Source organism: Streptomyces sp. NPDC028298 (assembly GCF_055565895.1).
In genome coordinates this window covers 241,660-295,835 of the sequence record NZ_JBVHTL010000001.1, presented here as the reverse complement: position 1 = coordinate 295,835, position 54,176 = coordinate 241,660, and the positions used below count along the sequence as shown (strand labels likewise).

Genomic DNA, 54,176 nt, shown 5'->3' with positions numbered 1-54,176 from the left:
TTGCCGTTGCCGTTGCCGTTGCCGTTGCCGTTGCCGTTGCCGTTGCCGTTGCCGTTGCCGCTGCCATTGCCGCTGCCGCTGCCGCTGTGGGGCTGAGCGAGAAGGACTGGCGCGGGCGCACCCCGCCGCAGCGCCCCTCCCGGGCGTTGCCGCGCCATGGCGATCAACTGGCCACCGGCCAGAGCGGATCCGACAGGAGGCCTGGATCGGTCGACGGTGGCGAGCGGCAGAGCTCCCAGGCTGCGGCGAGGCGAACGGCGAAGTGCACCTCGGCGTCCGGGCCAAGGACTCTGCGACTGTCGCGCGGACGGACGAGAGTCCGGCTGCTCGACCTGCTGGCAGGCGCGAGACGTCCGGCACATGCACATACCTGGAGCGGCTCAGTCACCGTGAGCTATGTGGCCGTCGTTCGCATCGCGGGCGCGGTGGTGAACAGAGCGGTCACGGCCGCCCGGACCTGATGGGCGACGATCTCCGGGCTGGACGCGTCGAGCTTGCCGTCGAGGTGCAGGAAAGCCAGGCCGTGGACGAGCGCCCAGACTGTGGTCGACAGGGCGCCGGCGTCCGCGTCCGCGTCGGGGAAGGCGCGGCGGACGATGCTGTGGACGTACTCCGAGATGACAGCGGTAGCCGCGACTCGCTCTTCGCTGGTCGGATCGCAGGGTTCGGCGAACATCGCTCGGAACAGGGCGGGGTGATCGAGGGCGAACTGCACGTAGGCGACGGCGACGGCGGACAGGTCCTCGGCCGTCGTGGGGGTGGGGTGTGCCGTCGCGAGGTTCGTGGCGAGTTCGCGGTATCCCTCGGCGGCCACCGCGGAGACGAGTGCGTCCCGGTCCGCGAAGTGGCGGTAGGGGGCCGTGGCTGAAACTCCGGCTCTGCGTGCGACCGCTCTGAGGGACAGTGCGGCACTGCCGTCTTCCTCCAGCAGTTCCCGCGCGGCACGCAGACAGGCCGCGCGCAGGTCTCCGTGGTGGTACGTGGCTTGCGGCACAGGTCACACTCCCTCATGTTTACGCCGCTTACATCTTCCCCTAATGTGAACGGTGCACACATCGTAGGTGATGGAGACGGAAGAAGGTAACTCGTATGTCCAGCGAGCTGTTCATGCCGCTGCCCCTGCGCTCGGGGCAGGTTCTGCGCAACCGGGTCGCGAAGGCGGCGATGGAGGAGAACATGGCCGGTGACGGCCAGCTTCCCGACGAGAAGCTTCTGACGTTGTACCGAAGCTGGGCCGCTGGGGGAGCGGGCCTGTTGATCACTGGAAACGTCATGGTCCACGCGGAAGCACTGACCGGCCCCGCGGGTGTCGTGCTCGACGAGGCCGCTCCGCTGGCCCCGTTCACGGAGTGGGCCCGGGCCGGCAAGAGCGGTGGAGGGGCGATCTGGATGCAGATCAACCACCCGGGCCGCCAGATCGGGTCCGACATGCCGGGAGTCGTGTGGGGGCCCTCCGACGTGGGCGTCGACCTCGGCAAGCACAGCAGCCGCTTCGGCCGCCCCACCGCGATGACCGCGGAGCAGATCGAGGCCACCGTGACCCGCTACGCGGTCACCGCCCACCGGGCCGAGAAGGCGGGGTTCGACGGCGTGGAGATCCATGCCGCACACGGATACCTGCTGTCGCAGTTCCTGTCTCCCCTGGTCAACAAGCGCACCGACCGGTGGGGCGGATCGCTGGAGAACCGGGCCCGGATGCTGCTGGACGTGGTCCGCGCGGTGCGGAGTGCCGTATCGCCCGCCTTCGCGGTCGCGGTCAAGCTGAACTCCGCGGACTTTCAGCGCGGCGGCTTCGACGCCGACGACGCGCGGCAGGTGATCGGGATGCTCGAGCCGCTGGGCGTCGACCTGGTCGAACTGTCCGGCGGCAGCTACGAGAGCCCGGCCATGTCCGGCCGTGCCGCCGACTCCCGCACACAGGCCCGTGAGGCCTACTTCCTGGACCTCGCCGAAGACCTCGTGGGAACCAGCCCGCTGCCCCTGATGCTCACCGGCGGCATCACCCGCCGCGAGACGGCCGAGAAGGTCCTTGCCGGCGGAGTGGCGGTCGTCGGGATGGGCACCGCGCTCGCCGTCACCCCCGACCTGCCCGACCGCTGGCGTCACGGCCGGGAGGCCGACCGGCAGCTACGGCCGGTGACCTGGTCGGACAAGGCCCTCGCCTCTGCCGCGAGCATGGCCCAGGTCCGCCATCAGATGCGCCGGACGGCCCGCGGCAGCAGGCCCACCCCCAACACCCACCCGGCAGTGGCGCTGCTGGCCGAACGGCGCAGGCAGCGACGCGCCCTGCGCCGCTACCGCCTGTGGCTGACCGAAGCACGTGTCTCGTCGGCCCGGTAGGGCACTCAGAAGAAGAGGCCCGGTAGGGCACTCAGAAGAGGAAGCGAGCCGGACAGGTGGGGCTCTCGCCCGTGCCCCGGCAACTTGGTCCGTCGCCCCTCGTTGCCGCGGGCCGATGCTGACCCGGCGGCCCACGCTGCGCACCGGCTCCGCACGATGCCTGGGGTGACCTGGCACCCGAGATGCCACGGTGACCTGGCAGATCTCGCCACAAGGAAGGGCCGACATGACCAAGGCGCTGTTCGTCGTCTCCGCGGCTGACCGCTGGACGCTGAAGGACGGAGAGACGCATCCCTCCGGATTCTGGGGGGGAAGAGCTGGCGATGCCGCACAAGATCTTCGCCGAGGCGGGCTGGGACATCACGATCGCGACACCCGGCGGCAAGGCGCCCACGCTGGACCGGCTGAGCATGTCCCGCACCGCCGGCCGGCCCTCGAAGCTCCGCGAGGTCGCCGCGTACCTGCGGTCCATCGAAGCCCAGCTGAACAGCCCGATGACGCTGGACCGGGTCGATCCGGACGCCTACGACGTCGTGTTCTACCCCGGCGGACACGGCCCCATGGAAGACCTCGCCGTCGACCCGGTCTCGGGAGCACTCATCACCCGGGTGCTGGCCTCGGGCAAGCCGCTCGCCTTGCTGTGCCACGCACCGGCGGCCGCCTTCGCCGCGCGGAATCCGGACGGATCGTGGCCCTTCAGGGGCTACCGGATGACGGGGCTGTCGAACTTGGAGGAGAAGCTCAACAGCTTCGGCCGCAAGGCGATCTGGCTGCTGGAGGACCGACTGCGGCAAAGCGGGGCGCACTACGTCAAGGCCCGCCTGCCGCTGCGCCCCTTCGTGGTCGTCGACCGCAACCTGTACACCGGACAGAACCCGCCGTCCTCCGAGCGCCTGGCCGAGCGGCTCGTCGCCGACGTGAACGCCAGGGCAGCAGTGTGATCCGTGGACGGCGGACCCCGGACGGCTGTCTCGTCCCGTCTCGGGCGGGCCCTGCGAAGGGACTCGCGACCGAGTTGCAGCCCAGGATGCGGGCGCGAAGCATGAAGGGGGGCGGCGTTCCCGCCCGCGCCGAGGTGCGCCAGGAGCGAGGGGTGGGGGAAGACGCTGATCAGGGGACATTTCGTGTGCTCGTGACTTGGAGTCGACATGAGTGAGCTACCGCCGCCGATCACCCCCTACCTCGAGCCTGCCGCGAAGGAGCTCGCCGAGGCGACCGACCCGCATCCGCGCATCTACGAGGTGCCACCGGAGAAGGGCCGGGACATCCTTCTCGGTCTGCAGAGCGATGCCGGCGTGCCCCGGCCGGACGTCGACGAGGAATGGGTCGAGGTCGATGCCGGGCAGTGGGGAACCGTGCGCACGCGCATCATCCGGCCCAAAGGTGTGAGCGGGCCGCTGCCGGTGGTGTTCTACATCCATGGTGCCGGCTGGGTCTTCGGTGACGACAAGACGCACGACCGCCTCTTCCGTGAACTCGCGGTCGGCGCCGGCGCCGCAGGAGTGTTCCCCGTCTACGACCGGGCGCCGGAGGCCAAGTACCCCACCCAGGTCGAGCAGAACTACGCAGTGGGCCAATGGGTCCTGGAGCACGGATCGGAGCACGGCCTGGACACCTCGCGGATCGCGGTGACCGGCGAGTCGGTGGGCGGCTGCATGTCGGCGGTGTTCACGCTGATGAACAAGGAGCGCGGAGGCATCGACCTCAAAGCCCAGGTTCTGCTGTACCCGGTGACCAACGCCGACTTCGACACCCCGTCCTATCTGCAGTTCGCCGAGGGGTACTACCTGACCCGCGACGGCATGAAGTGGTTCTGGGACGCGTACACCAGCGACGACGCGCAGCGCACGGAGGTGTACGCCTCCCCGCTGCAGGCCTCCCTGGAACAGTTGCGCGGGCTGCCCACGACACTGGTCATCACCGACGAGGCCGACGTGCTGCGGGACGAGGGCGAGCAGTACGCGAACAAACTGCGTGAGGCCGGAGTGGACGTCACCTCCGTCCGCGTGGCCGGCATGGTCCACGACTTCCTGCTCCTGGACAGTCTGCGCGACACGCGCGCCGCGAACGTCGCCCGCAGGCTCGCCGTCGACGTGCTCAGGACGGCGCTGCACGACTGAGCCCCACCGCCCAAGGTCCGGGCCCCCAGGCGCCGTTGCGCCTGCGGGCCCGGACCTTGGGCGTGTGCGCAGCACCTCACGCGAGACATGCCGGAGCAGTGTTGACGGTGCATACATTGAACGTTAAGGTCATGTGTGCACCGTAAACATCGAGGTGAGGAAGCACGTCATGCCAGCACACACGCAGAAGGACACGGTCGAGGTCGACCTGGGCGGCCGCACGGTCACCGTCCCTCGAGGCGGCCTGTACGACCGTTACCGGATGGTCCCCGACCTGGATGAAGTTGCCAGGGACCCCCGCGTCAGCGGTGTCGACTTCTTCCGTCGGCTTCCGAAGACCAGGGTCGACTCACCGATCGGCAGCACGCTCACGCCGAACTACTACTACGCCATCGCGACCGCACGGCTCACCATGCTCGCCCCCTCCCGCGCCATTCGTTCCCGCCTCCCCAGGGAACTGGCGCCGCTGGAGATCGCCCCGGGCCTCGGCCTCATCTCGGTGATGTTCTTCCGCTACGACGTGTGTGACATCGACTTCTACACCGAGGCCGCCGTCGGCATCGCGGTCAAACCGGCCCGGCACGGCGGGCTGGGTTTCTTCGACCTCGTCGCGGGCCTGAAGAACGAGCACCTCGACTCCTACGTCCTCTCCCTCCCGGTGAGCAGCGAGATCGCCCAGGTGCGCGGACACGACGGCTACGGCTTCCCCAAGTGGGTCACCGATATCGATGTCGGCATCGACGCCCAGCGCACTGAGGCACGGGTGGCCAACGACGCAGGTGGAACCGACCTCTTCCTCCAGGTGGCCACGCCCAGGCAGACCGCCTGTCGCAGCGGCGAGCGAGTCGCCTCACTCACCTCCTACACCTCCATCGACGGTGCCTGGCACTCGACGCTGAGCCAGACCAACGTGCTGTCGGCCGGCACGACACGCCGTCCGCGCCACCTCCACCTCCAAGTCGGCGAGGGTCGCATGGCAGACGACCTGCGCTCCCTGAGGCCGATACGAACCCTTCAGCTCGACGTGATGACACAGGGTCAGCTCGCGCTCCACATGCCGGTGCCCACCTCCGTCCCGATCCGGAACAAGTAGCAACGGAGCCCTGCCATGGTCACCGAACACGCGCCCCGCCCCGCGACCGCCCGAGGCGTCGGACTGCCCCCGTCGCTTTCCCCGGGCCGCATCGAGCACCTCGCACAGCGCATTGCCGCCGCCCCGGATGCCGCCCGGACCACAACCACCGCCCCCTACACGGGCTTGCCCCTGGCCGACCTGCCGGTCTCGACACCCGGCGACGTCGACGACGCATTCGCGCGCGCCCGCATCGCCCAGAGAGCCTGGGCCGCCCTGCCGCTGAGCAGGCGCAAGAAGATTCTGCTGCGGTTCCACGATCTCGCCCTCGCCCGCCAGAACGAGGCCCTGGACCTGATGCAGGCGGAAAGCGGCAAGACCCGCCGTGACGCCTTCCTCGAGGTGATCGACATCGCGATCACCGCCCGCTACTACGCGCGCGGCGGCGCCCAATACCTGCGGCCCAGGCGCCGCCGCGGTGCGATCCCGGTGCTGACCCACACCACCGAACTCCGCCATCCCAAGGGGATCGTCACGGTGATCTCGCCGTGGAACTATCCGTTGAGCATGGCTGCCGGCGACGCCATCCCCGCACTGCTGGCGGGCAACGCCGTCGTGCAGAAACCCGACACCCAGACGGCTCTCACCGCACTGTGGGCGCTCGATCTCATGCACGAGGCCGGGCTGCCCGCCGGCGTGTGGCAGATGGTGGTGGGCCGAGGCAGTTCCATCGGTCAAACGCTGATGGACAACGCCGACTACGTGATGTTCACCGGATCCACCGCCAGCGGACGTCAGATCGCCCGCGACGCCGGGCAGCGCCTCATCGGCGCGTCCCTGGAACTCGGCGGCAAGAACGCCATGATCGTCCTCGATGACGCGGACATCGACAAGGCCGCCGACGGCGCGGTCGCCGCCTGCTTTCCCTCGGCCGGGCAGCTCTGTGTCTCCATCGAGCGCCTTTACGTCGCCGAGTCCATCCGTGAGCAGTTCATCGACGCGTTCGTCGCCCGCACCAACCGGCTGGTGATCGGCGCCGCCTACGACTACAGCATCGACGTCGGCAGCCTCACCAACTCCTCCCAGATGGAGACCGTCACTCGACATGTCGACGACGCCATCGCCAAGGGCGCGACCGTTCTGGCCGGCGGACGCGCACGACCGGATCTGGGGCCGCTGTTCTACGAGCCGACCATCCTCACGAGCGTCACCCCCGACATGACGCTGTACGACGACGAGACCTTCGGACCCGTCGTCTCCGTCTACTCCTACCGGGACGTCGACGAAGCGGTCGCACGGGCCAACTCCACTCCGTACGGCCTCAACGCCAGCGTGTGGACCGGCAACGGAGCCCGCGGCCGGGCCGTCGCAGCCCGCATCCACGCCGGCACCGTCAATGTCAACGAGGCCTTCGCCGCGGCCTGGGGCAGCATCGACGCACCCATGGGAGGCATGGGTGACTCCGGACTCGGCCGCCGCCACGGTGCCGACGGCATCCTCAAATACACAGAGCCGCAGACCGTGGCCCACCAACGAGTGCGGGCCTTCACCCCGCCCACCCGCATCTCACCCGAGACCTGGGCGACCCTCGTGACCGGCGCACTGAAGATGATGAAAGCGACGGGTGTGCGCTGACGTGTGACAAGCGGTGACGGCGAGCCGTACCCACCGCCTCCTCTGCTGACAGGACACGCTGGCGCAACCGGATGGTCCATCCGAGTGGATGCGCGACACCAGATCCCACGGCAAGTCGACGCCCATTTTCGGATGTTAACTTGGCTGAAAATCAACGGGTTTGCCCAGGGGTCGGCAGGTTTATGGCCAGTGTGATCCGGCGGCGGCCTGCACCCTCATCCTCAGAGGAATTCCCATGCGCGCACGACGTTTGAGCTGGGCCGCCGCCACGGCAGCCGGTCTCCTCGGCCTGCTGTCGTTCTCCCTCGCCCCTTCAGCCTCCGCACACCAGAGCAGCCAGTCGCGCCCGAAGCCGACGGTCGTCCTGGTTCATGGCGCCTTCGCCGACGCGTCCGGCTGGAACGGTGTGGTGAAGCGCCTTCTGAACGACGGCTACAAGGTCGTCGCCCCGGCCAATCCGCTGCGCGGTCTGCCGCAGGACGCGACCTACATCGCCAGCGTCTTGAACAACATCAAGGGCCCTGTGGTGCTGGTCGGACACTCGTACGGGGGCGCGGTCATCACCCAGGCCGCCGCCGGTGATCCCGACGTCAAGGCCCTCGTCTACATCGCCGCCTTCATGCCCGACCGGGGCGAGGTCCTAGGAGAACTCGCGGCCAGGTCCCACGACTCGCAACTCCAGCCTGCCCTGCGCCCCGCACCGTTCGCCAACGCCGACGGCTCCACCGGCATCGAACTCACCATCGATCCGGCCCAGTTCCACAAGGTGTTCGCCGCCGATCTGCCCAAGTCCCAGACCCGGATCATGGCCGTCGAGCAGCGTCCCATCAGCGCTTCCGCCTTCGAGGACGCCCCCACCGCCGCGGCCTGGCGCACCATCCCGTCCTGGGCCCTGGTCGCCAAGCAGGACAAGGCCATCGGTGCCGACCTGGAACGCTTCGAAGCCCGCCGTGCCGGTTCCCACACGGTCCAGGTCAACGGCTCCCACGTCGTCATGATCTCTCACCCCGGCGTCGTGACCCACCTCGTCGAAACCGCCGCGAAGGCCACGGCCCAGTAGCCACCCGGAAGCCGAACTCCGGAAACTCGAACGGCTGGGGCTTGAGGGCCCTGGCCGTTCGGGCTCGCTCAGCTCCCCTTCGACCGCATGGCCTCATCGATGTTGTCGACCACACCCATGGTGTTCTCCCAGATGTACACGTACCAGGAGGCGAGTTCGGGCTTCCATAACCGGCACGTCTGTCGCTACGAGCCCGCCGCGGGATCGCCGTCGCCGAGGCCTATCCACCAGTGCCCGTCGTCCTTCACCAGCAGCAGCTCCTGCCGCTGCCCGGTTTGTTCGTACGTCACTGTCACCGGGTTGAAGTAGGGGACGACGCCCTCCAGTACGGTGACTTCGACAGGGCCGCCCGCCGCTTGACCGTACTCGCGCACGTACTTGGCCGCGGTGGGGCCGGGCTGCGCGTAAGCGGGGCCGGCCAACTCGGCGATTCCCTTCGCGTCACCGTCCTTGAGGCGCTGCACGTAGACCCGTACGAGAGTGTCGACGTCCTCGGCCGTCTCCTGTACGTCGGGGTACGTGGACTTTTCCGCGCGCACTGTCACGTCGACCCGGGGCGCGTCCGCCAGGGCATAGGGCTCGTGGAACCAGGTCCACCACACCCCTGCAGTGACCCCGACGACCAGCAGGCCACCGCCGAGCGCGGAAGTCAATTTCTTCATGCGTGCCTTTCCTCTGCCCAGTTGGACCAGCGTCGTCGAAGGTCGGCCGACCCTGCGGATCGGCCGTGCCACATCCGTGCCGGGTCGGGAGGGGAAGCACGGGGGATCGCGGAGGATCAGCCCCAGTCCGCCGGATGCCATGAGGCTACTCCGTGGCCACTGACGACGACCGCCGGGCGGACTGTCTCGGGTTCCGTCTCAGCCTGGCTCACCAGTGCTCAGCCGAGACCGGAAGCCGTCCCAGCCTGGTCACGAGCGCTCAGGGAAGGCCGGTACGGCCCTGCCGCCGCCCAGCTCCCCGCCGCCGCCCAACTCCCCGCCAACCAGGTGCCCAGCGGAGACGACTTTCCCAAGCCGGATGGCGACGCTCAGGCGTTGGGTGCCCTCTCGACGGTGTCGAGCGGGATGTCGATGCGGGTGTCGTCTCCGAAGATCTGCACGATCAGCTGTACGCGCTGACGCTCCCGGTCGACAGCGTAAACCGGCCCGGTGAACTGCGCGAAGGGGCCATCAGTCACCAGGACGGTGTCTCCCGGCTGAAGCTCCGAGGCACTCGGCATGGTCACTCCCTCGAACGGCTGGCCTGCGACGTCGCCAGCGTACTTGGGACGCGGGTGGTGCCCGCATGGTCGGTGAGCAGGTCGTGCAGGGCTCGTTGTCAGTCGTGGCCTGTACGGTCCCGCCCATGGCTGAAAGACCAACTACAAGCTGGCGTGAAGGCATAGCTCAGGAAGCCGAGGAGCTTGCCGCCGGCACCCTGGATCCCGACTGCGCCTGCATGGCGGACCTGTTCCCCGAGGACCTGCTCGCCGAGACCGATACCGTCCTCGACACCTTCGACAGAGACCTTCCTGGACTTGCCGAGGTCACTGACGCGCAGATCTTCGCCGTGGTGGAACGCGTCGTCCTGGCCCTGAACGCGGTGAACGACGCCCGCAACGGCGGCGCCTTCGAGACCGAAGAGCGTGAGCAACTGTGTCACTACATCGACACATCACTCACCGAGCACGGTGTCGACGTCAGCGCGCTGACGGCTCGCCACGGACTGGGTCGGTACCAGCTCACGGACAAATGGCGGAAGTGGTAAATCCGTTCCCCGACCCGAGCCGCTGAACATCGCATCACGAGGCTCGGAGGTATGCGCTGCGCGCTCTCCGCCTTGGACACGGCGTCATTTGAGGGCGCCCGGCCGTGCCGCGCCCTCGCCACCTCGACTCCGAAAATCATTGTCCGATCGTCGGAACACGGTGATAGAGAGTCCATGTGACGACGACACTTACGTTCCCCGCTCTGTTGCGACTGATCGACGAACGGGCGACTGCCTTCCGCGCCGCGGTCGCTTCCGCGCCCAGCCTCGACGCACAGGTGCCGACCTGTCCGGAGTGGACGCTGTTCGATCTGGCGCAGCACATCGGCGAGGGGCGTCGCGACTGGGCCGTCACCGTCGCCGCGGGGCCTGCTCCGGCCAAGTCCGCGGCGGAGGGCGCCCCGGCTGCGCCTCGGGAGCGCGGGGACCTGGTGGCATGGTTGGCGGAGTCCACGGAGCAACTGGTGGACGCGTTGCGGAAGGCCGGCCCGGATGGCGGTTGCTGGACGTGGTGGGGCGCGTCCCAGTCGCCGGAGACCTGTGCCGCCGTCGCGCGGCACCAGCTCCAGCAGATGGCGGTGCACACCTACGACGCCCAGGTCACCGTGGGGGCCCCGGAGCCGCTGCCGGAAGAGGTGGCACTCGACGGTGTCGAGGAGTTCCTGTTCACCTGCGTCGCCACGACGAGTGCGTGGCCGCACAAGCCCACTGCCTTCGACTTCCACGCCACCGAGGGCCACTCCTGGCGCCTCACGGTCGACGGCGACGGCGCACGCTCCACCCGTATCCCCGCGCCCGGCACGACCCCTGTCGCCGCTGCCGACGAGGGCCCGAACGCGGCCGGTGTCTCCGTTCGCGGCACGGCCAATGAGCTGGTTCTCTTCGTGTACGACCGCATCCCGGCGGACTCCCTGCAGATGGAGGGAGACGCAGGTTTGTTCGACCTGCTCCGTGAGTGGGAGCCGGAGGAGTAGGACGCGTGCAGTGGCGCGGCGAAGCAAGTCTCGTCAAGGCTGAAAGCGGGGTCTGACACAAGAGGCTGACACCGACACGCACCAAGCGAAGCTATCGGTGTCGGACCTCGCCCCAGCAGATGTTCTCCGCGTGGCGCAACGTCTTCCGCCTCTCGCTGCCGAACAGGAAGCCCAAAACCAAGACGCCGGAACCCGAGCGGGAGCTGTCGCGGCCTGATGCCCGGTCTCAGTCGATCGGCCTGATTCGCTGCCCTATAGGCGGTACGGTCTGATGTGGGTCAGCACTGGCCGTGGGGGTGTGGTGACGGGCATCGAGATCGCGATCGGGTACCTGTTCGCCTGGGCTGTTCGGAAGGCCCAGCGTGTCGCCGGACAGGCGGACGACGAAGTCGACCGAGCGCTGGACGTCGGGATGGTCCGCCTGCACGACGTGGTGGGCCGGAAACTTGGCGACGATCCCGCGCTGCAGCGACTGACGGAGGAAGCGGAGAGCGGGCGCGAGTCGCTCAGTGACCGGACTCGGGAGCGGGTCCTGCTCGCGCTGGAGGAGGCCGACGAGACCGACGACGGCTTCGCTGCCGACCTTGAGCAGGCGGTGGCTCATCTTCGATCCCTTGGTCCGGCACCCGGTGACGGGCCCGGAGGTGACCATGTCGAGTTTCATCACAGCACCTTCCACGGACCGGTCCAGGCCAAGGGAGTCCAGCACATTCACCGTGGCGCCGCATCATGACCGACGGACATAGACCGCACGGTGCTCCGGACGAATTCGAGTTCCGAGGCAACGCCTTCCAAGGCCCCTTTCAGGCCGACGGTGTCCAGTACATCCATTACCACGGTGCACCAGCGGCTCCCCCTCGAGCGCCCAAGTGGTGGCGGCGGCGGGCGACGGGCGCCTTCGCGGCCCTGGCGTTGGTCCTTGCCGTGGGAGGCACGTACGCGGTGTACGGGCTGGGGTTCTCGGGCGGCACGGCGAAAGGGATTCCGGTGCCACGGCCGGTGAATCCCGGCAACGCGAAGCTCCCGTCGTACCTGCACATCCAGGCGCAGGAGCAATGTGCCTCCAGCGTCAACTACTACGCGGAGAACGCAGAGGACTACCAAAAGGGGCGACATGCCGGGCAGCGGCGCCTCGGACCGATAGCCGTCGACATCACCAGTCAGACGTCCGCCGAAGAGGCCGTGCTGCTGGTGGGCATGCGCGTGCTGGATCTGCAGCGGAAGGCGCCTCCCACCACAGGCATCGCCGTCGCGGACGGAGGGTGCGGATCGCCGGCGGACTTCAGGACGTTCAGGGCCGACCTGGACAAGACCGATCCGCCCATCATCGCGAAGGCCGCGAAGCGACCACCGGTTTCGTTCCCGTACAAGATCTCGTCAAAGGATCCCGAGGTCTTCGAGCTCACCGTGGACAACACCACCTGCTTCTGCGCCTTCGCCGTCGAGATCGACTGGGTCGCCGCCGGAAAGGCCGGCAGGACGATCCTGGACAATGGCGGGTCGGGCTTCCTGTCGGGCGCGGCTCCCAAGGTCCCCGCGTACACGGTCGACTCGTCCAACCGACTGCAGCGGGCGCCCTATCAGCGGCTTTTCCCGTCGAGCTCGTAACACGAGCCGGGCGTTGCGAGGGTGCCGTGCCGGATTGACTGTGTCCCGCTCGCGGCCTGCCCGGGAGGCTACCCGGCGTTCTTCTGCGCGCCGTTCAGGACAGCGCTCAGGTCCAGTGCCGTGGACGTCGGGTTGGGTGGCGGGTTGAGGACGACCTGCGGCTGCCCCGGTGCCGGTGGCGGGGGAGTCATGTCGGACTTGGGCAGCTTCGGCGGAGTGGTCTGGTTGAAGACCGTGGTGTCGAAGTCGACGAGCCCTGTCTTCTCCATCACGGTGATGTGGTCGAGCACCGTGTTGTTCGCCTGGTCGGCCAAGGCACGGACCAAGCTGTTTTTCGTGGTCGAGCGGACTTTGGCGATCGCGTTGAAGATGGAACCGTGAGTCATCCGCAGGATGTTGGCGAAGTCGGTGTCGAACTGCCGCCCCGACTCGGCCTGTAGCTGGCTGACGAAACCTTGCTGCTGAGGACTCGCCACGTTGGGCAGGGTGATGTTCAACATCGGTGCGATCTTGCGGCAGCTCACATCCAGGGCGGCATGGCCGTCCACGAGGTGCTGGCTCGCGACCTTGACGGCCTGGCTCTGTCCCTTTTGCAGGCCGATCAGGCCCAGCGGGTGTTCCCAGAGGCCGGCCGCACGTACCTTGACGACGAAGTCCCGTTCGCCCTCTGTCAACGGCCCCCATTGAGTGTTGGCGATGATCCGGTCGTTCGAGGTCGACACCGTGCTGATGCCGAGCATCGCGGGATAGACGAGGGCGCCGAGGGTCAGGGCCAAGGCGCCGCCCACAAAGAGTGTTCCCATCACGCTTCCCGAACGCTGCACCGTTTCTCCTGCCCGTCGGTTCGTCGCCGACTTGTCGTCACCTGGTCTGGCGGCTGAAGGGGAGTACGCGCGGGAAGCCGGTCGGACTCAGTGGGCCGCGTGAAGATTTCACAGACGACGCACAGGACGATCTCCGGTCACGGTGGGACGGAAAGGACGCGACTCCACTCACGGTGGGACGGAAATGACGCGACTCCACAGCACGCACTGCTGACCGTGGTTGCCTTCACCGTCCGGTGTGGCAAGGGGCAGACCGGCGCGGCTCCTACCATCCACGCGTTCCAGGTGCTCCCTTGAAGGGGCCTTGCACCTCTGCGGTGACCCAGCCGCCGTAGAAGTCTCCGTCCTGGGCCCGTACCTCTTCATCGCCGACGACGCAGCGGTCGACGCTGCCGGCATAGAAAGCGAAGTAGTCCTTGAGAACCGTGTAAGCGGGATGGGGGTCGGCGTAGCTCCAGGCGGCACGACTACGCACGTCGTGGCCGATGATCAGGTCCCAGTAGCGTGCGCTGCCTTTCCACTCGCACCAGGAGTGCCCGTCGGCCGGGAACAGCAGATCAGTACAGACATCTCCCGGTGGGATGTAGAACGTCGGTGGATGACTGGTCTCCAGTACCCGCAAGGCGCGTCGCGTCTCGGCGACCACACGGCCACCGCATTCCACCCGGACGGGGCGGTTGTCCGGTACCACGGCGGGAGGCCGTGGATAGTCCCAGACGGACTCGACCTCGCGACCGGTGAACTGGCTCATGTCGTCTCCTCGCCCTGATCGCACGCCCGCCGCTGGAGCCTGCGTCTCCTTTTCCCCGCCTCCCGCGCCTTTGGATGAGAGGTGCATCCATGCGTACCCGCATGCGAGAAGTAGGGGTGACGTTCGTACGGCGACCGCCGGCAGGTGAGAGGCGACACCATGACGGAGTGGATGGTCAGGCCGGACGGCGGCCGTCCGCAGGGACGGGACTGTCCCCATGCCGCCGACGCGGGCCCGGCACCGGTACCCCAGAGCCGTGTGTGCACGGAGTGCTCCGCCCAGGGGCACGAGGAGACGCGGCTGAGGCTCTGCCTGACCTGCGGCCACGTGGGATGCAGCGACAGCGCGCCAGGCGCCCACGCCACCGCTCACCATGAATCGAGCGGTCACCCCCTGGTGCGGTCCGCGGAGCCGGGCGAGGAGCCGTGGGCCTGGTGCTACGTCGATGAGGTGTTCCTGTGTCCGCGACGGCCGCTCGCCACGGTGAGCGGTGAAGACCGGCTTCCCCGACCTCGGTTGGCGTGATCTTGCCGCATCACCATGGATGTATGGCCACTACATGGTGTCTACTTCTTCCGGAGCGGTCCCGTCCCGGGCCGTGCGCCGGTACAGCACGGGCCCCACACCCGCCGACGGCACCAGGACACCACCGTCGAAGGGGCTGGGTGTGGAGAGCATCACCAAGAACCGGCAGTCGTCCGACACACTGCGCGCCATGATCGAGCGCGCCTACGGCGCCGACCGGGTCCCGACCGGTGAGGGCTGGGCGAGCGAGCTGGGGCACGGCTGGTTCAACGTCGCCTACCGGATACGCCTCAGGGACGGCGCCGAGGTCGTCCTGAAGATAGCCCCGCCGCCACACGTGGAGGTCATGACCTACGAACGCGGCGCCATGGCGACCGAGCTGGCCACGATCCAACTGCTGCGCGAGCACACCTCGGTTCCGGTGCCCGCCGTCGACTTCGCCGACCGGAGCCGTGAACTGTGCGACGCCGACTGGTTCTTCATGCCGTACGTCGACGCCGACAACCTCGGAGTCATCGTCGAGTCGCTCCCGACCACCGAGCGCGACGCCTGCATGGAGCAGGTCGGTGCGGCCAACCGGCAGATCAACTCCCTGCGCGGCACGGCGTTCGGACCGCTGGCCGGACCGGGCGACAGGAGCTGGCGGCGGGTGTTCACCGGCATGCTGGAGGACGTCCTGCGCGACGGTGAGCGACGGAGCGTGGACATCGGCTGGTCCTACGACACGGTCCGCGCGGTCGTCGCCGAACACGCCGGCAGCCTCGACGAGGTCACCGAACCGCGCCTGGTCGAATGGGACCTCTGGGAAAGCAACGTCATGGTCCGTGACGGAAAGCTCGTCTGCGTCATCGACCATGAACGCGCCTTCTATGGAGACCCGTTGATCGAGGCGGGCTTCACCGGCATCCAACTGGCCGCCTTCGGCGACCCGGCGGCCTTCATGCGGGGCTACGGCCACGGCGACCTGACCGGGACCCAGCAGGTGCGCCGCCGCCTGTACGGCCTCTACTTGATGCTGATCATGGTCATCGAGACCGTGTACCGCGGTCACGCCGACACAAAGCAGTACGACTGGGCCCGCCCTCACCTCGACGAGGCGATGGCGTCGCTCGGCCGCACGCGACGGTGACCACCACCCCGCTCGCCCGCGTCCCCGACGCCACCACCCGCCTCGGCACCGACCCGGTGGGCCCACTGCTCCTGCGGTCGTGCGCCCAGACCACCGCGGCCGTGGGCGTGTACGGCGTCTACGCCCTGACCAACGCCTGGTTCGTCGGTCACGGGGTGGGCGACACCGCGATGGCCGCGGTCAACCTGGCCGCCCCGCTGCTGCTGTTGCTCGGCGCGGTGTCCACCACCGTCGGCGCGGGCGGCGCCTCCCTGATCTCCCGCGCCCTGGGCATGGGTGACCGGGAGGCCGCGGCCCGCGCGGCCGGAAACTCCTTCACGCTGTTCTGGCTGTGCGCCGCCATCACCACCACGCTCGGCCTGGCCTTCCTCGACCCGCTGCTCACCCTCCTGGGTGCCCACGGCGAACTGCGCGAGTCGGCCCGCCCCTACGCCGTGATCCTGCTGTGCGGGGCACTGGTCGCCACGGGGTTCTCCAGCCTGGTCCGTGCCGAAGGCCGCACCGGTTACGCGACCCTGCTGTGGCTCGTGGCCGTCGCCGTGCAGATCACCCTCGACCCGCTGCTGATCTTCGGACTCGGCATGGGCGTACGCGGTGCGGCCCTCGGCACCGTCGGCGGCCAGGCCGTCTCCGCGGCGATGAGTCTGTGGTTCTTCTTCCGCCGATCCGGCCGCCCCTACCGCGTCCGCGCCCGGGACCTCCTGCCCCACGGCCCGACCTTGCGCGCCCTGCTCGGCGTCGGCCTGCCGTCGTTCCTGGCCGGAACGGGCGTCACTCTGCTGGCCGTTGTCGTCAACAGCTCGCTCGCCGCCACCGGTTCGGCCACCGCCCTGGCCGCCTACGCCGTCTGCGCCCGCCTTCAGACCTTCGCGACGATGCCGCACACCGGCCTCAGCCAGGGGCTGCAGCCCATCGTCGGCTACAACACCGGCCGCGGCCTGCCTCACCGCGCCCGGCGCGCCCGCGACCTCGCGCTCCTCGCCTCCCTCCTCTACGGACTGCTCAGCGCCGCCGCCCTCATCCTCTCGGCTCGTCCCCTGGCCGCCCAGTTCCTGCACGACGCCGACGCCGTCCGCACCGCCGCACAAGCGCTGCGCGTCATCGCCCTCGGCCTGGCCGTCGCCGGCATCAGTCCACTTGTCGCCGCCTACGCCCAAGCCGTGGGCCGCCCCGCCCCCGCCTACCTGGCAACCATCGGCACCCTTCTCCTGGTCAAGATCCCCCTCGTCGTCGCCCTGGGCAGACTCGGCCCACACGGCATCTGGACAGCACTCGCCGCAGGCGAACTGGCCACCGCGGCCGTCGCCCTGCTCCTGCTCCGACACCTCGGCAGCACGAGACCGCCGACGGCCAGGAAGCCATGAGGTCAGCCCCAGCAGCGACGGGCCCACCAACCCTCATCCGGGGAGGCGTACGGGTCGGGCCAGGTCCGTGCCACGTAGCGCGCGTCGAGCGGTTCGACCATGGACCGAAGTTCGCGTGCCGGCCGCGAAGGCAGAGCATGAAGCGCGAGTTCGAGGACTGCGCGTTCGTCAGTCGAACAGCCGGGATGGCAGAGCGGGCAGCCGCAGCCGCCGGACAATGCACGAGCCGGACGGTGGGCTGTACGTGACCACTCGAGCAGGGCTTGGGCCAGCGCACCCGCCCACAGCCGTTCACGTTCCAACCGAGCCGCAGCTACGAACAGCCTGCGTGAACCACGGGAGAATCCCGGCTCTGATGGTTCTCCTGGCCGCCGATGTGCGGCCCGACCGGCAGCCCGGACTTGAGACGGCCGTCTACGCGGCAACGGCCTCCCTGTTTGTCGAGCCGGTCACGAGCTTTGCCGGAGTCGCTCCGCGGCCTGGGCGGGGGTGTCGTAGTAGCCAGGCCGTGCCAGCAGTACCGAGTTGAAGTAGTGGCCCTGTTCTTCCTCCGGCTCGTCGTCGGCCGCGAACGGGCGCCAGAAGCTCAGGAGCAGGTCAGGGGCGATGAAAGACGCTCGATCGTCGGGGTCTGCCTCGATCGAGGTGTGCTCGCCCATGCGCTGCACCACCTCGCGGGCCGGGATCGCGAACACGTCCAGGCCCCGGAAGAGGACGCGGTCTGTCCGGGACAAGGGCCGCCCGAGCACAACGGCTTCGAGCCGGTCTCGCGTGCACTGGATGCTGATCATCAGCCCACCGGGACGGAAGATGTGCTGGCCCGGCCGGTCGGACTCCGAGACCGCGGAGGGATCGCGGAGCGAGTCCAGCGCCGTGTCGGCCGATTGCCGGGTCATGCCGATCCGCAACGGGCCAACGCCGTTCGGTGGGGCGAGGTCGAAGTCCATGCGGGCATGATCCCAGTTTCGCCACCCGGGCTGCGAACGCTTTCGCGGCCTGACTCAGGGCGTCAGCACGATCCTGCCGAACACCTTTCCCGCGTCCATCTCGCGGTGGGCCCGTACCGCCTGGTCCAGCGGCAACACCTCGTGTACGACGGTACGCAGGTCCCCGTGCACAGCATCGGCGAAGTGGGAGGACCGCACGGCCTGCCGGTCGGGGCCGGGCACGGTGTCAGAGCTGAACGTGGCGAACGACAACGATCTACGGAAGGCGTCCATGAGCCGCATGCCGAAGTCCGTCGGCGGCTGCCCACCGACCACGCCGACAGCCACGTACCGCCCGTTGGAGTTCAACTTGTCCAGGAACAGGGGAAGCCGGGGACCAGCCACGACATCGATCACCACGTCGAAGCCCGCCGGTGCCTGCGGGCCGCCCTCGCCGGAGCGGTCGAGGACGTGAGTCGCGCCCAGGTCCCGCAGGCGGGCGCCGCGCTCCGTCGACGAGGTCGTGACCGCCACCGCGTTCGCGCCGCCCCTGGCCGCGAGCTGGACCGCCGTGATTCCGATGCTGCCCGCCGCACCGCGCACGAGCACCGTCTCGCCTGGCGTGAAACGGGCCCGGTCCAGCGCGAAGTGGGCGACCACGCCGGAGCCGCCGAGGGTCACCGCGTCCGCGCCGGTCAGGCCGTCGGGCAGCGCAAGAACGTCCTCGGCCGAGGCGACGGCCTGCTCGGCGTACCCACCGGACAGGCCCGTGAACGCCCACACCCGGCGCCCGATCCACGAGGCGTCCACGCCCTCTCCCACCGCGGTGACCTCTCCCGCCACCTCGCTGCCGAGGAGATGGCCCTCCCGGAAGCCGTAGGCGGCAAGCGTTCCCCGGCGGATCACGGCGTCCACGCCGCCTACCCCGATCGCCTCCGTGGTGATCAGAACCTGCCCCGGGGCGGGAACGGGCACGGGCACATCGACGATCTCCAAGCCGTCGGGGTCTCCGAACGTCCTGATCACGACGGCTTTCATCTCTGCTCCTCGGGTCGTTGGAAGGACGGATCGCCGCTGGTGCGGCCGTGGGTCGAGCCGGCACCCGCAGCCATGTCATCACCGGCGGAGTGTCGTCGGGACGGGGGCCGGCACCGCCATCGGACCGTAACGGACACCCCCGTCCGTTTGGCTAAAGTGAGAACCGATGACCGACCATTTGCCTCAGACCCTGCGTTCCGACGCCCGCGACAACCGGGCCCGCATCCTGGACGCCGCCCGCTCGGTGCTCGGGGAAAAGGGCCTGAGCGCGCCCATGCGCGAGATCGCCCGGCACGCAGGCGTCGGCCCCGCCACGCTGTACCGGCACTTCCCGACCAAGCAGGAACTGATCGCGGAGACCTTCGCCGAGCAGCGGCGAGCCTGCCACGCCGCCGTCCGCGACGCCCTCGCGGACTCGGACCCGTGGCACGGATTCCGGAGCCTGATCGAGCGGATCTGTGAACTTCACACCCACAGCAGAGGATTCGCAGACGCCTTCATGACGACGTTCCCCGAGGCCATGGACTTCGCCGCCGACCGGGAGCGGACCCTGCGCGCGGTCGGTGAACTGGCCCGCCGCGCTCAGGAGATGGGCCGGCTGCGCCCCGGCTTCGTCATCGACGACCTGATCCTCATGCTCATGGCCCACCGCGGCCTCCAGGACATGCCGCGTGCCGCCCGGGTCACAGCCTCCCACCGCTTCGCCGCCTACGTGATCGAGGCGTTCCGCGCCGGACCAGAGACGGAAGCGTCGACGCCACTGCCGCCGGCACCGCGCCTGCAGCTCACACACACGCCCAGCGCACCGTGGGTTCCGTAATCCGTAATCCGTAATCCGTGATCCGTCATCCGGCATCCGTCATCCCCGGAGATCGAACCTCGCCCTACGAAATGAGCTCGCCGGCCACGGCCGGCAGAACCGACAGCCCAGGGATCCTGAAAGACCTCTGCTACGACAGCCGTCCCCGGAGACACGGTGTCGGTGCGGGGCGTGCGGCTCTCGGCGGTGAAAGACTGGCGGTATGTGTGGTCGGTACGCATCCACTCGCAGCCCGCAGGAGCTGGCGCCGCTCTTCCACGTGCCCGACGTACCCGCGCGGGAGACGCTTGCGCCGAGCTGGAATGTCGCCCCGACCGACGACGTGTGGGCCGTCCTCGAACGCGCACCCCGCGGCCAGGACGACACCGGCCCGGTGGAGCGGGAGCTCCGGCCGCTGCGCTGGGGCCTGGTCCCGTCCTGGGCGAAGGACGTGAAGGCCGGCGCCCGGATGATCAACGCGCGCGTCGAGACGGTGCACGAAAGGCCCGCGTTCCGCCGTGCGTTCACCCGACACCGTTGCCTGCTGCCCGCCGACGGCTTCTACGAATGGGAGCAGGTCAAGGACCCCGGAACGGGCAAGGCGCGCAAGCAGCCGTACTTCATCCACTCCGAGAACGGGGAGGTGATGGCGTTCGCCGGGCTGTACGCCTACTGGCGCGACCAGACGGTCAAGCAGGACGACGACCCGGCCGCCTGGCTGATGAGCTGCACCATCATCACGACCGAAGCCACCGACACCGCCGGCCGCGTTCACCCCCGCATGCCGCTCGCCCTCACCCCCGAGCACTACGACGCCTGGCTGGATCCCGGTCACCAGGACCCCGATGACCTCCGTGCGTTGCTCGGCCAGCCGGCGGACGGTCACCTGTACGCCCGCCCTGTCTCCACGGCCGTCAACAGCGTCCGCAACAACGGCCCTCAGCTCCTGGACGAACTCGTTTCCTAGGAGCTGTGGTCAAACTGGCAGGTCAACACGGCTGGGGCGATGTCGGCCCGAGAGCCCGTTCCTGGGCCCGTGTCGGCGGCGAGGCGGTGTGAAGGACCGTCAGGTGAAGAGGTTCGTGAACAGCCCCGCGGTGAGGAAGGCCATGGCGACCCCGGTCACCAGGGTCACGAACAGGCCTGGTTCGCCGTAACCCTGCAGACGGGCACGTCGGGGCTTGGCCGGGTCGTAACGGAAGCCGCGAGCTGCTTTGCCACGACGTGCGGCAGAGGCCCCGCACTTGGTCCTGCTCGACGTCTCCGCCCACGACTGGACTCGCGCCGCGGCGTGCGCGACGGAACGCGGTAGAACGGCCGCTACCTGGGAAGACGCGAATTGATCTTCGTTGACGTCCCAGGGGAGGAAACATCACCATGGCCGTTCCCGCACGCTCCCGTCGTACCGCGCGCCACTCCCGCCGGTTCGAACTCCGGGCGACGGCCCTCTACTTCGCGCTCCTCGCCGTCATCCTCGCTCTGGTGGGCGCGGCCGCCCGCACAGCGGCCGCTGCCGCGGTGCACCGTCCCGCCTGGGCCGTGGCGCTCGCCCTCATGGGCGTCGGCGCCGTCATGGCCGGCTGCCGCGGGAAGCGCCGCATATCGGCGGCCAGGATCGCGCGGCGCGCGGCTGCAGCCCTGGACGAAGCCACGCAGACGGCTGTCGAAGCACTCGACGCGGCGTCACCGGCTCCCGCCGTCGCCCTGGCCCCCGCCGGGCCCGGCGCCTGCGGCGGACGCCTCGGCACGGAACCCACCGTCCTGCTTCCCGAGACCATGCCCGAGGCGCCCGCGGTCACGGTGGAGATCGCCTACGAGACCCTGGACCCGGACGAGTTCGAGCAGGCGGTGGCCGAACTGTGCCGGCGCGACGGCTGTCTCGACGTGGAGGTCGTGGGCGGGGCCGGCGACCTGGGCGCCGACGTCGTGGCGAGGACGCCAGACGGGCGCTCGCTCGTCATCCAGTGCAAGCGGTACTGCGACGGCAACCGGGTCGGCTCACAGGACCTGCAGCGCTTCGGCGGCACCTGCTTCACCGTTCACGGCGCCGATGTCGCTGTCGTGGTCACCACCAGCGACTTCACCGCCCCCGCGCTCGACTACGCGGAGCAGTGCGGCATCGTGTGCGTTGACGGTCCGCAACTGCAGCACTGGCAGGAGGGCGCGGGACCGCGGCCTTGGGAGGCGGAGCCGTCGGCGGGCTGATGCGGGCTGAGGCGGGTCGGGGGCGGCGCCGGCCGGTGGGGTTGCCACCAAGGTCCGCGAGTCCCGGACCAGTTCGCGATGGCGGGACCTCTTGGACCGGGCTCAGTTTTCGGTCACCCCTGGGCCACGCTCGGACCCTGCGGGTCGGCTGTCGCGACGTACTGGCTGAGGAGTTCACGGTCGAGGAAGGCGGAGTGCAAGGGGAGGGCCAGGTCGATGGGGATGGGCGGGTTGAATGGCCTCGTGAACGACTACTGGACGCCGGCTCATTTTGCGGTGGAGCACGACGCCGAGACATTGGCGCGTCTTCTTGCCGCCGGTTCCGATCCCAACGAGGTACAGGGCACCTCGACGCTCTTGACGCACGCGATCGACGTCGAGGGTGACAGCAGCTTGCAGAGCGGGCACCCGCTCACCGTTCATACCACTGCCGTCCTGCTGGCCTTCGGTGCCGACCCGCAACTAGCGGATCCCGACGGTCACACGCCCATGGACGTTGCCGAGCAGTACGACCACACGCTGGCGATTGCGCTGTTGCGGCGACACCTCATGCTCGGGTTCCACTGAGGCCGGGGGAACGGCTCTGCGCTGCATCTACGGCCAACCTCAGTGGCCGAGTCACCCGTTGTGACTCGGCACTGTGGCAGTTGGCGGTTGGCGGTTGGCAGTCGGCAGGGGAGTGCGCGCCTCGGGCCCGGATCGGGTTCAAAGCGCGGGTGTCACGGGTGGTGCTCTTGACGGAGCTTGCCCTGCCTAGGCGGGTGGTCAGTAGGTCAGTGCGTCCTCGGCGGTACCGAAGAAGCTGGTGACCTGGCCGTCGTTGACCGTGACGGGACCATCGTTGATCGGCACGGTCGTCGGATCTTCGGAAGCGGTGAGCGCAACTGCCATTTTGTCGGCGCTCTTGCCGCCTGCGGTGTCCGCGCGAGAGAACATGATCCCGGCGTAAGCGTTCTGGCCGGGCTCAAGAATCCAGTCCTTGCCGTCGGGTCCCATGTGCTCGGCGGCGCCGTCGAGCCCCGGAATCGTGATCACCAGCTCGTTCGCCGACAGCAGGCAGGGATCGCTGCCCTTGTTGCTCGCCGTCAGCAAGGCGTGGTTGACGGGCCTCGACGCGACGGTGACCTTGTAGCTCAGGTCGGCCGTCTCGCACATGCCCACGCCTCCGTCCTGGCCGTCGTCGGAAGCGGGCTTCGACGGTGCCGGGGTGCTCGGGCTGGCGGAGGATTTCCCGCTGCCGCTGCCGCTGCCGCTGCCGCTGCCGCTGCCGCTGCCGCTCCCGCTGTCACCCGGGTCGGCTGACGATGGCGTGTCCGTGTTTTTGTCAGCAGGCGTGGCAGAAGGGCTCGCGTGCGCTCCCGGGGCGGCCGCGTCGTTCTCGGCGTCGCCGTTGCATGCGGTCAGAGTCGCCAGGATGCCGAGCGACAGAGCGGCGAGCGCGGCGGTGGTACGGCGTGAACGAGCTGTGTGAGCCATGAGAAGTCCCCCGGGATTCGGAATGTCCCGGTGATAGTGCCTCATAGGAGCGACGCTGCCGTCTGATCACACCGAGAGGGAGCCATCTCTGAACAGGCTCGTGACATTGTGACGGTGACCGGGGCGACGGAGGACACGCCACGCGCATCTCCCGCCGGTGCCGGGAACCGGCAGCTCAGATGTCAGATCCGGCTGGAACACTGCGGACGTGGATCACGAGACCCCCACGCGACCTTGGGAAGCTTGCGCCGACACCCTGCCGTCCAGAGCACGGGCGGAACTCACCCGTACCCATTGGGAGGGGCTACCGCCCGTCTGCACGGGCCGGCACAGCGTTCCTGACACGCCGGGCGTCCTCGCCGCGACGCTCTCTGCCGACCCGGTGGATCGAGTGAGGGCCGTGGGATACCTGTACCGGCTGCTGCTCAACCGAGGGCGCGTGTACCCCGCGACCGCACCAGCCGCCCTGGTCGTCGCCCCCCTGCTCGATGACCCACGCACCCTCGCCGTGGCCCGGTGGGAGCGCAGGGCAGGCGAGCGACCACTGCGTGCCGAACTGCTGAACTGGCTGGTCGCGTTCGCGGACATCGCCCGTCTGGACGCCACAGAGCAGCTCGGGGCACCGCAGGACCTGGCCGCGGCACGGGCAGCGCGCCCGGCGCTCCACTCCCAAGTCGCACCCTTCTGCGAGGACGGCGATCCACGGGTGAGGGAGGCCGCCGTCGCCGCCACCGCTCTGCTGCTCGCCGATCCGCTACTCGCCTCGTCCATACCGCGCCACGCGCCGCTTGTCCGCAACGTCCTGGCCGCGAGCGCGGACTCCTCCTACCGATGGATCGCCCGGGAGCGCCTGGCGGCATGGGGCGAGGACATCGAGGGCCTCATCGCGGCAGAGGACGAACGCCGCGCGACCCTGGCCAAGACAGACAGTGTGGCCGACGACCCGTGGGACGAAGGCCAAGGGGCTGCGATCAGATGGCTGGCCGAGCAGCCGGTCGACACCGCGGCCCAGGAACTGCCCGGACGCCGGCACCCGGATTGGACCGCGACTGAACCTGCGGTCCAGTTTGAGTCTGCGCCCGAGGTACCCGTTGCGGTCCCTGGAAGCCGGCCGGGGCAGCAGGGGCCGTGGCGGATCGCGCGGGGCGAGGAGCGCGCAGAGTGGACGTTCACGCCCCTCGTGGGAGTCGGCCCGCTGCACTTCGGCATGACGCTGGAGGAGATCACCGATGCCCTGGACGAGCAGCCGACCGTGACGTCCTACTCCCACGTCGGTGGGCGGCAACAGCTTGTCTACGCCGACTTCGCCGCCACCGCCGTGAGAGGGCTCTTCCGAGACGACCGCCTGGGATGCGTGGCGGTGAACGCGCTCAGCGGCCCCCAAGTGAGACTCGACGACGTGCCGTTGACCGGCTGCGTGCCGTCACAGATGGAGAACTGGCTTCTCCACCGCACTGCACGGCTGTCCTTCAGCGTCGCGGGCGACCCGATCTGCACCGATCTCGGCCTGGCGATCCGTTCCCAACGGGCCGGCGACATCATGCTGACCCGACCACTCTTCCTGATGCACGAATGGTGCGACCTCTGGCACTCACTGCCCCAAGAGGAATGGAACTTCGCGTAGTACCCGCGCGCATCCACTGCCAACGGCCTCGACGCCGAAAATCCACACGCCACGGCGCGCTCGAAACATGACCGTCGTCGACGGCACGCCACGGTCCACACCCACCAGGCGTCGGCGAAACTCGGATCGGCCGCGGATCCGGCCCTCGGATCCCGGGGCGCGGGCCCGAATCCGGTGGACTGCCCGACCGGACCGATGGCATGGTCATCGATCGTGACGAAGCACGGTTTCCTGGCGTTGGCGCCGCAGTACACCACGACCTCCGAGCTGCTGGCGACGTCGGCACGTCGGCGGGGCATGGACGTCGAAGTCCTGCCCACCCAGGGCGGCGCGGGCACCACTACGGGGAGGCGCGGCGGCCACTACTACGGCGGCCCCGTCTTCGCGGCGGGCGTCGTGGACGAACTTGAGCTGGCGCTCCTGGAGCCCTCCGACGATTGGCTGATCACCGTGCCCGCCGCATACACGGGACGGCATATCGCCATGGCGACCATGGGCGAGGCCCGTCGCCTGACCCGGCCGGCCTTCGTCAAGCCGCCGACCGACAAGAGCTTCCCGGCCGCCGTCTACGCCGACGGTGGTCGGCTCCCGGCGGGGCCCGAGCTGCCGCCCGACGTCCCCGTGCAGATCAGCGATGTGGTGACCTGGGCGACGGAGTTCCGCCTCTACGTCCTGGACGGCGAGGTCCGCACGGGTTCGCAGTACGCCACCTTCGGCCGCCTCGACGCCCAGCCCCTCGACGGCCATCGCCACGAGGACGCCGTCCTGGCGTTCGCGAAGGACTTGCTGGCCGGCTGCGGCGACAGCCTGCCCAGCGCCGTGGTGGTGGACGTCGGGTTCCTGACCCCACCCGAGCACGGCGCCACCGACCAGTGGGCGGTGGTCGAGGCGAACATGGCGTGGTTCAGCAACACCTACGCCGCGGACCCCGACCGGGCCTTGGACGTCGTCCTCCGCGCCGCCGGCCCACGTACCCGGATGGCGGTCCGCGACCGCCGCTTCTGCCGCACCGCCGAGACCGCCCGTCCCGGCGGCTGAGGAGCGGCAGGCAAGGACTTGGGCCTCGCTGCGGCGGGATGCCGTTCGGCATGCGCGCGGGCAGAACTTCCGTTCCGGGGCAGGTCGGTGGTGAACTGCGGACTCGTTGCGGACGCAGACTTTCCGATGGATACGAGCCCACCGGGCACGCCCGGGAAGCGCACACGATGGATGGGGAGATCACCTGAGCAGGTTTGGCCAGGGCCGGAGCAGAGACATGGGTTCTCCGTTCCGGCCGGCCTGGTCGCTCGGCGTCTCAGTACTGCTCGGCCACTTGCTCGGCGATCGAGAACTCGGCGCCGCACTCGCCGCACGTTCCCTCGCCGAACAAGTAGGTGAGGGCGAGCGCGACTCTGTCGACGCCGGCCTCGCGGGCCGCGTCATAGAGCACGCGCGCAGGCCCCTCCAGGTCGGCCGACGCAGCAGCGCGAAGCGGTGAGCCCTCCGGATCGCCGGGCTCCCAGTCCCCGACGGCGGAGAAGTAGCCGCCCTCACCGATGGAGACGAACACCCCCATCTCGCATTCGGGGCAGAACACCTCGATGGTCCCGTCGGCCAAGCCTTCCAGGGCCGAGGACCAGACGGGGACACCGTCAAGCGCCATGGCGGTCTGCAGCAGATAGACGTAGAAGCCGGGCTCGGCGGGGCGGCGGATCCGAGCGTGAGCCAAAGCCCGCAGCCGCTCGATCAGGGCGCCGTGCTGACCGCGGGTCTCATCATCGGCAGCAGCGGCGATCGCTCCGGCCAGGAGCAGGGCGTTGTCGCCGTCCTTGCCCGCCTCGCCTCCCAGATCGGCCAGCAGAGCAAGAGCAGCGAAGCTCGCCGAGTAGACACTGCCCTGATGGCACAGGCGTGACCACAGCTCGCTCCATACCTCGTCGTTGGGCTCTGTGCCCAGCCGTTCGAACAGGGCCGGGATGTCCTCGGCGGCGCCATACGCGTGCTTCAACTGCGACCAATCCGTCATGCGGGCATCCAACCAAGCCGTCCCTCGCTGGCTCACAGCAGGACAGGGCTACCCAGTGCCGGCGTCCACGTGGGGAACTCGGGTGAGCAGGTCTGACCAACACCAGAGCAGTGGTCTGCACCCCACGCACACGCCATCAACTGGGGAAGACCGCTTCTCTCACTCCGCGCGACGAACGTCGGAACGCGTTCCGACTGCTGGTTGCGGTGCTCGCGATCACCGACGGACGACGTCGCGAGCCCAACTGCTCGAGCGGGTGCGGTCCTTGGTGGCACAAGGCTGTCCGCCGTTGACTGATTCCTACGTCGGCCCCTGTACGAGGCGCGTAGTAGCCCGACGGCGCGACAGCGGCGTTGAGCCAATACCGTGGCAGCGTGACCAACTCACGTGCAGGTCACGTGCATCCCGCCCTCGGTCAGGACTTCGAGCACCAGGGCGACCAGGTCGTATTGCTCCCCTTCCGGTGTCAGGAGGTGGGACAGGTGCTCGCGCGAGGTCGCGGCGTTCCGCCAGAGCAGGGTTGCGGGGGCGGTGTAGCCGAAAGTGCCGCGCAGACAGTCCACGAGGGCGTCGAGACAGCCGCCGAAGTAGCCGCCCGGGCCGTTGACGGCCTCGCCGAGTGCCAGGTAGAGGCCCGGTTCGTCGGTGATGTGGCGGCCGTCCAGCTCGTACGCGTGTCCGGCGGGCCGGTCCTGGTGCTTCAGCCGGCAGCCTCGCTCCCGGACGAGATCGAGCCATGCCCCGCGCTGCCGGGTCTCAAGCTCGGTCCAGGCGCCAGGGGTGTCCGGCGGCCCGGCGAACCAGCGTTCCCAGACGGGCCGGGCGTGTCCCGGTACGGGGGCGAGCTCTGCGTCGAGTTCCAGATCGATCAGGTCCGTCCCGCGGGAGGACGGGCGCCACGTGCGCACTTTGGGCCACAGCAACCGGTCGGTGAGCGGCTCGCCTCTGTCGTCCCGTATCTCCAGCTGGGCCTCCTCGAGATCCAGCGCGCGGCGGGTGCCCGTCGTCAGTGCCCGCTGTAGTCGATCCCCCGGGGCGAGTCCGAGCAGGACGAGCGGGGGCGGTGCGTCCTCGGGCGGCAGGACGCGGGCGAACTCCCGGCAGGAGCCCAGCCACCGGTATCCGTCGTGCAGCCGGACCGGAGCCCTGTGCCCCTCGGGCGGCCCCTCGTAGTCGTCGATACCCGTGAGCACGAGGCCGTCCGTCCCCGGGGACTGTCCAAGGCTCTCCGCGTCCTCCAGCAGCCAGGCATCGAGTGTCCTGTCCTCCGGCACCAGCCACACCCGGCTGCCGACCCAGCCGCGCACCTCGACTCCGTCCGGAATCCACCCGAACAGTTCGTACGTCCCACGCCTGGGTTCCCTGAACAGCCCCTCCACCGCGGCGCAGACGCCCCAGACATGGCCGCTTTCCGTGTCCGCCAGCGTGTACCGCCCCTGCCCGCGATGTTCCCTGTCCACATGCACGGTGGGAATCATGCCCAGACCAGATGTAGCCCGGGAACCCCTTTTTCGTGGCAGGCAAGAGTGACTCGGGGCAGAGCGCTCCGTCTGGCGAACGACGCCAACTAGGGCCTGTGCCGTTGGTGGGCTGGGGTGGAGTTATCGATATGTCGAGCTGGATCAGCCGAAGGCTGCCGTCCAGCCTGGCGACGGAGGGCATTGGATCGGTTCGGCGGCTGACTTCGGTGGCTGGATCGTGGGGTGATCGGTGTCGGAGCAGGGTGAACTGGTCACCTTCGTGGTCGGAATGGACGGTGGGCTTCGGCGTCGTAGGCTGCGGCGCTTGGACCCATGGCACGTCTTGGCGGACAACGAACGACAGCAGTGGATCTTCGATCCGTTCGTGAGCGTGGGTCCACTGCGGTTTGGAATGACTTCCGACGAGGCGTCCGCTGCCCTCGGCGGTGTCCTTCCGGCCACGCGCCGGCACTACCCTGGCTGGGACGTCGTGTGCCACACCCACTCCGACGTGGGTCTGAAGGTCCACTTCGCGGCTGAGGGTTTGCGTGGAGTCTCGATCGATGCGCGTCGGGGGCCGCAAGTCCATGCGGACGAGGCGGCGCTGGTCGGCCAGGTTCCCTCCGAGTTGGAACGGTGGCTGTTCGATCGTGCTGACAGCCGGGAACCGTTTACGGAGCTCTTTTATCTGCCGGGCGCGGAGCCCGGATCTCTGACTCTTGGGGTGGCGCTCTGTGTGCAGCGATCCGGCGATCATTTGCTCACGCGCCCCGTCTTCTTGAATCGCTGTGAGGTCATGCGTCGGTCGAGCGGTCCGTTGGGATCGAGGGGATCGGTGGTGTCACTGGTCTTCGAGATGCTCTGGGCGGTCCGCCTGGCGGTGCTTTCGGGCCTTGCGGCCAGCTTCGGCATGCCCCACAGGGGCTTCACGAGCACAGCTACCGCCCTGGCGCCCAACAGCCAGCACAGAGCACGGGATGCGCGCATCCCGTAGCCCGATGACGTCATCTCATTTGGCTCAGTCGTGTTATCGATCGTGGTGGGAATCGTTGAGCGGCTGGTGCCGGACGCGTTGTGGGAGATGTTCCAGCGGGGGGTTCCGGAGGCGCCGACACGACCGCAGGGCGGTGGTCGCCGTCGGCACGGCGACCGGGAGGTGCTGGCCGCCATCGTGTTCGTGGCTACGTCCGGCTGCCCGTGGCAGCAGTTTCCGTCCGCATCCTTCGGGCCGTCCGGGGCGACGGCTCACCGCCGGTTCTCCGAGTGGAGCAAGGCCCGGGTGTGGGCGAAGCTCCACCACCTGGTCCTCGACGAGCTCGGCAGCCGTGGGCAGTTGGACTGGTCACGGTGCGCGATCGACTCGGTGAACATGCGGGCTTTGAAAAGGGGGAGCTGACAGTTCCGTTGCCAGCGACGGAACGGTCCATAGACCGTCTGCCACGGTCCATACTCCGACGGCAGATCCCGCCACGGAGCGCCGGTTCGGACCCGCCGGCGGATCCCGTTGGTCAGTCTCCGCCGACCCGGAAATCGGTGGCGTCGGCCTCGGTAGACGGACGGAACCGCGCAGGCTCCGCCGACCTCAGTGCTGCATCTGGTTGTACACATCTCGACCTGCTTCCTGAGGGAGCAGGTACAGCCTCAAGTGCTGGCGGAGAAAGCTCTCCAACCGTGGGAGCTCGATCGCGTCGGCTGGAAGGTCTCCGGGACGCGGACGGTAGAGCTCGACCAACCGGGCCATCAGCTCTTCGTCAAGCAACGGCGCTTGAAAGCGATCTATCGTCCCGATGTAGAAAAGCCAGCTGAACAGCCGGTTGGCGGGACAGTGCCCTTCACCCGCCCGCAGGTTCTCTGGTTCGTGCTCGGCACTCCAGGAACCGACATACAAGTAGGAGGCGCGACGCAAGCCCTCGTCCAAAGCTGGGGTCGGATCGTCCTTGCAATTCCAATCGATCCGAGCCTCGTCCCCGGGTATGGGGCTCGGGGCGGCTGCCAACCACAGTTGGTAGATCTCCTCCATGACCGCAGTCTGGCATGTCGAGTCGATGGTCAACAGGCATCGAGAGGATCACCCGTGCACGGCTCTGAGCCACTCTCGTGCCTGAACGGGCAGGAACCAGAACGGGCAGGGAACCACGGGGAATAGGGGTACCAAGGGCACGGCCGCCGGACTCCGCCCAAGACAGGGAACCTCGAGGTCAGACACGTGACTGCCAACCTCGCTCCTAATGGAGGTGCTCCACATCTGGCGGGTGAGATCATCGGTGTATGGCAGACGCACGGCTACCCCCGGGATGGTCCCTTCAGCAGATCCGCGACGTATCCGGGGACAAAGAGGCTGTCGCCCTGGGGCCGAACCGGGCGGTCAAATGGGTAGGGCGCCCCGGAGCCCCCGACGAGGCGCTGCACCCGGAGATCGTTCTCGGATTCCACGACCTCTGCCTCGTGAAGCCTGTCCATGACGACGACTGGTACATGGGCAGCCTGTACGACGACGGCAGTGTCATCTGTTGGTCAGCCTGTAACAACCTGTACGACGCACTGCGCGGTCTGTAGAGGCGTGCGGGCCTGTCCCTGTACTCACGAGACTTCCTGAGGCGGCGGTACAGCAGCGAAGTACGCCAATCACGGAAACCGATCCCATCCTGTAGCACCTCCCTGTGCCCCAAGTACGGCCCGTATGACCACCACTGACCGATCTCTAGAGCTACGGATCAGATGCTGTCACTGGCCCGTAGCTCTGTCTTTCGCCGGCGGGCGTAGCCGTCAAGGTCTTGCTTGATGGCCATGACGTCCTCGATGAGGATGCGGATGGGCCCGCAGTGCAGGGCGTCACAGGAGCGGGGGAAGGTGCCGTCGATCAGGGAGACGCCGCTGAGCACCACACCCGCCACCTCGTCGACCGCAGTGCACAGGACTGGGTGGAACGAGCAGTCCTCGTAGATATCACCTACTTGGATATTGTTCGGATTACCGGGGTTCGTCGTGCCATTCATGGGACCAGACTTCCACGAGTTCCTGTCCAACTGCGTGACAACGCCGACGCACACCGGCACGAGCACGGACGCGTGTGGACCTTCAACGCAGGTGAACGCCACACCAACCCAAGGCAGCGCGTCCACCCAATTCACTTCGGGACGAAGCAGTCCCCATGTCACTGCCATGCCAGATCGTGCGGTCAGCCGCGGTCAACGACGGCTCTTAAGCAGTCGAGGGGCACCCTTTACCTGGGCTGCCGCTACAGCCGTAGTGACCTGGGCGGACATGCTGAAGACCACGCCCGCCCCTACAAGGCGCATGTCCTACGGGAGGATGACGGCCGGCGGACCTGTCGGTCGTTGTGGATCCACCTAGCCGCGGAAGGCCACGGCAGTCCCCTCGCGTTCGCCATCGCGCCTGGCCAGGCCGGTGACGCACCCGCATTCGAGCAGGTCATGGCGCAGAGGTCGTTATGTGAGGTCTCGTGCAGCGCGAGTCGCGGCAGTCGTGTGTGCGGCAGGATGCGGTCATGGATTTTCGGATCGAGTGGCCTGCACCCATGGACGAGTACGACTGGGCAATACAGGAGGCCAAGGGCTGGCTGGATGTCACGGTCACGTGGCACGGTGACAGGCAGGTCGTCGAGGTGTACGACCCGGTTCGACTTGCACAGTCAGTGACCAGCGAGACGGCCCGGCTCGGGCACTTCAAGGCCAGGCGCCTGCTGGTGGTCCCCAGTGTCACGCGCGAGAACATCGAATCCGCCGTCTCTGCGATCGCGGACGAAGGCTTCTTCGATCACGGATAGCCCGACGCAGTACGGTGGCCGGGAACAGCCCAGCCAGCAGCACACGGGACCGCTCGGAGGTGCAGCGATGGCGATCGTCGATCCGACCGTCGGTACCTCATGCCGGCTGCTGTCGACGGACCTTCGCGTTGCACGCCAGGCTTCGTAGTGAGGGCGCGAACAACCCTGCCTCAGGCTCGGTGAGGATGCCGCGGGCGACGAGCTTCGAGCGCATCCCCTCTGTGTGTCGGGGATCGGTGCCGCTGCCCGGTGTCTGGCAGACCTCCCTCGCGCGCTACCGGCCGGCGCCGCTGGTGAACACGGCGACGATCTGCGGGTAGGCAGGCGTAACGGGGGTACGGGCAAGAGAGTCGGCCTCGGGGTCGTCTTCCCCGGCCGGGGTCTCCCCTCGCCGATGCCGTTTGACCAGTCCGGCGACTTTGCCCGGCCGGGTCCTAGCAGTAGCCGTCCACCCGGGCGCCGGCTGGAGTGAGGTTGGGCCAGGGATGTCCTGATCTGTCGGAGGCGGCGGACCGTAGGAGGTCAAGAATCGTGCACCCCGGGTAGCCCCGAAAACTCGCATAGACGCCCCGGTAGTAGCAGCTCCAGTAGCTCACGACCCGCCGTTGAGTGCGAGCGAAGAAGGCGGGGTTGTCCGACAGGAACTGCCCGTAAGCGAGGTGGCCGCCGGTGCCGGGCGTGGTGAGATCACGGAGCTCATCGCAGATGACGACCAGGATCTCCAAGACGTACTCGCCAACCAGCTGCACGACGAAGGGGACGACCCATGGGTCCGTCGAACCAACGAACTTCTCCAGGTGGCGCTGCCTGACCATGCCGTCGCAGTGTCTTGAGTACAGGCAGTGCAGAAGCTGTTGTTGGCGCGACGTAAGCGACGCCACCCTGTCAGTTGACGGCTCGTCGTTGTAGAGGCGCCCGGGAATCAAAACCTGCTGGCCTTCGACAGCGACCGAGAACGAGGCATGCGGCTGGAACCGAGAATCAGGCATCACCGCCAGGACTGCCTCGGCATCGCTTGCAAGCTCGGCTGGGAACGCCGTGATCAACGGATTGCTGCGGTCGGAAAGCGGCTGCACGAGCCGAGCATAGGCGGATGCCTCGGCCAGGTCGTTGACATTAATGGCCCCACACCCGCTCAACTCGGCGAAGGTATGTGGTCAGGGCACTGGCGATCAGCCGCCGGTGGAGGCCCCATTCGTCGAGGTCACCGTAGACATGGGCTTCGATGCCTCTCAGGGCGTCCATGCTGACAGCCTCGCCGCGGCAAAGGGCGATGAGTGAGTCCTTGCTCCGCCACCAGGTTTCGGTCAAGCCCCGCACCTCGGGCACCGACTCGAGGGTGGCATCAATCTGGACGGCAGGTTCTTCCTCACGGGGCGTCGAAACCGCGGTCGACGGCGGAGTGCGCGCATGCGCGGGCACCGTCCGCATGCGCGCTGCAACCATCCTGCTGCTGCAAGGCCCGCCCTTGGCCCCACCGCCCTAGGCTCGACAGGTGGGCCGAGCTGCCGACAGGGCTGAGTCCTCTGGCGCAGCCACCTCGCCCCGCCAACGCCCATCGTTCCCGCCGGACAGCCGCCCGGGTGATGAGGTCACAAATCGATGGAGTCCGCTTCCGCGGTGGCGTCCGCGAGCAGTCGAAGGATCAGGGCTCGGCCCTCCCCTCCCATCAGGTCATCGGGGCCGTAGGAGCGCTTGGGCCAGTACGCCTGCCCATCGATCCAGGGGATGCCCATCGGCAATCCATCCCTTGCGCCACGGAGTTCGAGGTTGCCGGCGGGCTCCACCGGCAGGTCGGCCGGAAGTTTGCTCGCCCCAGGGAACCGGAGCCAAGGCTGTGGCAAAGGCATGAGTTCCACGATCCCATCAGGCCGGACGTCGTCGCCCCCGTCGGCCGGGAACAACACCAGCAGAGCGATCCCGCCCCAGGGCGGGTCGTACACCAAGGCATACCGCTTGGGCACCGGGCCGGGCGCACACGCCGCACTGGCCAAGGTCCTGGCCGTCGCCCCAGGGACTCCACGAAGACGGTAGGCCCCGTAGAGCGCCAGCCCCACCGACACCACAAGCGGGTACCAGGCGTCAGGCATTATCGAAGAGCCGACCAGCAGGCAGATCGCCAACACAAGACACGCGAAAACCAGCGCCGTGACCAGGGTGGACAGACCCGAGATGCTCCGCAGCGTCCGCACCCGCCACCACCGCACCGTGCGAACGTCCGCCTCTCGACGCCTGCGTGCCGTGGGCCTGGGCAGCGCCGCCTGGCGCCGCGCCTCGGCGGTCATCACCGCGTACGTAAGTGCGCCAGATCTAGGCGCCGGGTTTTCTCCATCGTCGTCGTGCGACATCGGGCCCCTCCCCTTCACGGGTATCACCCCGCGCCCCAACTTGCTGTAACAGGCACCGACTTTAGACCCTTAAGGGTTTCGCGCGCTGATCGTTTCAGAATGAGGTTCGCAGGCGTCTCAAGCAGGTGATGCTGCAGGCAAGTTGGAGCATGCCGAGGTGGAAGTCGGCCCGTATCGGGTAGCGGATGCGGAGTCGTTTGTCCCGGCCATCAGCCGTGTCAGCATGCCTAACCGTCCTCGACACCCTGGCGGTGTCGAGTGGCAGGGGACTTCGTCGGCTCGTCTCAGGTTCCGTCTCATTCAGACCCGTTCACCCTCAGCTTCAGACCCGTTCACCGCCGTTCAGGCGAGACTACGAGTCCGACACGACGCGAGGCCACGACGTCCGTGAACGCAGGTGAACGCGCCGGTATTCGGTGCACCGCCCCACCAGCACAGTTGGAAAGCGTGCGCCTCATGCCGAGGTACCTTCTGGTCATGTCGGTCAAGGGCGTCTGTCCACGCTGTGAGCCTCGGAGCCAACCTCTCGCCGTTGTCGACCGCAGGCCGGCCACCCGGGTGGGACCGAGCTAGAGTGCGGCATCGTTGATCACGGGGGAGGACGCGGTGGCAGAGGCGCGACCGGTTGACGACGACACAGTGGCGGCCGTGCTGACCTACTGGGCAGTGCTCGAAATCCGGAGCTTGGCCCGCCGCCGTAAGGCCCTGAGTACCTGGCCCGACGACGACTACGTCGCATGCATCGCATGGCTCGCGGATCTGGTGCACAACATCGCAGGAAGCCAGGCCCAAGCGCCTCGATGGATCTCCTGGCGTAAGAGGCGCCGCCGTATGAGCTGGACCTGGCAGACCGCGGGCCCGGCCGGGCGCGCATGGATCCTGGAAACTCTCGAAAAGAACGGCATGGTCTGGACCCCGCCCTCGGACGACCGAGGAGGCAGCATGCCCCTTACTGACCGATCTCTGTAGAACTACGGATCAGACGTGCCCCCGCCGTGCCCGATCCTCCGGTAACTGGCGGGGAACCGCTGTGGGTGACGGACAGCGCACACTGGAACGGCACCTGACCAAGATGCCTGGTCAGGGGCCATTCACCTGCGGTGGGTGTGGAATTTGAACCCACGGTGACTCGCGCCACGACGGTTTCAAGACTGTGTGCGGGACGCGGCCTGCCGACGCAGCCCCCACGCCCGAAACCGGCTGCTCGCGAAGATGTCACGGCTGTCCGCCGAGCCCGAGCTTCTTCACGCCGAACGGGGAGAAGACCATATGGGCAGCCCAGCCGTGGTGGATGAGAGCGATCTGGGAAGGCACTGGCGTCAGCGGATAGATGGCCTTGCCCCGCGACCAGTTCGCGAGCAGGCCCTCGGTGGTGTCGACCGCGCAGACGACCATCGTCACCTGGAGCTTCCCGTCGCCCCACGTGTTCCACAGGGCCCACCCCTCGGGCCGGGCCTCGACCCCGAGTCGGGCGCACGCCTCCTCATAGGTCTCCTCCATGCCATCAGGCATTGCCCCGGGACGCAGAATCACCACGCCCGCGAGCTTCAGCTCGGGTCGATCCGCCTCATCGTCGAGGCAGCCGTCCTCGGGGAAGTGGTAGTGGCGAAGCCCCCGGGCCAGCGCGTTCACCGCCCGCCGCAGGGGCGTCGCGTCGTCTGCTTCCGGTTGATACGAGAGCCAGCCCTCGGCCGAGGCGGCGCCCGCGACCACGCCGGCGAGCCGTTCTATTTCTCGCAGGTGGTCGAGTTCGGAGAGTTCAGGTCGCGTCACGGTGGCCAGTTTCGCAGCGGCGCATGTTCGGGGCATCCCAGTTTCCACGCGCCTCGGATATGAAACCGGGCCCTCGTCGGCCAGGCGTGTCAGGGGCCGATCGAGAGGTCGCCGAGGTCTGACACGGAGACTATGGAAGTTCTTGAGGCGTACGACCTGACCGGGACGGTCTGGTCCGCGGCGACCTTGACGGGGCGCGACCCGAAGAAGGTCAAGAGGTATGTCGAGGCCCGCAACGGCGGGCGCAATCCCTATGAGCGAGAGCCGCGGCCGACGACGATCGACACGTTCCTGGAGAAGGTCGAGGAGTGGGTCGAGCAGTCGAAGGCGACGATCCGTGCCGATGTGGTCCACGACGAGCTCGTGAAGATGGGCTACCGGGGCAGCGAGCGCTCGACGAGACGGGCGGTGAGGAGGCTACAGTCCGCATCACGAAGGCCGACCTGGTGCCTACAGAAGGAAACCTGCTGGCCGCCTACGACACCTTCACCGAGCTCGCCGATGCCTGCCTTACCTGGTGCGATGCGGCGAACTCCCGCCGTCACCGGGTGACCGGGCAGATACCCGCCGACCGCCTCGGCATCGAACGCACCACGCTGCATTGTCCTGCCCATCGAGCCGCTCGCGCTCGCACCGGGCGAGGAGAGACTGGTCGACTCGGACCGCACCGTCAGCTTCACCTCGGTGCGCTACTCGACCTCGCTGGGCCATACCGGCGCCAAGGTGTGGTGCCGGGTCGTCGGCGAGGAACTGTCCATCACCGCCCGTACCAACTCCGGTGACCTGTCGGAGATTTGGCGCCACAAGCTCTCCACCCCGGGTGTTCCGTAGATCATCGACGCGCACTACCCCGACCATCCCGACGGCCGAACGGGCGTACGTCTTCCACGGGACGGTCACCGTGGCCGCGATCCGCCTATGGCTCCGTCCGCAGTAAAACGCCTCGTTCAGAGCTTTCGGCACCTGGGTGGTGGTGGCGCAGTTCGCTGAGTAGGCGCGCGTCGACAGCCCTGACGTCTCAAGATGAGCTGCCGAAACCGGTCTACCAGGGTGAGCGGGTGTCGCGGCGTGCTTCTGGGGTCTGCTCGGGCAGAGCCCTGTTTTGGTCGGTGCGCAGCAGCATGCCCGGGTCGGGTTCGAAGTCCTCATTGGGCGGTGCCGGCCGGTGGAAACGCTCGGTGCGCGGAATGGTGACTTCCACCAGCCGGCCCTCATGGAACATCCATAGCCCGAAGCAGTCGTCGTCCTGGTCGCGAAGCAGAACTTGCACCGTTGGTGGATGCGGCCACGGCAGCGACTCCAGGTGCTTGAGCAGACCCTTCCGGGCACGCACTTTCTCGAACTCCAGGGCCCACCCGAACTCGTAGCCCCAGTGCCCCGCTATCGGGACGAAGCGACCTTGCCACGTGCGCTCCGGGTCGTCCTGGGTCAGCGGTTCCATCACCTCGTCCGACCCGCGGGCGAGCACGATGACCTCGGCGTCTCTACTCATGCCGGAGTATCACCGCAACCGCCTGGTCCACCGCAACCGAATTCCTCAACCGGCCGACGCAGGCAAGCGTGGGCAGATTGGTCACGAGCTCTCAGTGCCGGCGAGCCCGACGACGGCGCCTTCGGAGAAGTTCATCTGCGCCCAAGCCACGGCTCCGATCAGCTCCCACGACCCATCGGACAGTCCCTAGGCCCTGCCAGCGCATTCGATTCCCGGCATCCGGTGTCGGGCCACTCCTCGGGATGGGACCGCGGCCGGGGAACGAAGCGGCCGGCCGGGATGGCCATGTCCAAGGCCTGATGAGGCCGCATCCCGTCGTAGTCCTTCAGCCAGGTATCCGCGGTCGTCTGCGCGGTGGCCAGGTCGGCGAACGGGTCCTGCTGCGGCAGGGCGCGCGCCTCCCACGTGGGAGTCTGGCGATGACGCGCAGGCCCGGACCGGACGGTCGGCACACAGGTCACACCGGAAAGTGGCCCAACGTTTTGCCGCTGGAATGGACCATACCCCTGGGCCGCTCTGATCCTAGGGTCGGAGACATGACGACAAGCGGATAGCTGTCCATCCCGCACCGTCCAGATCGAACCGGCCGTGCCCAACAGCCCTGTCGAGGGCTTGCCGAACGGGCTGTCCGGCCCGCGACATCTCCCCCGAAGAGACAAAATGTCCGAGGAGGCATTCCCATGAAAGCGATCGTGGTGAGCGACCAGTCCGCTGGGACGGCTGGGATGACGCTGACGGAGCGGCCCGAGCCGGTCGCATCGATCAACGACGTCATCGTTCGGATTCACGCATCGGGCTTCGTCCCGACCGAGATGGAGTGGCCATCGACCTGGGTCGATCGTGCCGGCCGTGACAAGACGCCGTCGATCCCCGGCCACGAGCTGGCCGGGGTGGTCGCCTCCCTCGGTTACGGCACGACGGGGCTGTCGGTCGGGCAGCGGGTGTTCGGCCTCGCCGACTGGCACCGTGACGGCACCCTCGCGGAGTACGTGGCCATCGAGGCGCGCAACGTCGCGCCGCTGCCCGGCGACGTCGACTTCGAGGTAGGCGCGTCCTTGCCGATCTCGGGTCTGACCGCGTGGCAGGGGCTGTTCCAGCACGGCCGCCTTCAAGCCGGCCAGACCGTCCTCGCTCACGGCGCGGCCGGGGCGGTCGGGACGATGGTGACCCAGCTCGCGCGTGAAGCCGGCGCCTACGTCATCGGCACCGGGCGCGCCGCCGACCGTGACAAGGCACTCGACTTCGGCGCGCATGAGTTCGTCGACCTTGAGAACGACGCGCTGAAGGATGTCGGCGACGTCGATCTGGTCTTCGATGTCATTGGTGGCGACGTTCAGAAACAGTCCGCTGCCCTGGTCAAGGCTGGAGGAACGCTCGTGTCCATCGTCGGCCCGGTCGAGGCGCGACCCGTTGACGGCCTGGCGGTGGACTTCGTCGTCGAGACCGATCGTGCCCAACTGGGTGAGATCGTGCAGCGGGTGCGGGACGGACGGCTGCGGACCAACATCGGTCACGTCTCGGCGCTCGACGATGCCGTCGCCGCGCTCAACTCGCCCGAGCGACGCAAGGGGAAGACGATCATTCGTGTTCGTCCATGAGGACTGGGGGACAGTGACCGGTCCTTCCCGCCGGTGCCGGTTCCCGGCCCACGGCTGCCCCGAGGACGAGGGGCTGGGGGAGACCCCTGAGGGAAGATCTTCTCCCAGGCTTCTCGAGAGGACCCGTGTAGCACTGAAAGGGCGAGGTCGGCAGCGACAACGGCGAGGCCCGCCTCGTTTGTGTGGCGGTCACGCGTACCCGTCAGCGCCCGGATCCGGGCGGTCCGTGCTGGATCGACGATCATTCGGAGGGCGGACTTGCCACCTGGCGTCCGATGGCGTGGTGGCGGGTTGCGTGCCAAGCACCACTTACTCCCTCCGGCATCCGAGCCTTAGCCGACGAGGGTCGTCTTCGGGCGTACGACGCAGAACTCGTTCCCCTCGGGATCGGTCAGTACCGTCCACGATTCCTCGCCGGTCTGTCCCACGTCCGCCCTGCGGGCCCCGAGCGCGAGGACGCGTTCGATCTCTGCCTCCCGGTCCTCGGCCGCGGACGTCAGATCGAGGTGCACGCGGTTCTTGACGGCCTTCCGGTCCGTGACCGGCATGAAGCAGATGCCCACCGGTGACGTCTCGTCCGGCCCGATCACGACCTCCCGCTCCCGCTCGGAGAGGATCCGCCAGCCCAGCACCTCGGCCCAGAACCGGGCCAGTGAGGGGAGGTCGTGCGCGTCGATGACGATGTGGTGCAACGAGAGCGGCATATCTGCCAATGTGCCCCGGATTCGCCGCAATCGCAGCATCGGGACGGCGTCGCGGGTGGCATCTGGCGGACAGGCCGTACTGCTCTTCGCTACGGCCCGGGAGGCTCGTCTTCGCTACGGCCCGGGAGGCTCGTCATCGCTGAGGCTCGGGAGGCTCGTCTTCGCTGCGCCCCGGGAGACTCGTCTTCGCTACGGCCGGGCGACTCGTGCCCCTGGGCCCGGGTCCCTGCCCAACCGCGGCCGGGTTCCCCCTTCTGCCCCTCCGAAGAGCGGCGCGAACCGCCCCTACTGCCCGCCGTTCCGGAAGTAGTGCCCCATGTCCAGGTCCTCGATCAGGCCCGGCCCGGTCGGGTTCCAGCCCAGCAGGGCGCGGGTCCGCTCGCTGGAGGCCGGGCTGTCGAGGCCGAGGAAGCCCGACAGCCAGGTGAAGTGCTCGGGCGCCTCCTCGACGGGGACGGAGCGGGTGGGTACACCGAGGTGGCGTCCGATGACCTCGGCGACCGAGCGGATCGGAACGCCGTCCTCGGCGCTCGCGTGGACGACCGATCCCGCCGGTGCGCCCTCCAGGGCGAGGCGGAACAGGCGCGCGGCGTCGTCGCGGTGCGTGGCCGGCCAGCGCTGGGTGCCGTCGCCGATGTAACCGGAGACACCCTTGTCGCGGGCGATGCCGATCAGGGCGGCCATGAAGCCGTTGTCGCCGTCGCCGTGCACGGTCGGGGGGAGCCGGACGACGGACGAGCGGACGTTCCGGTCGGCGAGGGCGAGGGCGACCTGCGCGGTGCCCATCCGCGTCCGCGGGCCGCTGGGCAGTGCGGACAGTTCTTCCGGCGTCCTTCCGTCGTCCTCCGTGCTCGGGCGGCCCGTGGCCAGGCCGATCAGCCCCGACGCGATGAGCAGAGGTCGTCCGGAATCCGCGAGCGAGTCGCCGAGGACCTCGACGGTGCGGCGGTCCGCGTCGGCGGCGTCCTGGAAGCCGCCGGAGAACGCGAGGTCGTGCTTGAACGCGAGGTGGATCACGCCGTCCGACGCCTCGGCCGCCTTGCGCAGGACGTCGAGGTCGTCGAGGGTGCCGGACACCGTGTCCGCCCCGGCCTTCGTGAGGGCCGAGGCCGAGGCGTCCGAGCGGGCCAGCCCGACCACCTCGTGTCCCGCTCCGATGAGCTCGGGGACAAGTGCGGAGCCGATCCATCCGGATGCCCCGGTGACGAAAACACGCATGAGAAAGCCTCCAGCCTGAGTGGCCGTCCGCGCTCCTGGAGAGCGCGTGGCGGCCACCGAGCGATGTCAGTGACTGTCATCAAACGTAGCACTCGATGTCAGTGACTGTCATCGCATGCCGCCGTCTCGATGACAGTGACTGTCATCGAGTACGATGCCGAGCATGGGTCGATGGCAGCCGGACGCGCGCGGCCGCCTCGCACAGGCGGCACTGGAGCTCTACGTCGAGCGCGGCTTCGACCGCACCTCGGTGGCGGAGATCGCCGAACGGGCGGGGCTGACGGAGCGCACGTTCTTCCGGCACTACGCGGACAAGCGCGAGGTCCTGTTCGCGGGTTCGAGCGAGTTGCGGGACGTGCTCGCGAGTGCCGTCGCGCAGGCCCCCGAGTCCGCCACCCCGCTCGACGCCGTGGCGGTGGCCCTCGAAGGCGCCGCGGCCGTGCTGGAGGCTCGCCAGGAGCACGCCCGACAGCGGCAGTCCGTCATCGACGCCAACACCGAGCTGCAGGAACGCGAGTTGATCAAACTCGCGTCGCTGTCCGCGGCGCTCTCGGACGCACTGCGGCAGCGCGGTGTCGACGAGGCCTCCGCCGGGCTCGCCGCGGAGGTGGGCATCGCCGTCTTCAAGTTCGCCTTCCGGCGCTGGGTCGACCAGACCGAGGGGAAGGAACTGGCCCAGTTCATATGGGAGTCACTGGCCGGCCTGAGAGCCGTGACCGCGCGGGCGTGACCTCCCTCTGCTGGGGCTGCTTGAAATCGGCCTAGGGGGACGGGAGTTCGGTCCGAGGGGCGGCCGTTCGGTCAGGGGCCGTCAGGGCGTGTGGCGAACGCACCTCCAGAGCGGCGTCGACGTCCCCGGAGCGGCGTCCGTATCTCCGGAGTGGTCGTCCGGCCGTTCCGCTACGGTGCGACCATGGCGAACTTCGTACTGGTTGCAGGTGCGCGACTCGGATCGTGGGCGTGGGACGACGTGGTGCCGCACCTGCGTGGGGCCGGCCATGGCGTCCTCCCGCTGACGTTGTCCGGTCTCGCCGAGAAGCAAGGGATGCCGGCCGGGCAGCAGACCCACGTCCAGGACATCGTCGACGAGGTCGAGCGCCAGGACCTGCGTGACGTCGTCCTGGTCGGCCACAGCTACTCGGGCATCCCAAGTGGTCAGGCCGCCGGGCGGATCGGTGACCGGCTGGCGCACGTGGTCTTCCTCGACTCCAGTGTCCCTGCCGATGGCGAACCGTTCGTGTCCGCCTGGCCGGACGGCGGGACGATGATGAGGGCGACGATCGCCGAGAACGGCGGATTCTGGCCGGTCGCGCCCGCGACCCACTTCGAGGGCCACGGTCTCACCGATGACCAGATCGCACGGATCGTCCGCGGCTCGACGCCACACCCGGGTGCCACGCTGACCGAACCCGCCGTGCTGGACGTGCCGATCAGCGGCCTCCCGGCGACCTACATCAAGTGCACGCTCGGTGACCCCGAGCCGAGCGACGACGTGACCAAGCTGCTGACCAGCGGGAGTTGGCGGCTGATCGAGATGGACACCGGTCACTGGCCGATGTTCTCCCAGCCGCGCGAACTGGCGCAGATCCTCCTCGACACAGCCGGAGCGTGACCGCAGTTCGGTAGAGCCGGTGTACTTACTGATGGGTGCAGAATGAGGTAGCCCGTCTGGCCCATACGCGGTGCATAGTGTCCTCATGGATCAATTCGTGGGTCAGGCCCGTCTCGAGTGGTGGGCCAATCCCTCGGTATGCCTTGAGATGTACGACATCGACGTCACCGTCACTGTCGACGCGGCCGGCGAGTGGTGGGCAACCGGTCGGCATGCCCATGCACTCGACGCGACCCAGCGCGAGGGCTGGGACTTCCTCATGGAGATGGATCCTTACTTCTCTGTCGCCTTTCCCGGTGAGGATCGCGGCGGGATCATGGTGCGAGTCGTCGAGGCAGAGGACGGAGCCCTCACGCTCATGCAGGCACCCGACTGGAACGGCTCCGCGAGCGTCACCTTCGACCTCACCAGAGTTCAGCCCGCAAGGGCAGGAACAGCGGCTTCGCTGCCCTTGCCGCCCGGCAGGTCCGTACGAGCCTCAGGACATGTCGCCCCGGCACGCCGTCCCCGGGGCCGGGGTGTGGCCCGTGCGGAGGTAGCGGTCGACCCTCTCCTTGACGCAGCGGTTTTGCGGGTAGGTGCCGTGGCCCTCTTCCTCGGCCGTCAGGAGGACGCCGACGCCGGCGCCCAGGGCGCGGGCCATGTGGCGGGCGCCGGGGTAGGGGGTGATCGGGTCGCCGGTGCCGCCGACCACCAGGACGGGAGCCGCGCCGTCGGCGTTCACCTGGAGCGTGGGGCTCTCGCCGTCGAACGGCCAGTCGTAACAGAGGTAGACCCCGGTGGACCAGACAGCGCCGAAGACGGGTGAGGCCGCTTTGACGCGGGCCTTGTCCCGGTCGAGGCGTTCGAAGTCCGGGCGCAGGCTCGAGTCCGCGCAGGTGATCGCGGTCTGGGCGGCGCGGCCGTCGTCGTGAGGGGTCGCCGCTCGGTCGGCGGAGCCGATGTCGTCCGCGCTCTTGCTCAGCGGACGGGCGTCGTTGTGGTCGATCAGCGCGGTCAGAGCCTTGGCGAGCGGCGCCCATCCGTCCGTACCGAGGCGGAGATGGTCGCTGACGGAGAGCGCGAGGTCGTCGGCGTCGAGGTGCCGTCCGCCGCCGGCCGGGGCGGGCTTCTTCTTCAGACGGTCGGCCAGGCGCGCCATGCTTCGAGCCGCCTCCTCGGGCCCGTCGCCGGTCGGGCAGTGGCGGATACGGGCCGCGCAGTGCACGGCGAACCGGTCGAACGCCGCCTGAACCGCCTTGACCTGGGACACCTGCCCCTCGTCGAGGTCCTCGGTCGGATCGACGGACGCTTCGAGGACCAGCCGTCCGACATGCGACGGGTACAGGTGGGCGTAGACCGCGCCGAGCGCCGTTCCGTACGAGACGCCGAAGTAGTGCAGCCGCTCGTCCCCGAGGAGGTAGCGCATCAGGTCGAGGTCGCGCGCGGTGTGCGAGGTGCCGATGTACGGGAGGAGCGCCCTGGAGTGCTGGGCGCAGGCGTCGGTCCCGGCGTAGCCGGTGGCGTCCACGGTCTTCCCGCAGCGTATGGGAATGGTCGCGCCGACGCCGCGCGGGTCGAAGGAGACCAGGTCGTAGCGGTCGAGCAGCGGCTCGTACTGGTTGAGACGTTCGGGCAGTCCGCTCACGCCGGACACGCCGGGGCCACCGAAGTTGAGGACGAGCGAGCCGATGCGCCGGGCGTTCGGGCCGGTGGCCTTGCGGCGGATCAGGGCGACGTCGATCGTCCTGCCGTCCGGTTTCCGGTAGTCGAGGGGGGCCTTCATGGTGGCGCAGTCATAGCCCGTGCGCGCGGTGCGCGGCGAGGTGCAACTGGACCAGTGCAGGTGCTGGCCGGTGGTGAGCGCGGTGGGCAGTCCGGCGGGCGGGTTGCTCGCGGTGAACTCCGTACGCGGCTCCGCATCTCGGCCGCGAGCGTCGTGCTGGAACCAGGCGCTGACGGCCCCGATCGCGACGAGGACCACCACGGCGATGATGCGCGCGCCGACCGAGAGGCCCCCCGGTTCTCGGCTTCGTATCGTACGTGCGTCACTCATCGATATCCCCGCGCTCCCGCCCCTGGACGACCACCCCTGACCGTCCGCCCCGTGCCCGCATGCCCGTGCCTGTGATCATCGGATCGCGGAATGCGTGCAGGATACAAGCCGCCTCCGACACCACGGCCGGACGCCCGACGTGCGATGTCCCGCACGGCGGGCTGGTCACGGACCGTCAGCCGCCCGCGGACCGCGGCCGTCAGTCCGCCATCGGACCGCGGGCGTGAGCTCGCCATCGGACTGCTGCCGCGAGTTCGCGACCATGCACGCCCCAAATTGCCGCGCGCCGCGAAGAGTTGCCGCAGTACGGTCTGGCGATGGACGAAGCGGATGGATACTTCGGTGAGCGGACCGCGGCAACCTACGACGAGTCGTCAGGGGACATGTTCGAACCCGGCGTCATCGACACGACGGCCGACTTCCTGGCGGAACTGGCCGCCGGAGGAAGGGCCCTTGAGCTGGGCATCGGGACGGGACGCGTCGCGTTGCCGCTGCTACGACGCGGAGTCCCGGTCTGCGGCATCGACCTGTCACGAGCGATGGTCGCCCGGCTGCGCGCCAAGCCGGACGGTGACGCGATCGACGTCACGATCGGTGACTTCGCCACGACGAAGGTGGACGGGACCTTCTCCGTCGCCTATCTGGTCTTCAACACGATCATGAACCTCACGACGCAGGAGGAGCAGGTGGCGTGCTTCCGCAACGTGGCGGCCCACCTGGAGCCCGGAGGCTGCTTCGTCATCGAGGTGATCATCCCCGAACTGCGCAGACTCCCGGCGGGGCAGAACGTCGTTCCCTTCCACGTGAGCCCCACGCGGTGGGCGTTCGACATCTACGACGTCGCCACCCAGGCGACGAGTTCGAACTACGTCGAGGTCGTCGACGGCCGCGGCGAGTACCGGTCGATCCCCTTCAGATACGTGTGGCCGTCCGAACTCGACCTGATGGCGCAGCTCGCCGGCCTGCGACTGCGCGAGCGATGGGACGACTGGACACGGGAGCCCTTCACGAGTGAGAGCCGAAAGCACGTCTCGGTCTGGGAGAAGCCCGCCGGCTGACGGCGAACGCGCTGGGCGGGTCCGAGAGACGGGTCCGAGAGCCAGGTCCGAGAGACGTGGTCTCAGGGCAGGAGCACGATCTTCCCGTGGGTCTGCCGCAGCTCCAGCTCGCGGAACGCCTCCCGGACCCGTTCCAGCGGGTACGTGCGGGCGATCGGCACCTCCAGCTCTCCGCGCGCCGCGAGCCGGGCCAGTTCACCGACCACGACCGCGCTGGCCGCCGCGCCCTCGCCGTACGTGTGCGCGCCGACCCGTGCCGCCGCCTCCCAGTCGCGGATCGTGTTGATCCGCTCGGGCCGCACGCCCAACTCCACGGCCAGATCGACGTAGCCGTCGCCGAACGTGTCGATGAACGCGTCCACCGTCCCGCCCGAGGCCTGCCGGATCCGTTCGGCCGCGCCCTCGCCGTAGTGGACCGGAACGACCCCCCGCTCCTTCAGCCAGGCGTGGTTGCGCTCACGCGCCAGCCCGATCACCGTGGCACCGCGCAGCCGCGCGAGCTGCACGGCGAGAGATCCGACGCCGCCGGCCGCACCGGAGACCACGACGGTGTCGGCCGGTCCGGGGTCCACCGCGAACACGGAGGCGTACGCGGTCGTGCCGGCCACGTACAACGAGCCGGCCACCTCCCAGGACAGCCCCTTCGGACGCGAGACCAGTTTCACGTCCTCCACCACGACGAACTCCGCGTGGCTCGCCCTGCCGTGCGTGAAGCCCAGGACCTCGTCACCCACCGCGAAGCCGCGCACCTGAGGACCGGCCTCCACCACGACACCGGCCAGATCGCTGCCCTGCCCGGAGGGGAAAGCCGCCGGCCAGCGTCCGTGCCGCGCCCCCTCGCGGATCATCGCCTCGCCGGGCTGGATCCCGGCCGCGCGGACCTCGACGAGCACCTCCCCGGGGCCGGGCTTCGGACGCTCCACCTCCTCCACCCGCAGCACGTCGATCCCGCCGTACTCGTGGAACCGGACCGCCTTCATCCTGTGATCACCGCTCTTCCTCGTCCGGGTGAAACGGGGGTGCCGGAGCCCCGGAGGGGCCGCGCGGCGACCATGACTCCTGACTCAACTGCCGCGCGGGGCAGTAGTGTTCCCGCGTGCGCGCCATGCCGGCGGCCCAGGCGGACCGCGTGCACGCCACGCCGGCCGCCTACCTGCCCGCGTGCAAGCCATGCCAGCCGCCCGCGCACACCGAGAGGACTTCATGACCACGGACCCCGGCACAAACCTGTTCGCCGAGCGGCCGTGGGTCGCGGCCAACGAAGTCCTGGCGTTCTTGGTGGAGCTCGCCGCGCTCGCCTGTCTGAGCTGGTGGGGATTCACCGTCGGCGACAGCCGGTCGCTCCACGTCCTGCTCGGCCTCGGGGCGCCCCTGACGGCCGTCGTGCTCTGGGCGCTGTTCGCCGCGCCGAAGGCACGGCTGAGGCCCGGGCTGCCCGTCGTTCTCCTCGTCAAAGCGGTGGTACTGGGAGGCGGCGCGGCCGCGGTGTACGGAGTGGGGCATCCCCTGGGAGCCGTGGTCATGGCGGTCGTCGTGGTCGCGAACACCGCGATCGCCGAGACCTTCCGCCGTACCCCGCCCGGCCGACCCCTGGGGCCGGACGGCACGACCCCCTCACCGGAGTCCGGCTGAGCCCCGCCGGAGCAGGTCACGCGCCACGACCGGCCCTCCCGCGCCACGACCGGCCCTCACCCGTCGCGAGCAGGCCCCAAGCACCACGAGCAGCCCTCAAACACCACGAGCCGCCCTCAAGCACCGCCAGCGGGCATCACGCCTCGATCGGGATGATCACGCCTGGAATTCGGTGAGATCGATGGCGTGGACGGTCAGCGGGTAACCGAACTCCGGGTGGACGGTCTCCCGCTCCGGCTTCATGCCGAGCTTGTGGACGATGTCCAACGAGGCCTGATTGCTCACGTGGTTGATGCTGATCACCCGGTCGAGACCACGGTCCTGGAGGGCGAACTCCAGGGTGGCGTGGGCGGCTTCGGACGCGTAGCCCTGGCCCCAGAACGAGGTGCCGAACCGGTAGCTGATCGCCACGGCGGGCAGGACCTCGGGCAGGAACTCGGGCACCGACAGCCCCGCGATCCCGGCCAGTTCGCCCGAGGCCAGCAGCTCGACGGCGAAGATGCCGAAGCCCTCGTCGTCCCATTCGTCCTCCCACCGCTCCATCTCCTCGGCGGTGGCGTCCAGGTCGCGGACCGAACCGTCGCCGATCCAGCGCATGACCGCGGGGTCCGCGTTGATGTCCGCCATGGGGGCGAGGTCGTCGTCGTACCAGCGGCGGAGGAGGAGGCGGGGGGTGCGGATCTCGGTCATGACGTCCATCCTGCCTTACAGGTGAGGCCACTCCCGCCGCAGGCCGAGCGGGTCATTGTTTTGCCCGGGTCGACCGGGGCAACCGGCCGTCATGGAGACGAATGACGGTACGGAAGAAACGATCGAGACCCAGGGCGACGAGCATCACGTCGTGCTCAGCGCCGACACCAACGGTGACGGCAAGACCGACGTCTGGATGACCGACACCACGGGAGACGGCAAGGCCGATCTCTACCAGTTCGACACCACGGGTGACGGCCGGATCGACCTGACGATGGTCGAGAGGGGCGAGGAGCCGGGCGTGGACCGGGTCGTCGTCGAGGGCGACGGCGGCCACCCGATGGAAGGCTGACCTCCGCCACGGCACCGGGCCCGGCCCTCGGGCCTAGGGCGTGCCCGTCAGCGGACGCAGCGCGGCGGCGCTGACGCGCAGGAGCGCGGACACGGGCGGTCCCACCCAGCGTGCCAGCTCGTCGGGCAGCGCCGGGTCCAGCTCGATCGTCACCCGGACGTATCGCGTGTCCAGCCGTGCGACCTTGGCGTGACGGGGCGCGGCGGCGTCCGGCTCCCGTTGCAGAGCGGCCCGGTAGGTGTCCTTGCGCTGGTTCACATCGTGTCCTGACGCTTGATCAGCTCGTCCGCGAGATCCATGTACGCCGACCCCTTGACCGTGACGGGGCTGCCGAACGACTGGGAATACAGGTCGAGTCGGGGAATGTGGGTGGACAGCACGTCGAAGCCGCGCTCAATGAGGGCTTCGCGGGCATCGGCGTCCGGGCCGGTGCGGGTGGCGTCCGGACGGTTCGTACGGTTCAGCAGGACGGCGGAACGGGCCGGCCGGGGCCGCAGGGACTGGACGTCGCCCATCTCGCGGCCGATCGGCGCCATGCGGTCCAGCTCGATGGGGGAGGGGGTCACCGGCACGATCCACTCGCTCGCGTACCGCATGACGCTCCGGGCGATGTGGGCGTGATCCTCCATCTGCGGGGCGTCGAACACCACGGCCTCCCGGTTGCCGATGAAGTCGTTGACGCGCCGGTGCACGTCGCCCACCGGGAGGGAGACCACGGGGAAGGGGAAGCCTCCCGCCAGTTCGCTCCACCGCAGCGCCGAGGACGCGGGGTCGGAGTCCACCAGGAGGGGTGAGCAGCCCGACTCGTGCAGCGCGTGAGCCAGCCACACCGCGCTCGTCGTCTTGCCCACTCCGGGTTTCAGGTTCACAAAGGCATAGCTCATCGACACAGGGAGCCACGCTAGTGACCGCGAGGGGCCGGGAGTCGGCCGAGCGGCGGATACCGTCCCGTAGTTCACCCCGCCGCGCCCGTGAATCATCCCAATGGATCAACGCGGTGTGCCTCCGCACAGCCCCTCCCCGTGATCGCTGTGCGGCCGCCACCCGTACGCGCGGCCCTCTGTACGCGCTCCGGCGCGGCTGATGCCATGCCGGGCATGTCTCCCGCAGCTCGCCCACATCCCGTTCCTCCCGTCCCTCTGTCATCTCCGGTCCCGGGCGTACGGGCATGCCCATACGTGTCGGCGTCGTCCGAGGGGCGCCGGTGAGCGGCGTGGGCGACGGAGAGTCGCTCGCCGTCATGGTCTTCCTCGGCTTCGTCGCCGTGTCGCTGCTGCTGTGCGGTCTGGCGGCGGCCGATCTGGACGACCCCGAGCACTTCTACGCGGGCGGCGGCGCGGCCTTCGGACCCGTCGGGGGCGGGCTGGCCGTCGCGGGTGACTACATCTCCGCGGCCACCCTGCTCAGCACCACCGGCGCGGTCGCCCTCGACGGGGCGGACGGCATCCTGTTCGCCTGCGCCACCGTCGTCTCGCTCTTTCTGATGATGCGGTTCCTGGGTGAACCCCTGCGCAGGAAAGGGGTGTTCACCCTCGGGGACTTCCTCGCCGACCGGCTCGCAGACCCCTCCGTGCGCCGCGCCCTCGGCATCGCCTCGCTCGTCGTGCTGACCCCGCTGCTCCTGGTGCAGCTCTCCACCGCCGGACGCATCATGGCGGCGATGTTCGGGCTCCCGGACGGCGCGCTCACCGGGTGCACCGTCGCCGGAGGCATCCTGATGGTCTGCTACGCCGCGTTCGGCGGGATGCGCGGAGTCGGGTACGTACAGATCCTGAAGGTCGGTGTCGTGCTCACCGCCCTGCTGCTCCTGGCTGGGATCGTCCTCGCCCGGTACGGATGGTCACCACCGGCACTCTTCGGCGCCGCCCGGGATCACTCGGGAGCGGGCGCCGACTACGCGCGGCCCGGGCTCCACTTCGGCCACTCCCTCGCCGGGCGCCTCGACCTGATCGGGTTCGAGGCCACGCTCCTGATCGGCGCCGCCTGTCTGCCGCACATCACCATGCGGCTCCACCCGGTCGGGGACGCCCGCACGGCGCGGCGTGCCGTCGGCTGGGCGGTCGGCCCGGTCGCGGTGGTGTGTGCCGGGGTTGTGGTGGCCGGGCTGGGCGCGTGCGCCCTGCTGGGCCGGGGTCCGGTGCGGGCCGCCGACCCCGGGGGAGCGACCGCTCTGCTCATGGTGACCGGCGCGCTCGACCCGGTCGCCGGGGGTCCCCGGCACAGCATGCTGTTCGCGACGGTCGCCTGCGCCGTCTTCGCCACCACGCTCGCGGCCGTCGCGGGCATCACGCTGGCGGCCGCCTCCAGTCTGGCCCGTGACTTCGGAGGCCGGCCCGCGCACGGGGGCCGTTCGGCCGCCGGGGAGATCCGCAGGGCGCGGCTGGGGATCGTGCTGGTCGGCGCGGTCGCCGTCGTCGTGTCGGCGTTCCTCGGGGACCGCGGCAGACTGACGCTGATCTCCTTGTCGTTCACCGTCGCGGCCTCGGTGCTCGCCCCGGTGCTGCTGTACGCGCTCTTCCTGCCGGGCCACTCCGCGACCGGGGTGCGCCGGACCGTCTACGGGACCCTTCCGCTCGTCGTGCTGCTGCTCGCGGGGTCGCCGGCGGTGTCGGGCACGCCGTTCGCGGTCTTCCCCGGTCATGACGTCCGCTGGTTCCCGCTCCAGACACCGGGGCTGATCACCATTCCGGCCGGCTTCCTGCTCGGGCTCACGGGCCGCAGGCCCTCGCGCGGCGCCGCCGCCCGTACGTCCTGGCCGCGCTCAACTGCCGTGGGGGCGCGACCTCTTGACGGAGCTGGTGCAGACCTTTAGCGTCACGGCACACGCGAAGTTCACAGGTGAACTCAACGTTCACTCATGTGAACCTCGGCTCCCCCCACCGTCTGCTCCACCCGACCAGACGAAAGGCCGTGACCGTCATGATGAACAAGCGACCACGTACCCGAACTCTTGCTGTCCGTACCGGACGTGCCGCCCCTCCTCGGCTCCTGACGGCGTCCGCGGTCGCGGGCCTCGTCGTCGCGGCCACCGTTCTGGGCACCTCAAGCGCCGGTGCCGCCGACCCGAACGTCGCGCCCGGCGGCAACTTCGACCTGTCGGTCTGGCAGCTCCAGGAGCCCGTGGGCTCACCGGGCTCGCCCACCACCATCTCCTCCGCCCGGTTGCAGGGGGCGAACGGCTTCCAGGACGCGTACTTCTACACCGACACCCGTGATGGCGCCATGACGTTCTGGGCGCCCGAGAAGGGCGTCACGACGCCCAACTCCTCCTACGCCCGCTCCGAACTGCGGGAGATGAACCGCGGCGGCGGCGCGGCGGACTGGTCGCTGAGCGGCAGCCACCGGCTGAGCGCGACGCTGCGGGTGGTGTCGGTCACCTCCAACGTGTGCGTCGGGCAGATCCACCTCGGCTCCGGCGGATCGTCCACCAAGCCGCTCGTGGAGCTGTACTACCGCGCGAGCGGCGACATCGTCGTCGGTACCGAGAACGCGCCGTCCGGCGGGCAGACGACCCACACGGTGGGACACGTGGCGGTCGGCAAGACCTGGACCTACACGATCGCCGTCTCCGGCGGGAACACCATCGACCTCACCGTCAACGGCAGCACCACGCACTACGCGATCCCGTCGTCGTTCTTCCCGTACAAGCAGTACTTCAAGGCCGGCTCGTACAACCAGTCGTCCTCGCAGAGCACCACGAAGGGGGCGCGGGTCGCCTTCTACGGTCTGAACGTCTCGCACGGCTGACAGGGCACTCGCCGGAAACGGCGGAGGGGTGGGCCCGGCAACACGCCGGGTCCACCCCTCCGCCGTGGAGCCACCGATCAGAGCGACGTCATGACGTGCTTGATCCGGGTGTAGTCCTCGAAGCCGTACGCGGACAGGTCCTTGCCGTAGCCGGACTGCTTGAACCCGCCGTGCGGCATCTCGGCGACGAGCGCCATGTGACTGTTGATCCACACACAGCCGAAGTCGAGCCGCTTCGACATCCGCATCGCCCGCGCGTGGTCCTTGGTCCACACCGAGGAGGCCAGCGCGTAGTCGACGCCGTTGGCGTACGCGACGGCCTGGTCCTCGTCCGTGAACGACTGGACCGTCATGACCGGGCCGAAGACCTCGTTCTGGATGATCTCGTCGTCCTGCTTCAGGCCGGAGACGACGGTCGGGGCGTAGAAGTAGCCCTTGTCCCCGACGCGGTGGCCGCCCGCCTCGACGCGCGCGTGCTCGGGCAGACGCTCGATGAAGCCGCTGACCTGGGCGAGCTGGCCCGCGTTGTTGAGCGGCCCGTACAGCACGTCCTCGTCGTCCGGCTCACCGGTCTTCGTCGCGGCCGCGGCCTCGGCGAGCGCGGAGACGAACGCGTCGTGGACCGACTCGTGGACCAGGACACGGGTCGCGGCGGTGCAGTCCTGACCGGCGTTGAAGAAGCCGCCGACCACCAGGTCCTCGACCGCCTTCGTCAGGTCGGCGTCCTCGAAGACCACGGCCGGAGCCTTGCCGCCCAGCTCCAGGTGGACCCGCTTGACGTCCTTGGCCGCGCTCTGGGCGACCTGGATGCCGGCGCGAACCGAGCCCGTGATGGAGGCCATCGCCGGGGTCGGGTGCTCCACCATCAGCCGGCCGGTCTCGCGGTCGCCGCAGACGACGTTGAAGATCCCCTTGGGCAGACCGAGCTCCTCCAGGACACCGCCGATGATCTCCGCGATCAGCACCGTGGAGGCGGGGGTGGTGTCCGAGGGCTTGAGGACCACCGCGTTGCCCGCCGCGAGCGCCGGGGCGAACTTCCACACCGCCATCAGCAGCGGGTAGTTCCACGGCGCCACCTGGGCGCACACGCCGACCGGCTCACGGCGGATGATCGAGGTCAGGCCCTCCATGTACTCGCCGGCCGAGCGGCCCTCCAGCATCCGGGCCGCGCCCGCGAAGAAGCGGACCTGGTCGATCGCGGGGCCGAGTTCCTCGCTGAGGGTGAGGTGCAGCGGCTTGCCGGTGTCGCGGCTCTCCGCGGCGACCAGTTCGTCGGCGCGTGCCTCCATCGCGTCCGCGATCTTCAGCAGCGCGCGCTGCCGTACGGACGGCGTCGCGTCGCGCCAGACCGGGAACGCGGCGGCCGCGGCCGCCATCGCCGCGTCGACGTCGGCCGTCCCCGAGAGCGGGGAGGTCGCGTAGACGTCACCCGTGGTGGGGTCCACC

56 protein-coding genes and 5 pseudogenes (2 of these 61 only partly in view) are annotated in these 54,176 nt (G+C 68.9%); 35 read left to right on the top strand and 26 right to left on the bottom strand.

The genetic code is table 11. The features are described from left to right. Positions 1 to 167 carry the 5' portion of a hypothetical protein gene (locus ACZ4TO_RS01435; RefSeq protein ID WP_468023079.1) on the bottom strand. Its footprint begins 196 nt before the window's first position, so only the first 167 of its 363 coding nucleotides appear in the window; the start codon lies at positions 165 to 167; its stop codon lies off the left edge, out of view. A gap of 227 nt (positions 168 to 394) precedes the next feature. Beyond that, a complete protein-coding gene (locus ACZ4TO_RS01430) occupies positions 395 to 994 on the bottom strand; it encodes a TetR/AcrR family transcriptional regulator (RefSeq protein ID WP_468023078.1) in 600 nt (199 codons plus the stop codon). 95 nt (positions 995 to 1,089) lie between these two features. On the opposite strand from ACZ4TO_RS01430, the gene ACZ4TO_RS01425 reads away from it, so the two are divergent. The 6 genes and pseudogenes from ACZ4TO_RS01425 (at position 1,090) to ACZ4TO_RS01400 (ending at position 8,227) form a co-directional block, all read left to right on the top strand. Next, positions 1,090 to 2,340, top strand: coding sequence for an NADH:flavin oxidoreductase/NADH oxidase family protein (locus tag ACZ4TO_RS01425; RefSeq protein ID WP_468023077.1), 1,251 nt, complete (start codon positions 1,090 to 1,092; stop codon positions 2,338 to 2,340). 226 nt (positions 2,341 to 2,566) lie between these two features. Beyond that, positions 2,567 to 3,281 (top strand): annotated as a pseudogene (locus ACZ4TO_RS01420) (type 1 glutamine amidotransferase domain-containing protein). A 207-nt stretch (positions 3,282 to 3,488) separates the two neighbouring features. Next, positions 3,489 to 4,460: an alpha/beta hydrolase gene (locus ACZ4TO_RS01415; RefSeq protein ID WP_468023076.1), complete on the top strand. Its 972-nt coding sequence runs from the start codon at positions 3,489 to 3,491 to the stop codon at positions 4,458 to 4,460. A 169-nt stretch (positions 4,461 to 4,629) separates the two neighbouring features. After that, positions 4,630 to 5,553 carry an acetoacetate decarboxylase family protein gene (locus tag ACZ4TO_RS01410; protein ID WP_468023075.1) on the top strand — a complete coding sequence of 308 codons (924 nt, stop codon included), beginning with the start codon at positions 4,630 to 4,632 and terminating at the stop codon, positions 5,551 to 5,553. A gap of 15 nt (positions 5,554 to 5,568) precedes the next feature. After that, positions 5,569 to 7,167 (top strand): succinic semialdehyde dehydrogenase, encoded by a 1,599-nt coding sequence (locus tag ACZ4TO_RS01405; protein WP_468023074.1) that lies wholly within the window; start codon positions 5,569 to 5,571, stop codon positions 7,165 to 7,167. Between the two features lie 235 nt (positions 7,168 to 7,402). Continuing rightward, entirely contained in the window at positions 7,403 to 8,227 is an 825-nt protein-coding gene (locus ACZ4TO_RS01400; RefSeq protein WP_382780621.1) for an alpha/beta fold hydrolase, read from the top strand. 185 nt (positions 8,228 to 8,412) lie between these two features. Here ACZ4TO_RS01400 and ACZ4TO_RS01395 read toward each other — a convergent pair whose 3' ends face one another. Together ACZ4TO_RS01395 and ACZ4TO_RS01390 are read right to left on the bottom strand one after the other, a co-directional pair. Further along, positions 8,413 to 8,889, bottom strand: a complete 477-nt coding sequence (locus ACZ4TO_RS01395; protein WP_468023073.1) for a hypothetical protein — start codon at positions 8,887 to 8,889, stop codon at positions 8,413 to 8,415. A 368-nt stretch (positions 8,890 to 9,257) separates the two neighbouring features. Continuing rightward, positions 9,258 to 9,449 (bottom strand): KOW motif-containing protein, encoded by a 192-nt coding sequence (locus tag ACZ4TO_RS01390; protein ID WP_385036992.1) that lies wholly within the window; start codon positions 9,447 to 9,449, stop codon positions 9,258 to 9,260. Between the two features lie 125 nt (positions 9,450 to 9,574). Between ACZ4TO_RS01390 and ACZ4TO_RS01385 the strand changes: the two genes are divergently transcribed. From ACZ4TO_RS01385 to ACZ4TO_RS01370, 4 genes are all read left to right on the top strand, one after another. Next, entirely contained in the window at positions 9,575 to 9,976 is a 402-nt protein-coding gene (locus ACZ4TO_RS01385; RefSeq protein WP_468023072.1) for a hypothetical protein, read from the top strand. Between the two features lie 176 nt (positions 9,977 to 10,152). Then, positions 10,153 to 10,950: a maleylpyruvate isomerase family mycothiol-dependent enzyme gene (locus ACZ4TO_RS01380; protein ID WP_468023071.1), complete on the top strand. Its 798-nt coding sequence runs from the start codon at positions 10,153 to 10,155 to the stop codon at positions 10,948 to 10,950. 301 nt (positions 10,951 to 11,251) lie between these two features. Continuing rightward, entirely contained in the window at positions 11,252 to 11,683 is a 432-nt protein-coding gene (locus ACZ4TO_RS01375) for a hypothetical protein (RefSeq protein ID WP_468023070.1), read from the top strand. 191 nt (positions 11,684 to 11,874) lie between these two features. Further along, on the top strand, positions 11,875 to 12,558 hold the full coding sequence (locus tag ACZ4TO_RS01370) for a hypothetical protein (protein ID WP_468023069.1): 684 nt from the start codon (positions 11,875 to 11,877) through the stop codon (positions 12,556 to 12,558). 68 nt (positions 12,559 to 12,626) lie between these two features. On the opposite strand, the gene ACZ4TO_RS01365 is transcribed toward ACZ4TO_RS01370, so the two are convergent. Beyond that, entirely contained in the window at positions 12,627 to 13,361 is a 735-nt protein-coding gene (locus tag ACZ4TO_RS01365) for a DUF4142 domain-containing protein (RefSeq protein ID WP_382780852.1), read from the bottom strand. A 286-nt stretch (positions 13,362 to 13,647) separates the two neighbouring features. After that, complete coding sequence (locus tag ACZ4TO_RS01360; protein WP_468023068.1) at positions 13,648 to 14,133, bottom strand: DUF427 domain-containing protein; 486 nt, start codon at positions 14,131 to 14,133, stop codon at positions 13,648 to 13,650. A 171-nt stretch (positions 14,134 to 14,304) separates the two neighbouring features. Here ACZ4TO_RS01360 and ACZ4TO_RS01355 point away from each other — a divergent pair. From ACZ4TO_RS01355 to ACZ4TO_RS01345, 3 genes and pseudogenes are all read left to right on the top strand, one after another. Continuing rightward, positions 14,305 to 14,586: pseudogene (locus ACZ4TO_RS01355) on the top strand (UBP-type zinc finger domain-containing protein); the annotation flags it as partial. 214 nt (positions 14,587 to 14,800) lie between these two features. Then, positions 14,801 to 15,787, top strand: a complete 987-nt coding sequence (locus ACZ4TO_RS01350) for a phosphotransferase family protein (RefSeq protein WP_468023765.1) — start codon at positions 14,801 to 14,803, stop codon at positions 15,785 to 15,787. Further along, positions 15,784 to 17,151, top strand: coding sequence for an MATE family efflux transporter (locus ACZ4TO_RS01345; protein ID WP_468023067.1), 1,368 nt, complete (start codon positions 15,784 to 15,786; stop codon positions 17,149 to 17,151). The genes ACZ4TO_RS01350 and ACZ4TO_RS01345 overlap by 4 nt, the downstream gene beginning before the upstream one ends. Before the next feature lie 449 nt (positions 17,152 to 17,600). Here ACZ4TO_RS01345 and ACZ4TO_RS01340 read toward each other — a convergent pair whose 3' ends face one another. Next, the gene (locus tag ACZ4TO_RS01340) at positions 17,601 to 18,098 is read right to left on the bottom strand and encodes a hypothetical protein (RefSeq protein WP_468023066.1); all 498 of its coding nucleotides are present in this window, start codon (positions 18,096 to 18,098) and stop codon (positions 17,601 to 17,603) included. A 54-nt stretch (positions 18,099 to 18,152) separates the two neighbouring features. Next, positions 18,153 to 19,115 carry a zinc-binding dehydrogenase gene (locus ACZ4TO_RS01335; protein WP_468023065.1) on the bottom strand — a complete coding sequence of 321 codons (963 nt, stop codon included), beginning with the start codon at positions 19,113 to 19,115 and terminating at the stop codon, positions 18,153 to 18,155. A gap of 166 nt (positions 19,116 to 19,281) precedes the next feature. Between ACZ4TO_RS01335 and ACZ4TO_RS01330 the strand changes: the two genes are divergently transcribed. The 4 genes from ACZ4TO_RS01330 (at position 19,282) to ACZ4TO_RS01315 (ending at position 22,686) form a co-directional block, all read left to right on the top strand. Then, on the top strand, positions 19,282 to 19,935 hold the full coding sequence (locus ACZ4TO_RS01330) for a TetR/AcrR family transcriptional regulator (RefSeq protein WP_468023064.1): 654 nt from the start codon (positions 19,282 to 19,284) through the stop codon (positions 19,933 to 19,935). A 202-nt stretch (positions 19,936 to 20,137) separates the two neighbouring features. Next, on the top strand, positions 20,138 to 20,881 hold the full coding sequence (locus ACZ4TO_RS01325; protein WP_468023063.1) for an SOS response-associated peptidase: 744 nt from the start codon (positions 20,138 to 20,140) through the stop codon (positions 20,879 to 20,881). Positions 20,882 to 21,291: 410 nt separating this feature from the next. After that, a complete protein-coding gene (locus tag ACZ4TO_RS01320; protein ID WP_468023062.1) occupies positions 21,292 to 22,119 on the top strand; it encodes a restriction endonuclease in 828 nt (275 codons plus the stop codon). Between the two features lie 243 nt (positions 22,120 to 22,362). Next, a complete protein-coding gene (locus tag ACZ4TO_RS01315; RefSeq protein ID WP_468023061.1) occupies positions 22,363 to 22,686 on the top strand; it encodes an ankyrin repeat domain-containing protein in 324 nt (107 codons plus the stop codon). A gap of 198 nt (positions 22,687 to 22,884) precedes the next feature. Here the strand turns inward: ACZ4TO_RS01315 and ACZ4TO_RS01310 are convergent, their stop codons facing one another. Continuing rightward, on the bottom strand, positions 22,885 to 23,595 hold the full coding sequence (locus ACZ4TO_RS01310) for a DUF4232 domain-containing protein (protein WP_468023060.1): 711 nt from the start codon (positions 23,593 to 23,595) through the stop codon (positions 22,885 to 22,887). A gap of 400 nt (positions 23,596 to 23,995) precedes the next feature. Here ACZ4TO_RS01310 and ACZ4TO_RS01305 point away from each other — a divergent pair, with 400 nt between their 5' ends. Both ACZ4TO_RS01305 and ACZ4TO_RS01300 read left to right on the top strand, forming a co-directional pair. After that, entirely contained in the window at positions 23,996 to 25,219 is a 1,224-nt protein-coding gene (locus tag ACZ4TO_RS01305) for a hypothetical protein (RefSeq protein WP_468023059.1), read from the top strand. Positions 25,220 to 25,414: 195 nt separating this feature from the next. Continuing rightward, entirely contained in the window at positions 25,415 to 26,257 is an 843-nt protein-coding gene (locus ACZ4TO_RS01300; protein WP_468023058.1) for an ATP-grasp domain-containing protein, read from the top strand. A gap of 256 nt (positions 26,258 to 26,513) precedes the next feature. Here the strand turns inward: ACZ4TO_RS01300 and ACZ4TO_RS01295 are convergent, their stop codons facing one another. Then, the gene (locus tag ACZ4TO_RS01295) at positions 26,514 to 27,224 is read right to left on the bottom strand and encodes a hypothetical protein (protein WP_468023057.1); all 711 of its coding nucleotides are present in this window, start codon (positions 27,222 to 27,224) and stop codon (positions 26,514 to 26,516) included. 110 nt (positions 27,225 to 27,334) lie between these two features. Here ACZ4TO_RS01295 and ACZ4TO_RS01290 point away from each other — a divergent pair, with 110 nt between their 5' ends. Further along, positions 27,335 to 27,517: a DUF5958 family protein gene (locus ACZ4TO_RS01290; RefSeq protein ID WP_468023056.1), complete on the top strand. Its 183-nt coding sequence runs from the start codon at positions 27,335 to 27,337 to the stop codon at positions 27,515 to 27,517. Positions 27,518 to 27,607: 90 nt separating this feature from the next. Here ACZ4TO_RS01290 and ACZ4TO_RS01285 read toward each other — a convergent pair whose 3' ends face one another. Next, entirely contained in the window at positions 27,608 to 28,702 is a 1,095-nt protein-coding gene (locus ACZ4TO_RS01285) for a barstar family protein (RefSeq protein WP_468023055.1), read from the bottom strand. Between the two features lie 307 nt (positions 28,703 to 29,009). Between ACZ4TO_RS01285 and ACZ4TO_RS01280 the strand changes: the two genes are divergently transcribed. Beyond that, a complete protein-coding gene (locus tag ACZ4TO_RS01280) occupies positions 29,010 to 29,678 on the top strand; it encodes a hypothetical protein (RefSeq protein WP_468023054.1) in 669 nt (222 codons plus the stop codon). 87 nt (positions 29,679 to 29,765) lie between these two features. After that, a pseudogene (locus ACZ4TO_RS01275) lies at positions 29,766 to 30,094 on the top strand (transposase); the annotation flags it as partial. A 48-nt stretch (positions 30,095 to 30,142) separates the two neighbouring features. On the opposite strand, the pseudogene ACZ4TO_RS01270 reads toward ACZ4TO_RS01275, so the two are convergent. Continuing rightward, positions 30,143 to 30,292: pseudogene (locus tag ACZ4TO_RS01270) on the bottom strand (hypothetical protein); the annotation flags it as partial. Continuing rightward, positions 30,267 to 30,704 (bottom strand): hypothetical protein, encoded by a 438-nt coding sequence (locus tag ACZ4TO_RS01265; protein ID WP_468023053.1) that lies wholly within the window; start codon positions 30,702 to 30,704, stop codon positions 30,267 to 30,269. The gene ACZ4TO_RS01265 and the pseudogene ACZ4TO_RS01270, both read right to left, overlap by 26 nt. Before the next feature lie 248 nt (positions 30,705 to 30,952). Here ACZ4TO_RS01265 and ACZ4TO_RS01260 point away from each other — a divergent pair, with 248 nt between their 5' ends. Then, positions 30,953 to 31,240 (top strand): hypothetical protein, encoded by a 288-nt coding sequence (locus tag ACZ4TO_RS01260; RefSeq protein WP_468023052.1) that lies wholly within the window; start codon positions 30,953 to 30,955, stop codon positions 31,238 to 31,240. A gap of 158 nt (positions 31,241 to 31,398) precedes the next feature. On the opposite strand, the gene ACZ4TO_RS01255 is transcribed toward ACZ4TO_RS01260, so the two are convergent. Then, positions 31,399 to 31,680, bottom strand: a complete 282-nt coding sequence (locus tag ACZ4TO_RS01255) for a hypothetical protein (protein ID WP_468023051.1) — start codon at positions 31,678 to 31,680, stop codon at positions 31,399 to 31,401. 348 nt (positions 31,681 to 32,028) lie between these two features. Between ACZ4TO_RS01255 and ACZ4TO_RS01250 the strand changes: the two are divergent. Both ACZ4TO_RS01250 and ACZ4TO_RS01245 read left to right on the top strand, forming a co-directional pair. Then, positions 32,029 to 32,127 (top strand): annotated as a pseudogene (locus tag ACZ4TO_RS01250) (IS5/IS1182 family transposase); the annotation flags it as partial. Positions 32,128 to 32,222: 95 nt separating this feature from the next. Beyond that, on the top strand, positions 32,223 to 32,471 hold the full coding sequence (locus tag ACZ4TO_RS01245; RefSeq protein WP_385038320.1) for a hypothetical protein: 249 nt from the start codon (positions 32,223 to 32,225) through the stop codon (positions 32,469 to 32,471). A gap of 434 nt (positions 32,472 to 32,905) precedes the next feature. Here ACZ4TO_RS01245 and ACZ4TO_RS01240 read toward each other — a convergent pair whose 3' ends face one another. From ACZ4TO_RS01240 to ACZ4TO_RS01230, 3 genes are all read right to left on the bottom strand, one after another. Continuing rightward, entirely contained in the window at positions 32,906 to 33,547 is a 642-nt protein-coding gene (locus tag ACZ4TO_RS01240; RefSeq protein ID WP_468023050.1) for a hypothetical protein, read from the bottom strand. A gap of 516 nt (positions 33,548 to 34,063) precedes the next feature. Next, a complete protein-coding gene (locus ACZ4TO_RS01235) occupies positions 34,064 to 34,819 on the bottom strand; it encodes a hypothetical protein (RefSeq protein ID WP_468023049.1) in 756 nt (251 codons plus the stop codon). A 1,215-nt stretch (positions 34,820 to 36,034) separates the two neighbouring features. Then, positions 36,035 to 36,592: a hypothetical protein gene (locus ACZ4TO_RS01230; RefSeq protein ID WP_385037061.1), complete on the bottom strand. Its 558-nt coding sequence runs from the start codon at positions 36,590 to 36,592 to the stop codon at positions 36,035 to 36,037. Positions 36,593 to 36,724: 132 nt separating this feature from the next. On the opposite strand from ACZ4TO_RS01230, the gene ACZ4TO_RS01225 reads away from it, so the two are divergent. Next, a complete protein-coding gene (locus ACZ4TO_RS01225; protein ID WP_468023048.1) occupies positions 36,725 to 37,144 on the top strand; it encodes a hypothetical protein in 420 nt (139 codons plus the stop codon). Positions 37,145 to 37,276: 132 nt separating this feature from the next. Further along, positions 37,277 to 37,423, top strand: a complete 147-nt coding sequence (locus ACZ4TO_RS01220) for a hypothetical protein (RefSeq protein ID WP_468023047.1) — start codon at positions 37,277 to 37,279, stop codon at positions 37,421 to 37,423. Between the two features lie 211 nt (positions 37,424 to 37,634). Here the strand turns inward: ACZ4TO_RS01220 and ACZ4TO_RS01215 are convergent, their stop codons facing one another. After that, positions 37,635 to 38,084, bottom strand: coding sequence for a hypothetical protein (locus ACZ4TO_RS01215; protein WP_468023046.1), 450 nt, complete (start codon positions 38,082 to 38,084; stop codon positions 37,635 to 37,637). Between the two features lie 680 nt (positions 38,085 to 38,764). Between ACZ4TO_RS01215 and ACZ4TO_RS01210 the strand changes: the two genes are divergently transcribed. Then, the gene (locus ACZ4TO_RS01210; RefSeq protein WP_385037070.1) at positions 38,765 to 39,682 is read left to right on the top strand and encodes an NADP-dependent oxidoreductase; all 918 of its coding nucleotides are present in this window, start codon (positions 38,765 to 38,767) and stop codon (positions 39,680 to 39,682) included. A gap of 332 nt (positions 39,683 to 40,014) precedes the next feature. Here ACZ4TO_RS01210 and ACZ4TO_RS01205 read toward each other — a convergent pair whose 3' ends face one another. Both ACZ4TO_RS01205 and ACZ4TO_RS01200 read right to left on the bottom strand, forming a co-directional pair. After that, positions 40,015 to 40,386: a VOC family protein gene (locus ACZ4TO_RS01205; protein ID WP_468023045.1), complete on the bottom strand. Its 372-nt coding sequence runs from the start codon at positions 40,384 to 40,386 to the stop codon at positions 40,015 to 40,017. Positions 40,387 to 40,671: 285 nt separating this feature from the next. Then, positions 40,672 to 41,604, bottom strand: coding sequence for an SDR family oxidoreductase (locus ACZ4TO_RS01200; RefSeq protein WP_468023044.1), 933 nt, complete (start codon positions 41,602 to 41,604; stop codon positions 40,672 to 40,674). Positions 41,605 to 41,767: 163 nt separating this feature from the next. Between ACZ4TO_RS01200 and ACZ4TO_RS01195 the strand changes: the two genes are divergently transcribed. After that, on the top strand, positions 41,768 to 42,334 hold the full coding sequence (locus ACZ4TO_RS01195; RefSeq protein ID WP_468023043.1) for a TetR family transcriptional regulator: 567 nt from the start codon (positions 41,768 to 41,770) through the stop codon (positions 42,332 to 42,334). Positions 42,335 to 42,517: 183 nt separating this feature from the next. Continuing rightward, positions 42,518 to 43,216, top strand: coding sequence for an alpha/beta fold hydrolase (locus tag ACZ4TO_RS01190; RefSeq protein ID WP_385037080.1), 699 nt, complete (start codon positions 42,518 to 42,520; stop codon positions 43,214 to 43,216). Between the two features lie 478 nt (positions 43,217 to 43,694). On the opposite strand, the gene ACZ4TO_RS01185 is transcribed toward ACZ4TO_RS01190, so the two are convergent. Next, complete coding sequence (locus ACZ4TO_RS01185) at positions 43,695 to 45,251, bottom strand: alpha/beta hydrolase (protein ID WP_468023042.1); 1,557 nt, start codon at positions 45,249 to 45,251, stop codon at positions 43,695 to 43,697. 317 nt (positions 45,252 to 45,568) lie between these two features. Here ACZ4TO_RS01185 and ACZ4TO_RS01180 point away from each other — a divergent pair, with 317 nt between their 5' ends. Beyond that, the gene (locus ACZ4TO_RS01180; protein WP_468023041.1) at positions 45,569 to 46,309 is read left to right on the top strand and encodes a class I SAM-dependent DNA methyltransferase; all 741 of its coding nucleotides are present in this window, start codon (positions 45,569 to 45,571) and stop codon (positions 46,307 to 46,309) included. 62 nt (positions 46,310 to 46,371) lie between these two features. Here the strand turns inward: ACZ4TO_RS01180 and ACZ4TO_RS01175 are convergent, their stop codons facing one another. Further along, entirely contained in the window at positions 46,372 to 47,289 is a 918-nt protein-coding gene (locus ACZ4TO_RS01175) for an NADP-dependent oxidoreductase (RefSeq protein WP_468023040.1), read from the bottom strand. 223 nt (positions 47,290 to 47,512) lie between these two features. On the opposite strand from ACZ4TO_RS01175, the gene ACZ4TO_RS01170 reads away from it, so the two are divergent. After that, positions 47,513 to 47,941, top strand: coding sequence for a YrdB family protein (locus ACZ4TO_RS01170; protein WP_468023039.1), 429 nt, complete (start codon positions 47,513 to 47,515; stop codon positions 47,939 to 47,941). Between the two features lie 156 nt (positions 47,942 to 48,097). On the opposite strand, the gene ACZ4TO_RS01165 is transcribed toward ACZ4TO_RS01170, so the two are convergent. Next, positions 48,098 to 48,631, bottom strand: coding sequence for a GNAT family N-acetyltransferase (locus tag ACZ4TO_RS01165; RefSeq protein ID WP_382780743.1), 534 nt, complete (start codon positions 48,629 to 48,631; stop codon positions 48,098 to 48,100). A gap of 91 nt (positions 48,632 to 48,722) precedes the next feature. Between ACZ4TO_RS01165 and ACZ4TO_RS01160 the strand changes: the two genes are divergently transcribed. Beyond that, positions 48,723 to 48,983, top strand: coding sequence for a hypothetical protein (locus ACZ4TO_RS01160; RefSeq protein WP_468023038.1), 261 nt, complete (start codon positions 48,723 to 48,725; stop codon positions 48,981 to 48,983). A 33-nt stretch (positions 48,984 to 49,016) separates the two neighbouring features. Here the strand turns inward: ACZ4TO_RS01160 and ACZ4TO_RS01155 are convergent, their stop codons facing one another. Both ACZ4TO_RS01155 and ACZ4TO_RS01150 read right to left on the bottom strand, forming a co-directional pair. Further along, complete coding sequence (locus ACZ4TO_RS01155; protein ID WP_468023037.1) at positions 49,017 to 49,241, bottom strand: hypothetical protein; 225 nt, start codon at positions 49,239 to 49,241, stop codon at positions 49,017 to 49,019. Then, the gene (locus ACZ4TO_RS01150) at positions 49,238 to 49,867 is read right to left on the bottom strand and encodes a nucleotide-binding protein (RefSeq protein ID WP_468023036.1); all 630 of its coding nucleotides are present in this window, start codon (positions 49,865 to 49,867) and stop codon (positions 49,238 to 49,240) included. Before ACZ4TO_RS01150 ends, ACZ4TO_RS01155 begins: the two co-directional genes overlap by 4 nt. A 284-nt stretch (positions 49,868 to 50,151) precedes the next feature. Between ACZ4TO_RS01150 and ACZ4TO_RS01145 the strand changes: the two genes are divergently transcribed. Both ACZ4TO_RS01145 and ACZ4TO_RS01140 read left to right on the top strand, forming a co-directional pair. Beyond that, positions 50,152 to 51,795: a sodium/solute symporter gene (locus ACZ4TO_RS01145; RefSeq protein ID WP_468023035.1), complete on the top strand. Its 1,644-nt coding sequence runs from the start codon at positions 50,152 to 50,154 to the stop codon at positions 51,793 to 51,795. A 110-nt stretch (positions 51,796 to 51,905) separates the two neighbouring features. Then, positions 51,906 to 52,730, top strand: coding sequence for a polysaccharide lyase family 7 protein (locus ACZ4TO_RS01140; protein WP_382780864.1), 825 nt, complete (start codon positions 51,906 to 51,908; stop codon positions 52,728 to 52,730). 77 nt (positions 52,731 to 52,807) lie between these two features. Here the strand turns inward: ACZ4TO_RS01140 and ACZ4TO_RS01135 are convergent, their stop codons facing one another. Continuing rightward, on the bottom strand, positions 52,808 to 54,176 hold the 3' portion of the coding sequence (locus tag ACZ4TO_RS01135; RefSeq protein WP_468023034.1) for a gamma-aminobutyraldehyde dehydrogenase. The gene runs 71 nt beyond the window's last position; the window shows 1,369 of its 1,440 coding nt (coding positions 72-1,440); the start codon falls outside the window, past its right edge; its stop codon occupies positions 52,808 to 52,810.

What these genes read in the sequence shown, in the direction of transcription:
- ACZ4TO_RS01415 (WP_468023076.1), top strand. Translation starts at nt 3,489, where the DNA reads ATGAGTGAGCTACCGCCGCCGATCACCCCCTACCTCGAGCCTGCCGCG.
- ACZ4TO_RS01400 (WP_382780621.1), top strand. Translation starts at nt 7,403, where the DNA reads ATGCGCGCACGACGTTTGAGCTGGGCCGCCGCCACGGCAGCCGGTCTC.
- ACZ4TO_RS01265 (WP_468023053.1), bottom strand. Translation starts at nt 30,704, where the DNA reads ATGGAGGAGATCTACCAACTGTGGTTGGCAGCCGCCCCGAGCCCCATA.
- ACZ4TO_RS01165 (WP_382780743.1), bottom strand. Translation starts at nt 48,631, where the DNA reads ATGACCGAGATCCGCACCCCCCGCCTCCTCCTCCGCCGCTGGTACGAC.
- ACZ4TO_RS01225 (WP_468023048.1), top strand. Translation starts at nt 36,725, where the DNA reads ATGGAAGTTCTTGAGGCGTACGACCTGACCGGGACGGTCTGGTCCGCG.
- ACZ4TO_RS01410 (WP_468023075.1), top strand. Translation starts at nt 4,630, where the DNA reads ATGCCAGCACACACGCAGAAGGACACGGTCGAGGTCGACCTGGGCGGC.
- ACZ4TO_RS01170 (WP_468023039.1), top strand. Translation starts at nt 47,513, where the DNA reads ATGACCACGGACCCCGGCACAAACCTGTTCGCCGAGCGGCCGTGGGTC.
- ACZ4TO_RS01235 (WP_468023049.1), bottom strand. Translation starts at nt 34,819, where the DNA reads ATGTCGCACGACGACGATGGAGAAAACCCGGCGCCTAGATCTGGCGCA.
- ACZ4TO_RS01200 (WP_468023044.1), bottom strand. Translation starts at nt 41,604, where the DNA reads ATGCGTGTTTTCGTCACCGGGGCATCCGGATGGATCGGCTCCGCACTT.
- ACZ4TO_RS01390 (WP_385036992.1), bottom strand. Translation starts at nt 9,449, where the DNA reads ATGCCGAGTGCCTCGGAGCTTCAGCCGGGAGACACCGTCCTGGTGACT.
- ACZ4TO_RS01210 (WP_385037070.1), top strand. Translation starts at nt 38,765, where the DNA reads ATGAAAGCGATCGTGGTGAGCGACCAGTCCGCTGGGACGGCTGGGATG.
- ACZ4TO_RS01150 (WP_468023036.1), bottom strand. Translation starts at nt 49,867, where the DNA reads ATGAGCTATGCCTTTGTGAACCTGAAACCCGGAGTGGGCAAGACGACG.
- ACZ4TO_RS01245 (WP_385038320.1), top strand. Translation starts at nt 32,223, where the DNA reads ATGGACGAGTACGACTGGGCAATACAGGAGGCCAAGGGCTGGCTGGAT.
- ACZ4TO_RS01340 (WP_468023066.1), bottom strand. Translation starts at nt 18,098, where the DNA reads ATGGACTTCGACCTCGCCCCACCGAACGGCGTTGGCCCGTTGCGGATC.
- ACZ4TO_RS01310 (WP_468023060.1), bottom strand. Translation starts at nt 23,595, where the DNA reads ATGGCTCACACAGCTCGTTCACGCCGTACCACCGCCGCGCTCGCCGCT.
- ACZ4TO_RS01180 (WP_468023041.1), top strand. Translation starts at nt 45,569, where the DNA reads ATGGACGAAGCGGATGGATACTTCGGTGAGCGGACCGCGGCAACCTAC.
- ACZ4TO_RS01405 (WP_468023074.1), top strand. Translation starts at nt 5,569, where the DNA reads ATGGTCACCGAACACGCGCCCCGCCCCGCGACCGCCCGAGGCGTCGGA.
- ACZ4TO_RS01365 (WP_382780852.1), bottom strand. Translation starts at nt 13,361, where the DNA reads ATGGGAACACTCTTTGTGGGCGGCGCCTTGGCCCTGACCCTCGGCGCC.
- ACZ4TO_RS01190 (WP_385037080.1), top strand. Translation starts at nt 42,518, where the DNA reads ATGGCGAACTTCGTACTGGTTGCAGGTGCGCGACTCGGATCGTGGGCG.
- ACZ4TO_RS01295 (WP_468023057.1), bottom strand. Translation starts at nt 27,224, where the DNA reads ATGACGGATTGGTCGCAGTTGAAGCACGCGTATGGCGCCGCCGAGGAC.
- ACZ4TO_RS01140 (WP_382780864.1), top strand. Translation starts at nt 51,906, where the DNA reads ATGAACAAGCGACCACGTACCCGAACTCTTGCTGTCCGTACCGGACGT.
- ACZ4TO_RS01360 (WP_468023068.1), bottom strand. Translation starts at nt 14,133, where the DNA reads ATGAGCCAGTTCACCGGTCGCGAGGTCGAGTCCGTCTGGGACTATCCA.
- ACZ4TO_RS01325 (WP_468023063.1), top strand. Translation starts at nt 20,138, where the DNA reads ATGTGTGGTCGGTACGCATCCACTCGCAGCCCGCAGGAGCTGGCGCCG.
- ACZ4TO_RS01255 (WP_468023051.1), bottom strand. Translation starts at nt 31,680, where the DNA reads ATGAATGGCACGACGAACCCCGGTAATCCGAACAATATCCAAGTAGGT.
- ACZ4TO_RS01185 (WP_468023042.1), bottom strand. Translation starts at nt 45,251, where the DNA reads ATGAGTGACGCACGTACGATACGAAGCCGAGAACCGGGGGGCCTCTCG.
- ACZ4TO_RS01195 (WP_468023043.1), top strand. Translation starts at nt 41,768, where the DNA reads ATGGGTCGATGGCAGCCGGACGCGCGCGGCCGCCTCGCACAGGCGGCA.
- ACZ4TO_RS01385 (WP_468023072.1), top strand. Translation starts at nt 9,575, where the DNA reads ATGGCTGAAAGACCAACTACAAGCTGGCGTGAAGGCATAGCTCAGGAA.
- ACZ4TO_RS01425 (WP_468023077.1), top strand. Translation starts at nt 1,090, where the DNA reads ATGTCCAGCGAGCTGTTCATGCCGCTGCCCCTGCGCTCGGGGCAGGTT.
- ACZ4TO_RS01320 (WP_468023062.1), top strand. Translation starts at nt 21,292, where the DNA reads ATGGCCGTTCCCGCACGCTCCCGTCGTACCGCGCGCCACTCCCGCCGG.
- ACZ4TO_RS01395 (WP_468023073.1), bottom strand. Translation starts at nt 8,889, where the DNA reads ATGAAGAAATTGACTTCCGCGCTCGGCGGTGGCCTGCTGGTCGTCGGG.
- ACZ4TO_RS01145 (WP_468023035.1), top strand. Translation starts at nt 50,152, where the DNA reads ATGCCCATACGTGTCGGCGTCGTCCGAGGGGCGCCGGTGAGCGGCGTG.
- ACZ4TO_RS01335 (WP_468023065.1), bottom strand. Translation starts at nt 19,115, where the DNA reads ATGAAAGCCGTCGTGATCAGGACGTTCGGAGACCCCGACGGCTTGGAG.
- ACZ4TO_RS01215 (WP_468023046.1), bottom strand. Translation starts at nt 38,084, where the DNA reads ATGAGTAGAGACGCCGAGGTCATCGTGCTCGCCCGCGGGTCGGACGAG.
- ACZ4TO_RS01300 (WP_468023058.1), top strand. Translation starts at nt 25,415, where the DNA reads ATGGCATGGTCATCGATCGTGACGAAGCACGGTTTCCTGGCGTTGGCG.
- ACZ4TO_RS01160 (WP_468023038.1), top strand. Translation starts at nt 48,723, where the DNA reads ATGGAGACGAATGACGGTACGGAAGAAACGATCGAGACCCAGGGCGAC.
- ACZ4TO_RS01175 (WP_468023040.1), bottom strand. Translation starts at nt 47,289, where the DNA reads ATGAAGGCGGTCCGGTTCCACGAGTACGGCGGGATCGACGTGCTGCGG.
- ACZ4TO_RS01260 (WP_468023052.1), top strand. Translation starts at nt 30,953, where the DNA reads ATGGCAGACGCACGGCTACCCCCGGGATGGTCCCTTCAGCAGATCCGC.
- ACZ4TO_RS01330 (WP_468023064.1), top strand. Translation starts at nt 19,282, where the DNA reads ATGACCGACCATTTGCCTCAGACCCTGCGTTCCGACGCCCGCGACAAC.
- ACZ4TO_RS01285 (WP_468023055.1), bottom strand. Translation starts at nt 28,702, where the DNA reads ATGATTCCCACCGTGCATGTGGACAGGGAACATCGCGGGCAGGGGCGG.
- ACZ4TO_RS01205 (WP_468023045.1), bottom strand. Translation starts at nt 40,386, where the DNA reads ATGCCGCTCTCGTTGCACCACATCGTCATCGACGCGCACGACCTCCCC.